We start from the raw sequence: 56593 nt of genomic DNA, 5'->3' as shown, positions 1-56593 counted from the left end.
GGTCATCTGGCCCCACGGCGCGCCGCGCAACATCAGCGAAAGCCCGAAAAACAAGGGCACGGCCAGGAAAACAGCCGTTATGAGATGCCCGGGCAACCCCAAGGCGTCGCTCACATGAACCGCGCTGATCGGCGTGAATAACAACACACCGGCCGCCACGGCCACGATCAAACCGCCAAGAAACTCCGACGAGATGCGCAACTTCACAACCGCCGCCAAAGCCCCAAGCACGGTGCACCCGATCAGGCCGGGCCGAAGCGCTTCCCCGGTCGAGAACGACATCACCACCGCCACGGTCGTCGCGACGACCAAGGCCCAAAGGATGCCAAGCACGGGGCCCGTCACAAAGCCATTGCGCACCACGCTCATCTCCGCGCCCCTTTCATCTTGCCAAATAAACTCCGGGGAGCGCGAGGGGCTGGCCCCTCGTACCGGGGGGAGCGCGAGGGGGGCAGTCCCCCCTCGCAAGGTTGGGGGGAGCGCGAGGGGGGCAGCCCCCCCTCGCATGGTTGGGGGGAGCGCGAGGGGGGCTTGCCCCTCTCGCATTGGTCGCCCCGGCCTGTCGCAAGGCAGGCTGGGGCGAAACAAACCTTAGCGTCCCGAAGTCCCGACCGTCGCCACGTGGATCGTCCTGCCGAACCGCTCACAAATCGGGGCTCCGCCCGTTGTTCCATCAATCGGTCCACTGGACCGATTGTCAGCTTCGCTGAACCGCTCACAAGTCGGGGCTCCGCCCGTTGTTCCCTCAATCGGTCCACTGGACCGATTGCCAGCTTCGCTGAACCGCTCACAAGTCGGGGCTCCGCCCGTTGTTCCCTCAATCGGTCCACTGGACCGATTGCCAGCTTCGCTGAACCGCTCACAACCCCTCCTCCTTCGACATGAACCGGAAGAACGCCCAGGAAAACACCAGCAAACAGCACAGGATCACCACGGCCACCGCCGCGCCCGCGCCGATATTGCTGACCGCAAAGGCCTGCTCATAGACGTTCACCGTCAACGTCCGCGTGCCCGCATTGCCCCCCGTCAACAGGAAGATGTCGTCGAACTTGTTGAAGGTCCAAATGAAGCGCAGCAGGAACAGCACCGACAGGATACCCATCAGCATCGGCAGCGAAAGGTAGCGGAACTTCTGGAACGGCGTCGCGCCGTCCACATCCGCGGCCTCGTACATATCCGTGTCGATCGACTGCATCCGGGCCAGGATGAACAGGAACGACAGCGGGAAGTAGCGCCAGATCTCGAACACCGTCACCATGATCAGTGCCAACGGCCGTGTGCCGAAGAAATTGATCGGGCTGTCGACCACGCCCATCTGCACCAGAAGCGCGTTGATCGAGCCCGAGCTTGGGTCCAGCAGGATCACCCAGGAAAACGCCACCGCAATGACAGGTGCCACGTAGGGAAACAGATAAAGCCCCCGCAGCATCCCCTGCCCCTTGAAACTCTTGTTCAGCAAAAGCGCCGCGAACAGGCCCACGACCAGCGCGCCGATGGTGCCGACGATCGTGTAGAACAGCGTGGCCCAGATCACCGTCCAGAATTCCCGCGCGCTGAACACGTCACGGAAATTGTCCAGCGTGAACTCTCCACTGGTCAGAACGTTGGTCGCCTCGCCCGTGATCTGCACGGGCGTGTCATCTTCCAGGGCGTCTTCAAGATCGCCGTCCAGGGCGATGGGGATTTCCAGCGTCAACCGCTCCCCCGCCGGAAGCTCTCCGACAACACAGGTCAAATCCGCACCTGAAACCGAGCAGATCTCGGGCAACTCGGACAGGGTCGCGCCCTCGGGCAGCACATCGGTCAGGACCACATCAAAAATCGTATCCGTCTGGCTGGAGTTCCTGATCCGGTAGCGCACCAACTGATCCGGCTCGCCCGCGTTGCGCAGATCCTCGCGCACGACAGGTTCCGCCGCCCTCAAATCCGCGAGACTGACCGGCTTGAACGAGATCCAGAGGATCGCGATCAGCGGCAGCAACACGACCAGCATCACGGCGGTCAGCGTCGGCAACAGCAATCCCCACGCCAGACGGGCTTCGCGCTTTGCCAGCGGTCCGGTGCCTTTGGGGGGTGTCGCGGTGGTCATGTCAGTCTCCGGTCGCGGGGCGATTCACGGGGCCAATCAGTGCGCCAATCAGTGGGCCAATCATGGGGCGAGAAAGGGGCCACCGCGCGGGCGGCCCCGTTCTGTCTTCAGAAGCGATATCGCTTACTCGATGCCAGACAGCTCGTCGTTCATCAGCGCGACCGTCTCGGCCGCGTCGCGGACGCCGTCGATGTATTCACGCACCAGACGGTTGATGATCTGGCTGTTGATGATCCGAGAGGCGAGCGCCAGCTGGCCCTCTTCCACACCCCAGCGCTGCGCGACGTCCAACCCGCCGACGATCTCATCGATCATCGACTGCTCGTACAACTCACCCAAGGGCGCGCGGCGGTCGACGCCCACGTCCAGCATGGACCAGGCTTCGACGAACTCGGTCGGGTTCGCTTCCGTGCCGCGGCGCACGGGGAACTTGCCTTCGGGCGCGATGGCCAAGGTCTGGGTGTAGCCGTCGGACATGGAGTATTCCACGAAGGCCATGGCATTATCGGTGTCCGCATCGGCGGTGATGCCGAAGTAGCGCACATCGCCCCAGGCGGCCCCATCGGGGTTCGACGGACCGGCGAAGTTGGTGACAATGCCCGTGGCCGCCGCCAGATCGCGGGTCATTGGGTCGTCGTTGATCGTGGGCGGGGCGCTGTCGCGCAGACCGGCCAGTTCATCAAGGATGAAGGGCGACCAGATGATCATCGCCGCGTTGCCCGAGAAATAGAGCGTGCGGGACTGATCCCAATAAAGCTCTCCCTCCGGCGAGGCCTGGGCGATGGCGCGGTAGAATTCCAGCACCTCGGTCGTCGCGGCCTCATCAAGCGGTGCGAAGCCGTTCTCGTCCACCGGAGAGACGCCGTTTGCCAGGAAGACATGCTCCAACACCTGGGACATGAAGTTTTCGTCCACCTTGGTGGCGGCGACGAAACCGTACATCTCGGGCGGGTTGTGCAGCGCGTCGATGGCGGCCAGCACGTTGGCGTAGGTCGACGGCGGCTCTAGCCCGTTCTCTTCAAACAGGTCGGCGCGGTAGACGATCATCTGGGTCCAGCCATCGACCGGCACGGCGGCGTAGCCCCCGTCCACGGCGGCCATGGCCAGGGGGCCATCGGCGAAGGTGCCGCCGCCCAGGTTCTCTACAATGTCCGTGGCCGCGTCACTGTCCAGAATGCCGGCCTCGAACCACGGCAGCGCGTATTGCAGCGGGTGGTAGATCACGTCGGGCAGATCGCCTGCGGCAAAGGCCGCCGTGGCGCGGGTGCCAAGGTCACTTTCCGTGACCGGGATGACCTCAACCTCGATGCCCGATGCGGCCGTGAAGTCGGCCGCCATGGCCTCTTGCAGGGCCAGACGCTCGGGCTGCTCTTCCGTGGTCCAGAAGCGGATGCTGTCCTGGGCCGCTGCCGCGCTGGCAAGTGCCAGGCTGGAGACGGCCGCAAGAAGTGCCGTCCGTTTTGCGGTGGTGATGATAGTCATGCCAATCCTCCCATTAGTTTTCAGGCAAGTGTTTCGTTGAGTGTTGTGTCGTCGAAATCGGGCAGTCGGTCCGAGGCCCGTTCAATCAGCCGCGCGGGCGCGAGTTCACGAAGATGCGCCGGGTCGGTGCCGCGAATACGGGCGATCAACAGCTTCGCAAGCCGCTGGCCTGCGGCGCGGTTATCGACCGAGAAGGTGGTCAGCGGCGGCTGCGCCGTCGCGGCCTCGGGGATGCCGTCGTAGGCGATGACGGCAAGGTCCTGGCCCACGGTCCGCCCCATGGCGGCGGCCGCGCGGTAAAGCCCCAGCGCCGCCAGATCCAGCGCACAGACAACCGCCGTTGGGTTGTGGGCCAGCACGGCACGGCCCGCCACTTCGCCCCCAGCGATGTCCAGTACGCCCTCGGCCATCAGGGCCGGGTCAACCGGCAGACCCGCCTCTTCCATGCCCGCCAGAAACCCGTCGTGTCGCAGATGCGCGTAGGTGTAGTCGCGCGATCCGTTGATGAAGCCGATGCGTCGGTGCCCGAAGCCCGCCAACCGCGCCACGGCGCGCTGCATGGCGTGTTCGCCCGAGATGTCGAACCACGCACAATCGGCGGCATCGCCGGTGCGCCCGTAAAGAATGAACGGCACGCCGCGCGCCCGGCACAGCGCGACACGCGGGTCGTCCCACATCGCGCGCGGCAGGATGAAGCCGTCGGCCTTTCGGTCGTCAATCAGACGGGTCATGGAGGCGACCTCGTCCTGTGTCCCCGTGGCCGTCGCCACGGTCAACGTCCATGTCTCTTCCGAGGCGGCACGGCTTATGCCATCAAGAAAATCGGTCAGAAACGGGCGGTGCAGATCGGCGTTGCCGGTGTTCAGGATCAGCCCCAGCGCCCGCGCCCGCCCGGTGCGGATCGCCTGCGCCTGGGCCAGCGGACGATAGCCCATCCGCTCGGCCGCGCGACTGACGCGAAGGCGGGTGGATTCGGCAATATCGGGGTAGCCGTTCAACGCCCGGCTTACCGTGCCTTTCGCAAGGCCCAACGCGCTCGCAAGGTCATTTATCGTGACCCGCGCGCCTTGCGTCGATGATGTCCCGATACGGTTCATCCCAGTCCTCCCGAATCCCAACTTCAGTTCCGAAACCGGTTTCGGCAAGGGCAATGTTTCCCTTGCAGCGCCGATCGCCGCAAGCGGAGGTTGTAGCGTCGCCCTATTGCAAGGTCTCGCGCAGCCAATCCGTGATGTCTTCAGCCACCCGGTCGGTCAGGGCCGGGCTCAGGATATCGCCTGCGATCACGTGGTTGAACGGGTCGCCCCCCTCTTCTGGCACAGCGATGGGGATCAGCGTCGTGGACCCGCCCCAGCGCGCCGCAAAGTCGCGCACGGCAGGGGCCGAAATTACCTGATCGGCGTCGGAAAACAGGAACAGCGCAGGCGTGCTGACCCCGCTGACGTCCCGCGCGCGGGTCGTGCGCAGCAACGTGCCAAGCGTCACGGTTGCCGACGTCGGATAGGCCGTCGTCCAAAAGGTATTGTGGTCCGCGTTGATCGGATCAAACCGCCGCTCCGTCCCGGCCACCAAGGGCACCAAAAGCCGCGCAAAGGGCATCTCCAGCATCCAGCCCAACGGATTTGCCAGCTCGTAATTCGGTGAGATCAGCACCACCGCCGCGAGGTCGCGGGCCATGTCGGTGTCGGTGGCCGCATAAGACGCCAATGTGCCCCCGGTAGAGGTGCCGATGATCACGACCCGGTTTCCGATCCCGCGCGCCAGGTGCAACATGCGCGCCGTTTCATCCCGCCAATCACCCGCGCGCGGCGCGCCCATGGCGGCCCCGGATCGGCCATGCCCCGGAAGCCGCGCGAAGATCAGGTTCGCGCCCAGGGCCTCGGCCACGCGGTCGGGCACCGGGCGGATTTCCTGCGCCGTGGCCGAAAAGCCATGAAGGTAGACAATAACGACGTCACTCGCCGCGCCTTCCTCCCCGGCCCAGACAATCCGTGCCTCCGCGCCCGGCGTGATGTCATCAAAACGCGCCTCGCGCTCGGCCAGCCATTCGGCGGGCGCATCGAGGTCCGGGCCGTCAATCAGCATGTAACGCGCCATCTGCTCACGCGGGACGAAATAGTGCGCTGAAATGACACCAATCGCCCCGACGAAAACCACCCGCAGCAAGGCGCGCAGCACCCTACGCATGGGCCAGAACTTCCTCCACCGCCCGCGTGATCGTCGCCAGACACGCGTCATCCGAGAAGCGATGATCGGCATCCTTCACCAGTTCCAGCCGCACATCGGGCCCTTCCAGATGGTCCAGCAGGCCAAGTGCCACATCCATGGTGACATCCACATCCGCCGTGCCTTGCAACATCCGCACCGGCACGTCGATGCGCAGCGGCTCGGTCAGCACCAGATGATCGCGCCCATCTTCGATCAGGCGCTTGGTGATGATCATCGCGTCGCCGTATTCCGACGGCAGCGCGACTTGGCCCTCTTCCATCACCGTCTTGCGTTTGGCCTCGTCCCAGACCTTCCAATAGCCGTTCTCGGTGAAATCAGGTGCTGCGGCGATGGTCACAAGGCCCGCCAAGCAGTCCGGCCTGTGCTTGGCCATCAGCAGGCTGATCCACCCGCCCATGCTGGAGCCGACGATCACCTGCGGCCCCTCGGTCAAGGCATCGATCGCGGCCATCGCGTCCTCGGCCCAATCGCCGATGCAGCCGTCGGTGAATTCGCCTGAGGATTCCCCGTGGCCCGAGTAGTCGAAGCGCAGGAACTCGCGCCCGCTGCGCCGCGCCCAGGCCTCCAGATGCATCGCCTTGGAGCCGCTCATGTCCGACCGCAGCCCGCCCAGAAACACCACGCCCGTCCGCCGGCCCGAGAACTTGTTGTAAGCCAACCTGCGCCCGGCGTTGGTTTCAAGATACTGCGTTTCGCCCATGGATTATCCTTCCAATTTCGTCGCGCGTGACCCTGCCCCGTAGCGCCTTGGGCTGCAATCCCACGCGCCCGCGATGGGCGGAGCCTCGCCATAAGGGACGCGATACGGCGCGCCTATTGTTCCACTTCTTCCAGCCCCATCGCGACGACCGTAGCGACAAGGCTCATCACCGCGAAAAGGCCCACGGCCCAGACCGGACCCAACACATTGGCCAGGGCACCGAACACGCCCGAGGCCAACAGGATCGTCCCGATCACCGTGTTGGAAACCGCCGTATACCCCGCACGGTTACCCTCGGGCGCCATGTCCACCAGATACGTCGACCGCCCCGAGCGGACACCGTGATAGGCGATCATCAACACGAACAACGTGCCCGCCACGGCCCACAACTGCCCGAACAGCCCCGCCGCCGACAGGGCCACCGCAGCCCCCAGCGCAAGCGCGCCCACGCCGCCCGCCGTCATCAAGACCTGGCGTGACGACCGGTCCGAGAACCGCCCCCAGATGTAGGACGACAGGAATGATGCCAGCGACGACGCCAGGACAAGCGCGCCCAACTGCTCGAACGCGCCGCCGCCCCCATCGCTGGCCATCAGCACCAGGAACGGCGGCGCAAGGGCCGTGGCCGTCAACAACCCGCGCACGGCGATGAACCGCACCAATTGCGGATCCTCTCGCAGTAACGCCAGATGCCGCAGCGGGTTGCCGGAAGGCGCTTGGGTGTCCTCGGACCGCGCCTCGGGCAGGGTCGCGAAGACGGCGGCGGCCACCAACCACAGGGCGGCGGCCAGGCTGATCGCCCCCACGACCAGCGCAAACCTCGGGGCCCATCCGCTGATCAAAAGGCCCGCGAAGATGATCACGCCGACAGAGGCCACGGAACTGGCCAACCCCGTCACCGTCCCGCGCCGGGTCTTGCCCACGGTCTTGCCCAGGATGTCTTTGTAGGACACCGAACACAGGCTGCGCGCGACGGCCAATACCGCCAGAAGCGCGCAGATGATCGCGCCCGCCGCGACCCCGTCCAACGTCAGCCCGACCGCGACGATCCCGGCCGCCGACAGACCCTGCACCGCCGCGCCGCCGACCCAGACCCACTTGCGCACGGCCAGCGAATGGACCCAATCGGCGGTGAACAATTGCGGCAACAGCGCGCCCGCTTCCCGGATCGGGACCAGCAGGCCCACCAACCAGGCGGGCGCGCCCAGGCTCGTCAGCAGCCACGACAACACCAGCTTGGGGTCGATCAATCCGTCTGCCAGTTTCGTCGTCGACAGGCTTCCGGAATGACGCACGGCGCTTGCAGGTTCCGCGTTTGCGGCGGCGTCTGGTAATTCGCCCTCCTCTTGCGTGTCGAATACTGCTTCGAAGACGCTCTCTTCAAATTCGCTGCTCATCGTTGTCCCTTCCTGCTCTGCCGTTGACTTGCCCGCCGGACGTCGCCAAATAGCACCCGAGCACATACCCGCAACCGGGCGTTTCGTAGGCGCCAAACTGACGAGGAGCCCTTTGATGGCCCAAATCTCCCTTACCTTCCCCGATGGCAACGCACGCGATTTCCCCGCTGGCATCACGCCCGCCGAAGTCGCCGCTGGTATTTCCAACTCGCTGGCCAAGAAGGCCATCTCGGCCACCGTCAACGGCATGCATCATGACCTGCAATGGCCGATCGATGAAGACGCAACCGTTGCGATCCACACGCTGAAGGACGACGCACAGGCGCTGGAACTGATCCGCCACGACTGCGCCCACATCATGGCCCGCGCGGTGCAGGAACTGTTCCCTGACGTCAAAGTCACCATCGGCCCGATCCGCGATCAGGGTTGGTTCTACGATTTCGACCGCGAAGAGCCTTTCACGCCCGAAGACCTCGGCGCGATTGAAGAGCGGATGAAGCAGATCATCAACGCCCGCGACGCTGTGCGCACCGAAGTCTGGGACCGCGACCGCGTGCGCGCCCATTACGAGGCGACGAATGAGCCCTATAAGGTCGAACTCCTCGACCGCATTCCGGGTGATGAGCCGATCCGCATGTACTGGCACGGCGAGTGGATGGACCTCTGCCGCGGGCCGCATTTGCAGCACACCGGCCAAGTGCCCGCCGATGCCTTCAAACTGATGTCCGTGGCCGCCGCCTATTGGCTCGGCGACAACACCCGCCCCATGCTGCAACGCATCTACGGCGTGGCGTTCAAGAACCGCGATGACCTCAAGAAACACCTGCATTTCCTGGAGGAAGCCGAAAAGCGCGACCACCGGCGTCTGGGCCGAGAGATGGACCTGTTCCACATGCAGGAAGAGGCGCCGGGCCAAGTGTTCTGGCATCCCAACGGCTGGACCATCTACACCACCTTGCAGGACTACATGCGCCGCAAGCAGCGCGCCGATGGCTATGTGGAGGTGAATACCCCGCAGCTGGTCAACCGGACGCTGTGGGAGAAATCCGGCCATTGGGACAAGTACCAGGAACACATGTTCATCGTCGAGGTTGACGAAGATCACGCCCGCGACAAGGCGATCAACGCTTTGAAGCCGATGAACTGCCCCTGCCACGTTCAGGTGTTCAACCAGGGCCTCAAATCCTACCGTGACCTGCCCCTGCGGATGGCGGAATTCGGATCGTGTTCGCGGTATGAGCCTTCGGGTGCGCTGCACGGCATCATGCGGGTGCGTGGCTTCACCCAGGACGACGCCCACATCTTCTGCACCGAGGACCAGATCGAGGCCGAATGCGCCAAGTTCATCACCTTCCTTGCGGGCGTCTATGCCGACCTCGGCTTCCCGGAGTTCGAGATCGCCTTCGCCACCCGCCCTGAAAAGCGCGTCGGCTCCGACGAGAGCTGGGATTACGTCGAAGGCGCGCTTGAAGCGGCAATCAAATCGACCGGCAACGCCTACCGGTTGGAGGAAGGCGACGGCGCGTTCTACGGCCCGAAGCTGGACTTCTACCTGACCGATGCCATCGGGCGGACGTGGCAGTGTGGAACGTTCCAAGTGGACCCCAACCTGCCCGAGCGTCTGGACGCCGCCTACATCGGGGCGGACGGCGACAAGCACCGCCCCCTGATGCTGCACCGCGCCTGCCTTGGCAGCTTCGAGCGGTTCATCGGCATCCTGATCGAGAACTCGGAAGGCAAGCTGCCGTTCTGGCTGGCCCCGCGTCAGGTTGTCGTGGCCTCCATCGTCTCGGATGCCGATGAGTTTGTTGAAGAAACCGTCGCCGCCCTGCGCGCCGCTGGTGTCCGGGCCGAGGCCGATACCCGCAACGAGAAGATCAACTTCAAGGTGCGCGAGCATTCCGTCGGCAAGGTTCCCGTGATCCTCGCCGTGGGTCGGCAAGAGGTGGAGAACCGCACCGTGACGCTCCGCCGCTTGGGTGAAAAGCAGACGCAGGTTGTGCCGATGGACGAGGTGGTCGAGACACTCTCGGCCGAGGCCGTCGCGCCGGATCAACGCTAAGGCACCTCGCTCGCCCCCTCTCCCGGGGGCGGGCGACATTAATCGTTTGGTAGGAAACTATCGCGGAAAGAACACATTTCGGCCAGCGTTCCGTCCGATGTGAACCTGTATACACCCAGTGACGCCGGACATAACGGCGCGCAGTAGGTATCGAGTATGCAGTCACAAAACACAGTATTGAAGGCCGCGAAGGTCCCCGTCCCGTCCCCATCGGACACCGCGGAGGTGACTTGCTCGCCCGATCCGGCGCGGCAATCCCTTGCCGCCGATACCCTGATCGAAACCGCCACCGGGATGCGCCCACTGCAATACCTTACGGTTGGCGAGAAGGTGAAGACCCGCGCGGGCACGTTTCAGCCGATCACCGGGATCATCCACGCCCATTTCACCACGTGCCAGCTTCAGGACACCCCGGACCTCGCCCCGATCCGTTTCGATCCCGGCGCGTTGCCCGGGATGCCGGAAGACACCGCAACGCTTGTGTCCCCGGATTGCCCCATCGCCTGGGCCGAAGGCGCGAACGGCATTGACCACTTCCCCGCCCGTGCCTTCTGTGACGGCGGACTGATCCGCCGCGTCATTCCCGAGGACGGCATCCATTATATCCGGCTGCTTTTCGCGACCCCGCAAGAAATCTGCGCTGGCAACATCTGGCTGGAACTGTGCCGCGAGGACCGTAGCGACGCCGACAGGTCATGCCGCGTCCCCAAGCTGGTGCACGAGATCCGGGTTTTCAGACCCATTCGCGCCTGACCAACCGCCGCTGGCACACTTGTCTGCACACGGGAGAAGGAAACAGGAGCCCTGCGCGTTTAGCAGTCGCGTCAGAAGTGCGCCTTTTCCTCGTCCGGGCGCCCTGCGGCGATCGCCAAGACCCCGCCCAACCCGCACATGGCGATGGGGAACATGGTGAAGACGCCGAACCCGAAGGCGTAAAACATGCCCCCTGCCGCCAGCAGCATCAGGATGCCGCCCCACAACGCCCGAGCCTTGGCCATCGCGCCCCCCGCAATCGCCAGCAGCGGCGAGATGAACGCCATGGTCCGGTAGAGCCGCGGGTTATCAACCTGATAGGCCAGGTCCGGGATCTCTCCGAACCAATCGATGAAAACCGTGTAGCCGTAGACGAAGAATCCCACGATCATCGCAAGTGTGCCTCCGATCAAGCCAAGGACTAGGGCCGCGTTGCGCATGTGGTCTCTCCGAATAATTGTGGTCACTTTCAGATGGGGAGGCGCGCTGTGCGTCACGAGGGTGAAATCCGCGCGCCCTTTCCCCCCTTCAGACGCCCCTCAGACCCCGTAGTGCGCCTGCACGTCCTTGGTCCACCCCAGCGTCAACGCGCCGCCCTTCTCGATCACCGGGCGTTTCATCACCGCCGGATGCGCCGTGACCAGCGCCACCGGGTCCATCGCGCGCTCCGCCTCCGACAACTCCCGCCATGTGGTGGAGCGTTTGTTGACCAGCGCCTCTCCGAACGCCGCGTGGAACGCCGCGATCTGCACCGGATCCAGCGGCGTCGCACGGATGTCCACCAACTCTGCGCCCAACGCTTTCGCCGCTTTTCGGCACGTGTCACAGGCCTTCAACCCAAAAATGCGCATTTTCTCACCCTTTCGTCACCTTTGGCGCAGTACATAAGCAAACTCATGCCACTGCGCCACAGCCCCGCGCGCGGGGCTTGAGTTTGCGTTCGAACGCCCCATCATTTTGCCCATGCGCTGCACGCGACCGCGCATCACACCGCCGCAACGACTGTGGGCGGGATCTGAAAGAGAGACACGGGACTATGCCGAGCGGAACTGTGAAGTGGTTCAACACCACGAAAGGATTTGGATTCATCGCCCCCGATGAGGGCGGCAAGGACGTTTTCGTCCACATCTCCGCCGTCGAGCGCGCGGGCTGGAGCGACCTGCCCGACGACACGAAACTGCAATATGAGCTGCGCGAGGGCCGGGATGGCCGGGAGAGTGCGGTGGAGTTGGTGAAGATCTGAGAGGCGGCTCCCTCGGCTGAAAATGCCCCCGCGCCACCCCGACCCTCGGCGCGGGTGACATGGATTTTTACGCCGCTTCTCTGGAGCCAAGCCGCGCTGCTCAAGCTTGAGCAAGCCTTTAAGTATCTGTTTTTCAATGGAAAATGTATTTCATTAACCTTTTGCAAACCGATCGACGGGTCGCGGTGCGGCGAGCGTTGTCAAGCCACCGAGCCGCCTCTCCTCGCTCCATCAACAAACGCACAAGCCGTGCATCGACGGGCCGCGGTACGGCGATCCGACGGTCGTTTGATTCACTTTATGCCAGCCATGGTAGCTCGACGCGTTTTCGTTGCGCCAAGCCTTAGCCAAATCGCCCGTTGCCCGGCAGGCTCTTTTGCCCCGCAAAAGATGCCGAGAGGGGTGCCGGGGGGCGGCCCGTCGATGCGCGGCGGCCTGCGGCCTTGATTCGCTCGGGGGCGGGAGGGAATTCTAACCGTCTCCCAGACCTCCTGACGCGGGCAGTTTTGGACTAAATCCAACAATTGGACTGCCACCATACCCTCTTTCTTCACCCTTTAAGTAGCCTGAGTCATTGGGTGAATATACGGCCGCCGCAGCGTGCTGAAGAATGGTATCTCTTGCCTCCTGTGTGCCACCAGCTTCTGCCAGTGTCCGGTAAGTCATCAACGCATTTTGACGATGTCTGTTTGTAACCGCGTTGTGTTTGTGAGCGCTAAAGTTTCTAATGCACTGGAAAAGGCCAAAAGCTAGAACAAAAAATATCAGAAGCTTGCTAGCAGTCAATTGGATAGACTCGGAAAGACTTTCAGCCCGGAGTATCGGGATACTTGGAAAAAAGAGTGAGAGGATAGAGTATGCCAAAACTACTGCTATCATCACGACCGATGTAATCAACCATCGAATTGATGCAGTCTCGTGGCTTTCAGCTTCATTTTTGAAGAGTATCGCTTCTTTGTTCACTCCCTGCTCTGCTGCTGCTGATCGAACCTCTTCCAGAACTAAATTTGCGCTTTTAGAGGTCTGATCTAGTTCATCCACAACTTTCTTGGTCTCATCGCGAACAGTCTGAACTGCGGCGCGCCCTTCGGCTTCCAACCTATTGAAGTCCACTGTTCTCGCAACAGCATAGGAAATGAAGGGGAACAAATTCGTGAAGTTTGGTTGGTAAGCCGCCTCTAGTTCGGAAATCAAATTGGTATGTTGGCTTTCCGCCTCAGGACTTCTGGAATTGAAAGATAAGATACTTTCAAAAATGTTAAATACTGACTTACTTGCCGATTGGATCTTTGAAAGCGGCTGCTCGGGAAACTCATTCAAAGCACTTGTTGGAATTTTTTTAAACAGTGCAATAAGACGCCTCGCTGGCTCCACAGCCGGCTCGAAAGAAAATGCCTCACCAAGCCGCTCACGCTGCACTAGAGTTTCAGGGTCAAATTCTTGCACACGCGCGAGGTCTGCCTCAACTTGAAGTGTCAATTCTGAGTCCATCACCCAAACACCCCCTCAAACTCCCGCCATTCCCCCTTGCTCATCCCTGACGTCTCCTGCGTCACCGCCTCGCCCGCCAGACGCCGCTTCAACACCTCGACGCCCTTCCCAGACAACTGGACCCCGCCCATGCGGTAGTCCTCAAACGCGCCATAAGCCGCTGGGACCCAGTCCTTGACCATTTCGCAGATCGCATCGGCGTAGACGCGGATCTCGTATTGCGCGTGGCTATCCGCCCGCAGCCGCAGGAAATGGAACAGGTTGTGCAGGTCCACCTTCCAGTACCATTGGGTGTAGATGTTCGCGGGCAGGTTCATCCGCGCCAACTCGCGCGCCAAACCTTGTTGGCCTTCATCCGAGATCATCTCTTCATAGTGATCATAGGCCCGCCCCGCGTCGTCCTTGAGGTAGCGCAGCACACGCTCGGCCTCTTCGCCGGTCAGCGCCTCGCCCCGGCCCTGGTTGTTGACCACGGACTGCGCCGCCAGATCCTCCACCCTCGGGATGTAGAACTCCCGGTCCAGGATCGAATAGCGCGCCGAGTACTCGTTCACATTCGCCGTCCGGTGCCTGATCCACTGCCGCGCCACGAAAACGGGCAGTTTCACGTGCAGCTTGATTTCGCACATCTCGAACGGGGTCGAATGCCAGTGCCGCATCAGGTAGCGGATCAGCCCCTCGTCATTGGACACATGCTTGGTCCCCGCCCCGTAGGACACGCGGGCGGCCTGCACGATGGCGCTGTCGTCGCCCATATAGTCGATCACCCGCACGAAGCCGTGGTCCAGCACCGGCTTGGCCTCGTAGAGGTGCTGTTCCATCCCCGGGGACACCGCGCGCAGGGTCGGCTGGGGATTGGCGCGGGCGTTCTGGATATCCTGCAGTTGTTCAGGGGTCAGCGGCATGAAACTAGTCCTTGTGGAGGAATCGGGTGGGGCGGCGGTAAGATGCCATATATTGCCCCACGCGAGGGACCACCCGCAAGATGATGAGGGGCCATGGCTGACACGGGCGTTGCGAAACTGGAACGAATCACGGCGCGCGCGCTCGGGTTCGTGGTGTTTTTCGCCAAACTTCTCTATGCGGCGCTGTTTGGCGTGATGATCCTGAGCGCGATCATCCTGACCCGATTGATCTGGAACCCGGACTGGGCGCTGGCGCGCTACGACGCGCTGGTGATCTTTGCCGTCGTCACGCAGATCGTGTTCATCTGGCGCGGGCTGGAGACGTGGGAGGAGGCGAAAGTCATCGCGATCTTCCACATCACCGGCACGTTGATGGAGATCTTCAAGCTGGCGCAAGGGTCCTGGGACTATCCCGATCAGGGCATTCTGGAAATCGGCGGCGTGCCGCTGTTTTCGGGGTTCATGTATGCCAGCGTGGGCAGCTTCATCGCGCGGTCCATCCGGCTTTTTCACATCCAGTTCGCGCCCTACCCGGCGTTTTGGATGACGTATCTGCTGGCCGTCGCCATCTACGTGAATTTCTACACCCACCACTACACCTACGACATTCGGTGGGTCCTGTTCGCCGCCACGCTGGTCCTGTTCTGGCGCACGCGGATCTGGTTCTTCATCCGCGACACGCCCCGCGCCATCCGCCTGCCCGTGGGCGCGTTCCTGTCGGCATGGCTTTTGTGGGTGGCTGAGAACGTGGGCACCTTCACCCGGACCTGGACCTACGAGGTGCAGGGCGACTATGGGTTGGTGGATATCGGCAAGTTCGGGTCGTGGTACCTGTTGCTGTTCGTGGCCTTCGTCACGGTCACGCTGGTGGTGCGCGATGCGATGCACCCGCACCCGATCCACGCGCCTTCACGCGGAATTGCCCCCACGCGAAATTGACTGACGCACAGGCTGGTCATACCCGCCCACCGCGTTAAGCTATCTTCAGACCACGGGGAGATATGACAATGACGATCAAATACCTTCACACCATGGTGCGGGTCAAAGACCTCGACGCCTCCATCGCGTTTTTCAAGCTTCTGGGGCTGGAGGAAACCCGCCGCATGGACAGCGAAGGCGGGCGCTTCACCTTGGTGTTCATGACGCCGCCGGGCCAGGAAAACGCCCATGTGGAGCTGACCTACAACTGGGACGGCGACGAAGGCCTGCCAAGCGACAGTCGCCATTTCGGGCACCTCGCCTACCGCGTCGATGACATCTACGCCATGTGCCAGCACCTCCAGGACAACGGCGTCACCATCAACCGCCCGCCGCGCGATGGGCACATGGCCTTCGTGCGCTCGCCCGACAACATCTCGATCGAGCTGTTGCAGGAGGGGGAGGCGCTGGCCCCGGCCGAGCCTTGGGCCTCGATGGAGAATACAGGGCACTGGTGATGGCCCACCTGCCCCTCGGCGCTATGGCTGCGGCCGCGTGCCTCTTCGCCGCATCTCCGGGTGCGGCGCAGGACCAGTGTCGGCTGGCGCTTCAATTGGGGCTGGATGTCTCGGCCTCCGTCGATCAGGCGGAATACCGGTTGCAGGCCGACGGCTTGGCAGCGGCGCTTCTGGACCCCGTCGTGACCGAGGCGTTCCTGAACGGCCCCGGCCCCGTCGCCCTGTCGATCTTCGAATGGTCCGGGCGCTTCCAGCAGGAGGTCATCATTGATTGGACGCTGATCCGGACCGAGGCCGATCTGCTGGCCGTGGCCGAGCGGGTCGCCTCTGCCACCCGTGGCAGCCAGGATTTCCCCACGGCCCTTGGCTACGCCCTTGGCTTTGCCGCCACCCGGTTCCGCGAAGCGCCGGTGTGCCTGTTCCAGACCCTCGACATCTCGGGCGATGGACAAAACAACGACGGCTTCCCCCCCGTCGCGGCCTACGAGCACTTTGATTTCAACGGCGTCACGGTCAATGGCCTGGCCATCGGCGGCGCCTCCCGCGAGATCGAGGAATACTACGCCGCCGAGGTCATCCACGGCCCCGGTGCCTTCGTGGAATACGCCCTGAACCACGACGACTTCGCCGAAGCCATGCGCCGCAAGCTGGAGCGGGAATTGCGGGCGATGATTTTTGGGGAGGCGTCCCCGCCGCCCCTTTCGCCCTAAACGGGCAACATCGCTACGCCCACGCGGCGCCCTTCGGCCAGCAGCACGTTGTACGTCCGGCACGCGGCGGGCGAGGCCATGACCTCCAGCCCCATCCCGGCCGCTTCCACCGCCTGGCGCAAGGCCACGGGGGGATGCGCGATCTCGGCCCCGGTGCCCAACAGAAGCACGTCGACCTCGGACGCCGCAGCCACCAACGCGCCCGTATCCTCGAACCCGGCCCACCCCTTGGCCCCCGACGGCAGCAGCAGCACCGCACCGTTGAACACCTCACTCCCGACCCGGAAGAAACCGGGGCCGTAGCCATCGACAGGCGCCGAGTCGTCAAACTGCACTTCGTTCATACGCATGTCACGCTCCCCAAATCGGCAGGCCCATGATGCCCGCCAGTGCGATCAGAATATAGGCCGCCGTCTTGTAGACACCAGCCGCCTCGGGGCGAAACAGCGCCGTCCCGATCATCGTGCCCGCCGCATAGGGCAGCAGCATCAGCGCGCCGACCCAAACGGCAAACCCGTCGATGGCGCCTTGAATATACATCATCGGCATCAGGAACAGGGCGTTGAAGGTCAGGAAACAGGCCAGATTGGCGCGCGTCACCTCTACCGGTTGATCGGTGCCAAGGTTGAACAGGATGACCGGCGGGCCGTTCAGCCCGGTGGAGCCGCCCGTGATCCCCGACATCGCCCCCACCGCCGCGCGCAGCGGCGTGCCGCCACGCAGGGGCACCTTCCACCCGGCCACCAGCGCGGCCAGCGTCAGCAGGGTCAGGCCACAGACGCAGGCGCGGATCGTCACTTCGGGCGTCCAGCGCAACAGCGCCACGCCAAGCGGCATCGTCACCAGCGAGGCCGCGACCATCAGGATCGTCTGGCGCTGGTCCGCCTTGGGCCAGGCCTTGGGGATCATCGTGAATAACGAGGCCAGCGCCGACAGAGAGAAGGCGGCAATCGCCAGGGGCGGCGGCAGGAAGATCACCGCCAAGGGCATGAAGACAAGGGCCGAGCCGAAGCCCGCAAAACCGTAGACCAGCCCGGATAGACACGCCGCCGCGCAGACCCATAGCAACCCCGGGGTCGCCAAGGCCAGCGCGAGGGCCTCAGGCATCGATGTTGGCGAATTGCGTCCCGCCCGGGCCGCCCGCGCCCCCATCCGAGGGCTTCGACCAATCGCGCTTCACGCCGATCATCAGGACGACATTCTTGGCCACGTAGATCGACGAATACGTTCCCACGATCACACCCCAGGCAATGGCAAAGACAAAACCCCGGATCACGTCACCGCCCAGAACCAGCAGCGCGATCAGCGCGATCAGCGTGGTGCCCGACGTCATCAACGTGCGGCTGAGGGTCTCGTTCGCCGACAGGTTCATCACATCGCGCAGGGCCGTTTGCTTGTACTTGATCAGGTTCTCGCGCAGGCGGTCGAAGATCACCACCGTGTCGTTGATCGAATAGCCCACGATGGTCAGCAGCGCGGCGATGGTGGCCAGGTCAAAGCGGATCTGGAACAGGCTGAAAACGCCGATGGTCAGAATCACGTCATGGATCAGGGCCGCGACCGCGCCGACCGAGAACTGCCACTCGAACCGCAGCCAGATGTAGACAAGGATCGCGCCAAGGGACGCCAGCACGGCAAGGATGGCCGTCTGGATCAACTCACCCGAAACCTTGGGGCCCACGGACTCAACGCTGGGAAAGGTCATGGCGGGGTCAACGGAGGCCTGCAACGCCGCCTCGATGGCGGCGATGATCTCGGGCGTGACCGCCTCCGCGCCCTCTTGCGCCTGAATGCGGACCGTGACGACGTGCTGGTCATCGGCGAAGTTCGGGTCGAACACTTCCGAGATCACCACATCGCCCAGGCCCAAAGGCTCCAGCGCCGCGCGGTAGTCGGCCACATCCACCTGCACCGTGCTATCGGTGCGGATCGTGGTGCCCCCCAGGAAGTCGATCCCGAAGTTGAGGCCGACCAAAAGCCAGATCGCGAGCGAGGCGATGACGGCCACGACGGACGCCCCGAAGGTCGCGCGGGCATATTTGAAGAAGTCGAAGTTGGTCTCTTGCGGGACTAGACGAAGGCGCATGGATCAGACCTCGATCGTTTTGGGGCGGCGGCGTTCGAACCAGAACACAAGCAGCAGGCGCGTGACGTAGATGGCCGTGAAGACCGAGGTGGCAATGCCGATCCCCAGCGTGACCGAGAATCCGCGCACGGGGCCAGAGCCCAGAACAAACAGGATCGTCGCGATGATGAAGGTGGTGATGTTGGCGTCGATGATGGCGCTCAGGGCGCGCTCGTAGCCTAGTTCGATGGCCCTTGCCGGGCCCTTGGCGGTCTTGAGTTCTTCGCGGATCCGCTCGAACACCAGCACGTTGGCGTCCACCGCCATACCGATGGTCAACACGATCCCCGCGATGCCCGGCAGCGTCAACGTGGCCCCGATCAACGACAGCACGCCGAAAATCAGCCCCACGTTCAGGACAAGTGCGATGCTGGCGAACACGCCGAACAACCCGTAGCTGGCGATCATGAAGATCAGCACGGCGGCAAACGCGATCAGCGCCGCTGTCTGGCCCGCCTGCACGCTGTCGGCACCCAGTTCCGGCCCGATGGTGCGCTCTTCCAGGAACGTCATTTCCGCAGGCAGTGCGCCCGCGCGCAGCAGGATTGCCAGCTCGGTGGAGCCTTCCACGGTGAAGTTGCCGCTGATCTGCCCCGCACCGCCCGTGATCGCCGACCGGATCACCGGCGCGCTGATCACCTCGTTATCGAGGACAATGGCGAAGGGCGCGCCGATATTGGCCGCCGTGTAATCGCCAAACGCCCGCGCGCCCGAGGGGTTGAAGCGGAAGGTGACGATCGCTTCGCCGGTCTGTTGGTCGAACCCTGGCTGGCTGTCCACAAGGTCATCGCCCGACACCACGGGCGTCTCTTCCAGGATGTAGTACCCTTCGCCTTCCTCGATGGAGGGCAGGATGATCTGGCGGCTTTCCACGTCCTCATCGGGCCCGCTGGCGCGGCCCACGACGGGGTGGAATGTCAGCCGAGCGGTCGTCCCTATCAGCTCTTTCAACTCCTGCGCCGACCCGATCCCCGGCACCTGGATCAGGATGCGGTCCGCGCCCTGGCGTTGAATGGTCGGCTCCCGCGTGCCCGCCTCGTCTACGCGGCGGCGCACGATCTCGATGCTTTGCTGCAACGTCCGGTCGTTGGTCGCTGCCTGCTCTGCCTCGCTGAGGCGTACCGTGATGATGTCGCCAGACCCGCTGACATCCAGCGTGCTTTCGCCAAAGCCGCCCGTCAGGCTGACCACGGGCTGGCCCAACTCCCGCACGGCGGCCAGGGCCGAAGGCATCCCCTCGGGCTGGCTGATGCGCACCTGCATCAAGCCCGGCTCTGCATCGATACGGCGGATCGTGCCGACAACGTCGCGCAACTCCCGCAGCGCGTCGCGCACCTCTGGCCACAGGCTGTCCATCCGCTGCACGTAGACGTCTTCGACCCGCACTTCCGCGAGCAGATGCGCACCGCCGCGCAGGTCCAGACCCAGGTTCACCAGCGTCGCCGGCAGAAAGCTTGGCCAGGCCGCGATATCTGCCGTCTGCTCGGGCGTCTCGATGCCCGTCCGCTCGATCTCGGCCAGCGCATCGTTGTGCCGCTCTACCGTGCCGTAGAAGAAGTTCGGCATCGCGAAACTCAGGCCCACAAGAACCGTCAGAACAATGAACAGCCGGTTCCAGAGAGGGATCTGCAGCATGGAGGAGGTTCCTTAACGTCGCGCAAACACGCGGTATCAGTCGTTGGCAGGCTCGGTCTTGGAGCGGACCTGCGCAATCGTCGGCCGCAACACGCGGATCTTCACGTCTTTCGCGATCTCGACCTCGACCTCGGTCTCGTCCTTGACCTTGGTGATCTTGCCGATCAACCCGCCCTGGGTGACAACCTCATCCCCGCGCCGGAGCGCCTCGACCATCGCCTGATGGTCCTTCACCTTCTTCTGCTGAGGGCGGATAAGGAAGAAATACATGATCACGAGGATCAGGATCAGCGGAACGACCTGGCCGAAGGCTTCCATGGGCTTGCGTCCTTTGGTTGATGTGGCCGCGCGACGCAGCCCTGTTGAAAAGTTGGCGCACCCTAGTTGCGCGCCGGGGCAAGTGCAACGGGTGCTATGGGCCAGATGGGCGCAACGGGCGTGGGCTGCAAGAGGCCCCGGTGCCCGAGCCTGGGCCCGGCGCCGTTTCGGTTGCGCAATCGGTGCAAAATGGTGACGGTGCTGGGAATGGACGCGACAACCACGATAACCCTGCCCCTTCCGCCGGATACCTTGATGATCCTCTTGGTATTGTTCGGCTTGGGCCTTGCAAGCTACGTGATCTTTGCGGTGCTCCCGAAGTCCGATAACCCGCCGCGCAACAACCCCATAGACCGCCTAGCCACCAGCCTTGGGTTTCGTCTGACCGGATCTTTCGAAGCCATGCTCCTGTTCCTCGTCATCTGCGTCTATGCCGTCGTTTTCGCCTTCGCCGCCATCATCTCTCTGCGCGCGCTGGGTGGCATCCTTCTGGTTGCAAACACCGATGTCACAGCCCCCACCCAACCCCGCGCAGGCCTTGCTTTCGGCACACTCCTTGCCGCCATCCTCGGCGCGCCCTTCATCATCTGGCGCTCGTGGATCGCGGCCAAGCAAACGGCAGTGGCGGAAGAGAGCCTGTTCAACGACAAGATCAACGCCGCCGCCCAAGACCTCGCAGCGCGGCGGCAAGTGACCAAAGCCGTTGCGCCCGGCGGAAGCTACGAAAAGCATCAGGATTTCTGGGAAGACGACCTCGTCACCCGCGCCGCCGCCATTGACCGGCTGGAGGGCCTCGCACTCGAAGCCATGGCACGCGGCGATTATCCCCCTGCTCAGCGCATCGCCCGCATGCTTTCCATCTACTTGCAGGAGCTCAGCCGCGCCTACCCGCCGCAGAACAGGTCCCAAAACTTAGCTTCGGGCGACATTCGTACGTGGGCCGGAACACTTACCCCAATCCGACCCGACATGCACCGAGCTGCCCAAAGCCTTGGGCGTATCAATCCTAAAGATAAGGCACAGCGCGCCGCCTTTGGTCCCGCCAACATTGACCTGCGCCGCTGCAACCTACAGGGTTTTGATCTGTCCAGTCTTGAATTCTCGGGTGCTTTGCTTGCTTTCGCAAACTTATGCAACTCCAGCTTGTCCCAAAGCAAAATTCAATCAGCGGACTTCGACGGTGCAAATCTTACAAATTGCAACTTGAGCAACGTTGAAGTCTCAGGAATGACGTTTCGGCACACTGACTTTGGGTTTGCGATTTTCTCTGGATCTGCGTTTCGTCATTGTACTTTCCAAAGCTGCCAATTCTCAGGCAGCGCATTCAATAATTCTTCGTTCATAGGTTGCTTTTTTGAAAGAGCGTGGTTTGGCTCAACCTCTTTTGGAGCTGCTCCTATTGCGCTCAGCGACTTTTCAGGGAGCGCCATTCGCGAAGCTTCGCCAACCACAATCGGGGCCTTGTCATCGGTAGCTGAGAGTTTTTTCACCGATGGTACAAGTAAGCGGTCGTTTGAAATTCTAGTTCGGCAGCTAAAGGGAACCATTGGCGAACACTTCAATCCGACGTGGCCAACGCACTGGTCAGAAGAGCGATTGTCAATTGAAGCAAACGAGTTGGGAGAAAGTGACTTCCTCACCCAATGGCGCGCCTTCGCTGCTTCCCTCGACCCGCCCGTCGCCATCGCGCCCGACTATGGCCGACCGCCCCCATGACGCCCCTGCGCTGTGCTGGCCTCCTCCTCTGCACCCTCACCCTCACCGCGCCGGTGCATGCCGATATCGCCGGCGCGCCGCTGTCGCCGCCAGCGTTCATCGAGGCACAGCTTTCCGCCATTGCCCGTCTGCGCGGGGTCGATGCCGCCAGCGGGGGCTGCACCGCCGTGCTTGTCGCGCCGCAGGCCGTGCTGACCGCCGCCCATTGCGCCCGCGCGCCCCTTGTCGCGCCGCAAGTCGTGATCTTTCCCGGTGCCGTGCCAGCGCGCCATGACGTGATCACCCGCCTTTCCCATCCGACGCCCGCGCGCCGCCCTGCACTCGCCATCTCCGACTACACCACCGACCTCGCCGTCTTGCTGCTGGCCCGGCCTGTGTCGCCCGACGTCGCCACGCCGATGCCCCTTGGGCCGCCCGATCCGGCCCTGCCCCATGGTGTCTACGGATTTGACAACCGCGACACCGCCGACGTCCTTCGCGGTCACGCGCCCTGCGCGGTGCAGGTGCTGGATGACGGCCCGCTGGCCAGCGATTGCCATGTCGTCAACGGCCAGTCCGGCGGGGCGCTTGTGCGGTTCACCGAAGACGGCCCGCGTCTGGTTGGTATTCTCGTGGCCCAACTCGGCGGCGACGCCGAGATCCGCAGCCTCGCCGCCCGTCCTGATCCAGCGCACTGGCGCGCGCTTGCCGATGTCTTGGGCCTGCCTGCGCCCGCCGCCGTCCCCGCCCAATAGGCCGGGGCGTGCCTGCCCATCACATGGCGGCACAGACACACCCACAAGCTGGGAATGCGCGATACCCGAGCGAAAATCGTGTGCCTGAAAACTACGGGTCAATTACACCCGCTATTGCAGCCTCGCCACCAGCCGCGACACCGACGTGAACATCGGGGAATGGGTGAACCCATGGTCCTCCACGGCCAAATTCGGGTAGCGCGTCGCCAGGTGGCTGATGACCTGCTCCACCTCCATCGTGACCGCATAGCGCCCGATGCACGAGAAGATGCCGCCCCCGAAATTCAGGTGCGGCGGCTCGTCTGTGCGATCGATGTCAAACGTTTCCGGTTCCGCATAATATCTTTCGTCCCAATGGGTTGCGCCAATGTTGGCGAAGACCGGCGTGCCCTTGGGGATCGCCACATCGGCGATCACCATATCTTCCATCGCCTCGCGTGAGGTCGAAATCGTGCGCGGGTGATACCGCATCACCTCGCGCACCGCGGCGGGCACCAGCGATGGGTCGCGCCCCAACCGCGCCCAGACCTCGGGGCGCGAGGCCAGTTCGATCACCGCGATGCCGATCTGGTGCGAGGAATTGTCAGTATTCGCCTCTGCCAATTTGATCACCCAATTGCGCAGATCATCCTCGTCCAACTGCCCGGCCTCTTCCGCTTTTATCAGGTCCGTCAACAGGTTATCCCCCGGCGCTGCGCGGCACGCGGCAATGCGCGCCTCGGCAAAATCGATCAACGCCTCGAAGGCATTGATGATTTCTTCGGCGAATTCAGGGTTGCGCGTATGCACCTTCTGCACCGAGTGTGAGGTCCGCGCGACAAAGGCCGCATCCTCGAACGGCGCGCCCATCCAGTAGCAATAAACGGCAGAGGGCGTGGGGTCGCACAGCGTCTCGATCAGGTCCGTGGGCTCGCCCTTCGGGATCGCCTCGATCACCCGCTGGACGACGCCATCGACCTCCCGGCGAAACGTCTCCGTGCCCTCCGGCCCCATCAGCCGGGCCAACGGCAGGCGCAGATCTCGCCTGCGTGGCCCGCGATTGTGGAACGAGATCGACTGTCGCTTGTAGTTCAGCGGGCGGCCCTCCGGCAGGCCCAGAACGTTCATCAGCTTGGGGTGCCCGGTCCCCAGCTGACGGTCCAATACGGCCTTGCGGCACAGGTCATAATCCAGAATTTCAACGCCCCGCGCACTGCGGGCCAGCGGCCACTTCTGCCCATGGGCGGCCAGGGTCGCGAACGGCGCGGCTACGTAGTCGGCCGAGTTGAAATCCAGGTCGGGCAGGTCGGCTATCTGGCGCATGGGACACTCGCGGGTAAGACTTGGCAGGCCCCATGACAGTAACGCACCCGGACGCGAAGGAAAGCCGTCGCGGCGCAGATCACAACACCCTTCCCCCTCGCGCCGCTTTCCGGCATACCGCGCGCAACCGCAAAAAGGAGGCTCCCCATGCATGACATCCGCGCAATCCGCGAGAACCCTGCTGCTTTTGACGCCGCTTTGGCGCTTCGGGGCCTGTCTCCTGTCTCCTCCGACATCCTCGCCATCGACGAGGCCCGCCGCGCCGCGATCACCCAGGCCGAAACGGCCCAGGCCGACCGTAACGCGGCCTCCAAGGAGGTGGGCAAAGCAAAGGCCTCCGGCGATGAGGCCGAGTTTGAGCGTCTGCGCACGTTGGTTGCGGCCAAGAAGGACGAAATTGCGCGTCTCGATGAAGAGGCCAAGGCCCGCGACGCCGAGTTGACGGCCATCCTAGAATCCCTGCCCAACCTGCCCGCCTCGGACGTGCCCGAGGGCGCGGACGAGGCCGACAATGTCGAACAACACCGCCGCGGCACCCCGCGCGTCTTCGACTTCACGCCGGTGGAGCACTACGACATCGCAGGCGTGAAACCGGGCATGGATTTCGAGACCGCCGCAAAACTCTCCGGCGCGCGCTTTGTCACGCTCAAAGGTGCCGTTGCCCGCGTCCATAGGGCTCTGGCACAATTCATGCTGGATACGCATACCGAGGAAAACGGCCTGACCGAGGTCAACGCCCCCGTTCTGGTCCGCGACGAAACCATGTATGGCACCGGTCAACTGCCCAAATTCGCAGAAGACAGCTACCAGACGACCAATGGCTGGTGGCTGATCCCCACCTCCGAGGTCACGCTGACCTCGCTGGACGCGGGCAACACCATCGACGAGGCCACCCTGCCCCGCCGCTACACCGCCCATTCGCTGTGCTTCCGCAGCGAAGCCGGCAGCGCGGGCCGTGACACTTCCGGCATGCTGCGCCAGCACCAGTTCGAGAAGGTCGAGATGGTCTCCATCACCCATCCCGATCAGTCGGACGCCGAGCAATTGCGCATGCTGGCCTGCGCGGAAGGCATCCTCGACAAGCTGAACATCCCCTACCGTACCGTACTGCTCTGCGCGGGCGACATGGGGTTTGGTGCGACCCGCACCTTTGATATCGAGGCGTGGTTGCCGGGCCAGAACACCTACCGCGAGATTTCCTCTGTCTCCACCTGTGGCGCGTTCCAGGCCCGCCGCATGAACGCGCGGTTCAAGCCCTCGGGCGGCGGCAAGCCCGAGTTCGTGCATACGCTCAACGGCTCCGGCCTAGCCGTGGGCCGCTGCCTGATCGCGGTGCTGGAGAACGGCCAGAACGCCGACGGCTCCGTGAGCCTCCCGGAGGCTCTGCATCCCTGGCTGGGGGGTAAGACCCAGATCACGGCGGAGGGTGCCCTTGCCTAGACTGTCCGGCACGATGATGGCGGCGCTCGTGCTTGTGGCCGCCATCGCTTTCGCACTTTCTCCGGTGTTTACACAACCCTTCTCGGGCTTTGATCCCAGCCAGCTGCCCCGCCCGGTGGACGACCCGCCGATCCAGCCTGCCGGCTATGCCTTCGCAATCTGGGGCGTCATCTACCTGTGGCTGATCGCGGGCGCCGCCTACGGGCTGATCAAACGCGCCGATGCGCCCGATTGGCAGGCCATGCGCCCCGCGCTGCTGCTGTCGCTGGTGATCGGCGCCACCTGGATCCCCGTGGCGCTTGCGGCCCCCGTCCCCGCAACGCTCCTGATCATCGCCATGCTGCTCACCGCCCTCATCGCGCTTTTCCGGGCCCCACGCGCCGAAGCGCTCTGGGCCGCCGCCCCGATCGCGCTCTACGCAGGCTGGCTCTCGGCAGCGTCGGTCGTGGCCAGTGCCACCGTGGTGGCCGCCTATACGGGCCTCAGCCCCCAGGGTGTCAGCCTTGGCGGCATTCTCCTCGTGGCCTTCGTTGCAGGGGCCGTGGTGCGCACCACCGACCACCCGATCCCCTACGCCACCGCCGTGATCTGGGCGCTGGCAGGCATCGTCTTCTCCAACCTCGCCTCGGGTCTGGACACCGTCGGCATCACCGCGATGGCCGTCATCGCGGGCCTCGCCTTCGCCACCGTCAAGCGGATGCGCGCCCTGTCCTGACGCGCGCGCCCCCCTTTCATCTTGCCAGAAAAACTCCCCCCGGAGGGCGCCGCAGCCCGCCACCGCTTGCCGCCCTTGATGGCACAAGATACACCCGCAAACATGCGCATACTCATCACCAACGACGACGGCATCAACGCCCCTGGCCTTGAGGTCCTCCACACCATCGCCACCGACCTGGCCGGCGCCTCGGGCGAAGTCTGGACCGTCGCGCCCGCGTTTGAGCAATCCGGCGTGGGCCACTGCATTTCCTACACCCATCCCACCATGATCAGTGAGTTCGGGCGTCGCCGCTTTGCCGCCGAAGGCTCGCCCGCCGATTGCGTCATCGCCGCCTTGCATGACGTCATGAAGGACAGCCCACCGGATCTGATCCTGTCCGGGGTGAACAAGGGCAACAATTCGGCGGAAAATACGCTTTACTCCGGCACCATCGGCGCGGCGATCGAGGCCGCGATACAGGGCCTGCCCGCCATTGCCCTGTCGCAATACTATGGGCCGGGCAATATCGCCCTGCGCAACCAGTTCGAGGCCGCCGCCACCCACGGCGCCGATGTGATCCGCAAGATCCTTGCCGCACCCGGCGCGTTCGACAGCCACCCCTACAAGCTGTTTTACAACGTCAATTTCCCGCCCGTTCCGGCGGCAGCCGTCAAGGGCACCCGCGCCGTGGCCCAGGGCTTCCGGGAGGGGGGCACCGGCATGGGCATGAAGGCCGATATCGCGCCCAACGGCCGCAAGTTCCTGTGGATTACCGGCGCGCCCCAGAACGTGCCCTCGGGCGAAGATACCGACGCCACGGCGAACCTTGACGGGTTTGTCTCGGTCACGCCCATGCGCGCGGACCTGACAGCCTATGACCGTCTGCAAACCCTGAAAGACGCCATAGAATGACTGACGCACGCGGCGAGGGAACTGGCTTCGATGCGGAACGCAAGATGCAGTTCCTCTATTACCTGCGCCAGAAAGGCGTGATGGACAAACGCGTGCTGACCGCCATGGAGCGTGTCGACCGAGGTGCCTTCGTGCGCGGCCATTTCGCCGCCCGCGCCTACGAGGACATGCCGCTTCCGATCAGCTCGGGCCAGACCATCAGCCAGCCCTCCGTCGTGGGCCTGATGACCCAGGCGCTGGACGTGCAACCCCGTGACACGGTGCTGGAGATCGGCACCGGCTCGGGCTACCAGGCCGCGATCCTCAGCCACCTGGCGCGCCGCGTCTACACCATCGACCGCCACCGCAACCTGACCCGCGAGGCAGAGATCGTCTTCACCAAGATGGGTCTGGCCAACATCACCGTGCTGACCCGCGACGGATCTTTCGGGCTGCCGGATCAGGGCCCCTTCGACCGCATTCTTGTCACCGCCGCCGCCGAGGACCCGCCGGGCCCCTTGCTGCAACAGTTGAAGGTGGGCGGTGTGATGGTCGTCCCCGTCGGCCAATCCGACACTGTGCAAAGCCTGATCAAGGTCACTCGGGCCGAGCGTGGTTTCGATTATGACGAATTGATGCCCGTCCGCTTCGTGCCCCTGATTGAGGGCACGGCCCGCGACTAGCCCGCCCTACCCGGCCAGGGCCAACGTCGGCATGTCCATTCGGGCCCATTCCATGACATCGCGCTTTCCCCAGAACAACCTCGCCTGCGCACCGTAAGCGATCCTTGCATTCAACAGGTTCGGCGCTGTCGTCGCCAACAAGGGGATATGTGCTTTCAGCTCAGCCTTGCTGACCGCATCCATCATCGCCAAGGCCTGCGGCCCCGGAAAGAAGCTTTCGCTTGGAATGCCTTCCGCGAAGATCACCTGATGGGCTTCGAACAGCAAGTGGACGTACGTCACGCCACCTTCCGGGCTTACGATGCCGACACCGCGCAGGGACTTGCTCAGGTGAACGGCGCGCGCGAAATGGTCCTGGTCCAACAGCATCCCATGCTGGCGCGAGACCAGCATTTTACGCGTGTTATCCAGCACACCCCGCTGAATCCGTATGGGGCGGAGGTTGGGATGCAGTGACAACTCCAACGCCGTCACCCGCCGTTTGCCGATCCAGACGAGCCTTTGGGGGCCATTATCAAGGGTGCACACCAGGTCGCCCACACGCAAATCCTCGATCAGCACATCACCCTTGGGCGTACGGATAGCCGTGCCTTGGGTGAAGCAGACGACGCCGGTGTTGTCGGTCGTGAAACTTTCTGGCGAGGCGCCTTCAAACGCGATCCCTTCACCATCGGCCATCTGCGTGTTGTCCGAATAATCGGCCGCCCCCGGTCCGGTCGTATTGGATTGGTTGAGGATCCCGTCGTCGGCCCAGTCGTTGCGAAGTTCGTTGATGTCGTCATAGAAATTGCTGAGGTCGATGAAATCGTTGTTGGTAGGGTCCCCGTCGCCCAACGCCCCGGTGTTGCCGGTGTTGAAATCCGTGATCGTGTCGAGGCCATCGCCGACCTGGTAGACGAAGGTATCGTCTCCCGCGCCGCCCGTCAGGACATCGTTTCCGCCCCCGCCGTCCAGCGTGTCGGCGCCAAACCCGCCCTGCAGCACGTCCTGCCCATCTTCACCCGAAATCTCATCGTCGCCCTCGCCGCCCAAGACCGTGTCATTGTCCGCGCCGCCGCTGAGCGTATCGGCTTGATCGCCACCATCGATGTAGTCATTTCCCGCGCCCCCCTCGATCGTGTCGTTGCCGACATCACCGGGGTTCGGGCCATCGCCGTAAAGCGTGTCAGCGCCGTCACCGCCCAACACGCTGTCGTCGCCGTACCCTGCAACGATGGAATCGGCACCCTCGCCACCATCAATCGTGTCCCCGCCACGGCCGCCCGTGATCGTATCGTCGCCGCCCAAGCCAAGGATATCGACACCCGGCGCATCACCAATCAGCCCCGTTTGATCCGCGCTGCCATCGATGGAATCGCCCTGATGCGTCGCAATTATGTTCTCGATCTCTTCAAACGTCATCGTGTCCGAGCCATCGATGATCGCGCCGTCGCTGGTATCATTATAGGTAATCGTCACCGGCCCGCTCAGGGCGGACAGGTCAATCGTGTCGTCGTCCGTGCCGCCACTTCCACCGTCGACGGTGTCATTTCCAAAACCGTCCTGCACGATGAAGGTATCCGCATCGTCCCCTCCCGACAGAGAGTCACTGCCGCTTTCAAGCGACGGTGGGATCGCGGTCGAAAACACGAGCGACGTCGAGAAGGGCGCACTATTGTCATGGTAGATCTCGAACGATTGCTGATTGCCGTTGGCATAGGTCAGCGTGATATACGCGTAGCCGGGCGAGCTGCTCACGCTCATCCCGACCCAGCTTTCCTGCACGTAGATCTTGTCGGTGCCGACGTCAAAATCGCCGATGGTCAGCGTACCCGCATCATCCGTCGTGGTCACGTGGACGAAATCCGCCTCGCCGTCCCCATCGCCTGCGGTGGGGGAGTTGTTGAAACGGATCGTCGCAGAGTTTTCCGCGCCGCCCGCCCATTCAAACGCATCGACGCCCGACGTACCTGTCAGATCATCGCCATCATTGACGGTGATCGCCGAAACAGAACCTGCATCGTTGCCAGAGATCATCGTGTCGTTACCCTGCCCGCCCTCGACAGTGTCGTCGCCAGCTCCACCATCAAGCAGATCGTCGCCGTCTTCTCCTTTTATCGTGTCGTTTCCTGCATCGCCGTCAATTGTGTCATTGCCGTCGTAGCCATAGATTTCATCGTTCCCGTCGCCACCATCGATGCTGTCGTCACCGTTCCAACCATCAATCCAGTCATCCCCACCGCCGCCCGACAGGGTATCGTCGCCGTCACCGGATTCCACGCTGTCGACGCCATCGCCCCCGGTGTAATCATCCCCGCCGTCGGACGTGACGTAGGTGTCGAAAAAGGTCCACTCGGTGCTGCCGCCCAAGCTGGCATCGCTGCTGCCGCCATAGGTTGCATCCCCGATGGTGAATGTCGTGGATCCGTCGGTGATCGTGACCAATCCACTTGGGGCGTCGAAGGTAACGGTGAACGCACTGGGCAGGAAAGAGCAGTCAAGCTCATTCCCGGTTCCCGTTTCGCTGATCGATGACCAGAACGACGGATCGTCCCAATTGGACGTGGTAACGGTATAGATTGCCATGGACACGCGGCCTTCGGTTGGTTCGGGTCCAGTGCTATCGGCGGGGGGTTAACCTTGCTTTTAGACCCATGGGAAACCAGCGAAAAAACTGCTTAAAACTCGAAGGACCAGGCGCAGCACCTAGCGGTGCTTCGCCGCTTCACCGCCTGCCTCTTTCGAAATCATGCACAACAGTGTAAACTGCCAAAAAAAGCGGGTGCTGTCATCGACACGTCACCCCAGCATTGAGGAAGGTTCGAGCGCCATGCGCCTGATCACACAGTATTTCCCGGCTCGTAGGCTGACCCTGCTGGCGCCATTGGTTCTTGCAGCATGCGTGGGCTCGCCCTCGGAATGGGATTTCGACTTCCGCCCCAATGCCCCCCGAGGCAACGTCACCGTGGCCGACAGGCCCGACCCCGACAGCCGCGGGTTGATCTCTTACGACAGCTACCAGGTGGCCGTTGCGCGCCGGGGCGACACCGTGGCCGATGTGGCCACGCGGATCGGCCTACCCGCCTCGGAACTGGCGACGTTCAATGGCCGCGCCGAAGCGGATGAAATGCGCATGGGTGAAGTCCTTGCCTTGCCGCGCCGGGTCGATGGCGCCACGCCCGCCACGGGCGGCGGACGCGATATCACCTCCATCGCCGGGGCCGCGATCGATGCCGCCAACGGGGCCAACCCCACGACAACCGGACCGCAATTGCCCGACGGGCAAGAGCCCGTGCGCCACCGCATTTCCCGTGGTGAGACAGCCTATTCCGTCGCCCGCCTGTACGGCGTTTCTGTCCGCAGCCTGGCCGAGTGGAACGGCCTTGGGCCGGACCTCGCCGTGCGCGAGGGGCAATACCTGTTGATCCCCATTGTGATCGAGACGGCAGAGGCCGCCGACGACAGCCGACCCGGCGACAGCGTGGCCCCCCTGCCCCCTTCGGCGGCCAATCCCCTGCCCGCTGGTATCGAGACGGCAGCCCTCCCGGATCTGGAAGGGGCCGGCACCGGAACACCCGCGCCCGCCCCCGCGGCGGCTGCCCCCACACCGGCGCGGTCTTCAGCGCCCCTGATCCGGCCCGTTTCAGGTTCGGTCCTGCGGGGATACGGATCCGGCAATGAAGGCATCGACATCGGTGCCGCCGCCGGGACGCCCGTGGTTGCCGCCGCCGACGGCACCGTCGCGGCCATCACCCAAGACACGGACGAGGTGCCGATCCTTGTGATCCGGCATTCGGGCGGGCTGCTGACGGTCTATGCCAACATCCAGAATATCGCGGTCTCGCGCGGGGATCGGATCAGCCAGGGCCAGACGGTCGCGCAAGTGGGTGGCGGCGACCCATCGTTCCTGCACTTCGAGGTCCGGCGCGGCTTTGAGGCGGTTAATCCGGCCGACTTCCTGCCGTAAGCGGCCCAGCCGACGCCAAGCTACTTCGCCTTGCTGCGCAATCCGGGGGGCACGCTTGCCTTCGGCGCGCGTGCGGTCGCCCCTTTGGGGCGGAAGATGCGGGCGATATCCGACGGCCCTCCCTCCGAAAGCACAGGCCGTTGTGAGGCCGGAAGTCCCCCTTCCCCCGCCCGGCTTTTTCCTGCCGATCATTGCGCAAGATCAATCCGCCATTTTGCCAGTGCGCCAACCTGAGGCATAATCGATAGGCAAAATCGTCATGGAGGCCGTTCATGTGGAATTGGATTCTGGACAGAATGATGCGGGATTTCGTGAAGGTCGGGACCTTTGTCCTGACCTACCCCGATGGCACCCGCCGCACCTATGGCGATGGCCAAGCCCCGAAAATCGAGATGACGTTCCATGACAAGGCGCTTCCCCGGCGCGTGGTGCTGAGCCCCGACATGGCCCTGGGCGAGGGCTATATGGATGGCACAATAACCTTCGCCGAAGACGATCTTGACGGGTTCCTAAGCCTTGCCACGATGAACATCGCGCGCGCCGATGAGGCCTGGTGGCGGGTACTTTCGGCGCGCCTTCACAAGGTCCGGCGCCTCTTCGACCAATGGAACCCGGCCCACAGGGCACGCGCCAACGTGGCCCATCATTATGACCTGTCCTCAACCCTTTACGATCTGTTCCTGGACGAGGACCGCCAGTATTCCTGCGCCTATTTCGCCGATCCGTCGATGTCCCTCGACGCCGCCCAACGCGCCAAGAAGCACCACATCGCGGGCAAGCTGTTGCTGCGCCCCGGCATGCGGGTGCTGGAGATCGGCTGCGGATGGGGCGGTATGGCCCTGACGCTGGCGCGCGATTATGGCGTCGAGGTTCTGGGCGTCACGCTGTCCGAAGAACAACACCGCATCGCGACCGAACGGGCCAAGGCGGCCGGTCTGCAAAATCGCGTGACCTTTCGCCTGCAGGACTACCGCGATGTGACCGGGCAGTTCGACCGGATCGTGTCCATCGGCATGTTCGAACACGTGGGCGCGCCGCACTTCCGCGAATACTTCCGCCACGTCCACGACCTTCTGACCGAGGATGGCGTGGCCTTGATCCACTCCATCGGTCGCGCCCATCCACCGGGGCACACGTCGCCATGGATCCAGAAATACATCTTTCCCGGCGGCTATTGTCCCTCGCTGTCAGAGATGGCCGCCGCCGTTGAACACGAAGACCTCTATCCCACCGATATCGAGGTCTGGCGCCTGCATTACGCCGAAACGCTGCGCCATTGGTCCGCGCGCTTCGCGGCCCGCGAGCAGGAAGCCCGCGCGCTTTTCGACGAACGCTTCTGCCGGATGTGGCGCTATTACCTGAAAGCGGCCGAAGTCACCTTCCGCTACAACCGCCAGTGCGTGTTCCAGTTCCAGATGGCACGTCGGCAAGAGGCCGTGCCGTTGACGCGGGATTACCTCTACCCGGCCGATGCAAGCGCCCGGCACCACGCTGCTGAATAACGGGAACGGGCGTCACATGGGCACGTCACGCGACGACACCCGTAACCTGGCCCTTGCGATCACGCCCCTGCCGGACGTCGCAAGGGCTGCAAACGTCAGCCCCTACGCCTGCGGCACCCAAAAACGCGAGCGCAATCAGGCCGCCCTGCGCAGGCCGAAGTGAGCAGGGGCCAACATGTCCGCGATGTGATTGACCCCGGTTGGAAACGTGCGCCCGCGCGCCGCCTCGCCCGGAAAACCCACACAGGGGATGCCCGCGTCTATCGCGGCCCGCGCGCTTTCGGGCGTATCTTCGATCGCGACGGCATCCCGGGCGGACAGCCCCAGGTGAGACATCGCAAGGCGATAGATCTCGGGCGAGGGTTTGGACCGCGTTACCAGATCGCGGTCGCCAATGAAGGCAAAGTCCTCGCGGCTTACCTGGCCTTGCAGATTGTCGAAAATCAGGTCGACCGTGTCCGATCCTGTGGTCGTCGCAAACCCCAGCCGGACACCGGATTGTTTGGCAAGCGCGATCACGTCGGCCACGCCGGACCGAAGCGTCAGCCCATCCTGCTCTGCGTAGGCCGCGAAATAGGCGACCTTCGCCGCATGCAGTCGCGCCACGTCAACGGTGTCGCCGTTTTTCCTGGCATAGGCGGCAATGCGATCCTTGCCGCCTGGGGCGCGCAACATCTCTGCGTAGGCCTCTCGTCCCCAATGCCATTGCAAGCCTGCATCCCGGAACGCCGCATTGAAGCTGCGCCGCTGCAAATCGGACGTTTCCGTCAACGTACCGATGGCCCCGAAAAGGATGGCTTTGGGAAGAATTGGCATGGGTGCGGCTCCTTGACTGCGCATGACGTACAGGCGGGCAACATGGGGCGGGCGCTTTGGGTTCCAATGATTTCTTGCGCAATTGCCGGTCAAATCGCCCCACAGCGCCGAAAGGCAGCGTTTTTCCAAGCTGCTCGCCCTTCCTCCCTTGCGCCCCCGTGTCGCCCGTCTATAACGCCGACAGTTTGCCCGCAGGCCAGCGGGCCACACTGTGACCGCGCCCTCTTTGGGCGACATTCCGTCGGGGGACACCATGCCAAAAAGATCAGATATCCAATCCATCATGATCATCGGCGCGGGGCCCATCGTTATCGGGCAAGCCTGCGAATTCGACTACTCTGGCGCGCAGGCCTGCAAGGCGCTGCGCGAGGAAGGCTACCGGGTCATTCTGGTGAACTCTAACCCGGCCACGATCATGACCGACCCGGAACTTGCCGACGCCACCTACATTGAGCCGATTACCCCCGAGGTCGTCGCCAAGATCATCGAGAAAGAGCGCCCCGATGCGCTGCTGCCCACAATGGGCGGACAGACCGGCCTGAACACCTCTCTGGCGCTGGAAGAGATGGGTGTGCTGGAAAAATTCGGCGTCGAGATGATCGGCGCCAAGCGTCCCGCCATCGAAATGGCCGAGGATCGCAAACTGTTCCGCGAGGCGATGGACCGGATCGGGTTGGAAAACCCCAAGGCCACGATCATCACCGCCCCAAAGGGCGAGAACGGCAAGTTCGACATCAACGCGGGCGTGCAGGAAGCCATCGCCGCCATCGAGTACGTAGGCCTGCCTGCCATCATCCGCCCCGCCTTCACCCTTGGTGGCACCGGTGGTGGCGTGGCCTACAACCGTGAGCAATACGAATTTTTCTGCCGCTCGGGCATGGAAGCCTCGCCCATGGCGCAGATCCTGGTGGATGAAAGCCTTCTGGGCTGGAAAGAGTTCGAGATGGAGGTCGTGCGCGACAAGGCCGACAACGCCATCATCGTCTGCGCCATCGAAAACGTGGACCCGATGGGCGTGCACACCGGCGACAGCATCACCGTGGCCCCTGCCCTGACGCTGACCGACAAGGAATACCAGATCATGCGCAACGGCTCCATCGCCGTGCTGCGTGAGATCGGGGTGGAAACCGGCGGCTCCAACGTGCAATGGGCGATGAACCCCGAAGATGGCCGCATGGTCGTGATCGAGATGAACCCGCGTGTCTCACGGTCGTCTGCGCTGGCCTCCAAGGCCACCGGCTTCCCCATCGCCAAAATCGCCGCGAAACTGGCCGTGGGCTACACGCTGGACGAGTTGGACAACGACATCACCAAGGTCACGCCCGCCTCGTTCGAGCCGACGATTGACTATGTCGTCACCAAGATCCCCCGCTTTGCGTTCGAGAAATTCCCCGGCTCCGAGCCGCACCTGACCACGGCGATGAAATCCGTTGGCGAGGCCATGGCCATCGGGCGGTCGTTCCACGAGTCGATGCAAAAGGCGCTTGCGTCGATGGAAACGGGGCTGACGGGCTTCGACGAGATCGACATTCCCGGCGCAAGCGAAGATCCCGCCGCGATCACCAAGGCGCTGGCCAAGCAAACGCCCGACCGCATCCGCGTGATCGCCCAGGCCATGCGACATGGCCTCTCTGATGATGACATCCACGCCGTCACCAAGTTCGATCCGTGGTTCCTCGCCCGGATCCGCGAAATCATCAACGTCGAGGCAGACGTCCGCGCCTGCGGCGTGCCGACCGACGCCAATGGCCTGCGCAAGTTGAAAATGATGGGCTTCTCCGACGCGCGGCTGGCGACGCTGACCGGCATCACCGAGGCCGAGGTCCGTCGCGCTCGTACCGCCGCGGGCGTCCACGCCCAGTTCAAGCGCATCGACACCTGCGCCGCCGAGTTCGAAGCCCAAACGCCCTACATGTATTCGACCTATGAGACGCCGGTGATGGGCGAGGCCGAGTGTGAGGCCCGTCCCAGCAATGCAAAGAAGGTCGTCATCCTTGGCGGCGGTCCGAACCGCATCGGTCAGGGGATCGAGTTCGACTATTGCTGCTGCCACGCCTGTTACGCGCTTTCGGACGCGGGCTACGAGACCATCATGGTCAACTGTAACCCCGAGACGGTTTCGACCGATTACGACACCTCCGACCGTCTCTATTTTGAGCCGCTGACGCTAGAGCACACGCTGGAAATCCTGCGGGTGGAGCAGGAAAACGGCACGCTGCACGGCGTTATCGTCCAGTTCGGCGGACAGACGCCCCTGAAGCTTGCCAATGCCCTGCAGGACGCCGGCATCCCGATCCTTGGCACCACGCCCGACGCGATTGACTTGGCAGAAGATCGTGAGCGTTTTCAAGGCCTTGTGCAGATGCTCAAGCTTGAGCAGCCCGAAAACGCCATCGCTTTCACCGATGAGCAGGCCAAAGCGGCGGCGGAAAAACTCGGCTACCCGCTGGTCATCCGCCCCTCCTACGTCCTCGGTGGCCGAGCGATGGAAATCGTCCGCGACACCGCGCAGCTGGACCGCTACATCCGCGACGCCGTCGTCGTCTCCGGCGACAGTCCCGTCCTTCTCGACAGTTACCTGCAAGGCGCTGTCGAGGTGGATGTAGATGCCCTTTGTGACGGTGAAAACGTCCACGTCGCAGGCATCATGCAGCATATCGAAGAGGCGGGCGTGCACTCTGGCGACAGTGCCTGTTCCCTGCCGCCCCACACGCTCTCAGTGGATATCCAGAACCAGATCATCGCCCAGACCGAGGCGCTGGCGAAGGCGCTGAACGTGGTCGGCCTGATGAACATCCAGTTCGCCGTGAAAGGCGATAAAATCTATCTGATCGAGGTCAACCCCCGCGCCTCCCGCACCGTTCCCTTCGTCGCCAAGGCCACCGACAGTGCCATCGCGTCGATCGCCGCGCGCCTCATGGCCGGTGAGAAACTGGCCGATTTCCCGAAAGCCACGCCCCACGTTCCGGTGGACGAGGACACGCCGATCATCCCCGGCGACCCCATGAGCCTTGCCGACTTCCGCACGCCATGGTTCAGCGTCAAGGAAGCCGTGCTTCCGTTTGCCCGCTTCCCCGGCGTCGATACGCTGCTGGGCCCCGAGATGCGCTCCACCGGCGAGGTCATGGGCTGGGACCGCACCTTCCCCCGCGCCTTCCTGAAAGCGCAACTGGGCGCGGGCACCGTTCTACCGACACAAGGCACCGTCTTCCTGTCGATCAAAGAGGCTGACAAGACGGCAGAGCTTGTGGACACCGGCAAGATGCTGAAATCTTTGGGCTTCCACATCCTGGCCACCTCCGGGACGGCGAAGTTCCTTGCCAAGCACGGCATCGAAAGCGACACCGTCAACAAGCAATACGAGGGCGGGCGGACGATCGTAGACATCCTCAAGGACGGTGGCGTGCACCTGGTGATGAACACCACCGAAGGCGCGCAGGCGGTCGAGGACTCACGGAGCATGCGCAGCGTGACGCTGATGGACAAGATCCCGTATTTCACGACATTGGCCGGGTCCCACGCGGCGGCCCAAGCGATGGTGAGTGCGCGGGAAGGCGAGATGGTTGTGCGGGCGTTGCAGGGGTAGTCGCGCTGTCGCGGCGTGACGCGATGTCCTGCCTATAGCGCGCACCTGCCCCTTGATCGCGATCGCGTTGAGAATGTCGTCTACAATTCGCCGCTTCGCGTCGATCTGGGGCGGTATCAAACGGGGCAATACGCACGGTTTGTCTTAGCTGACTGTCAGTGGCATCGCTTTGGGGGCGGTCCAATCAGGGTAAGGATTTCCTGTCCCAAAGCCTGGGGGAAAAGACGGGTGCATTCAGCAGATTCGCACATAAGCCTTTGATAAAGATGCGCATTAATGTGCAATCGCCAATCAATCAGCCGACCTCCCGTCCCTGATCCCAACTTATTCCCCGCCAAAGAATCTTGCCCCAACGCCCCCCCAGCGCCTACCTTATCCCTCAGATATTTCCCACTCGGAGGCCAAACATGCGCCACCTCGCTCTCACCGCTGCCCTCATCGCAACTCCGCTGACCTACGCAACGGCGCAAGACGCGTCCCTGAACCCCACGTTCGGCGTGCAAGACTTGCAGGCGGGTTTCGCAACCGATCCCAACTGGGTGTATCTCTTGGCGGGCGGTCTCGAGCAGCGCTCATTCACCGATGCGATCAGCGGCGACGTTTGCCGGGGCTACTTTGCCGACGCCCCCGATTATCGCATGGTGTTCACGTCGGATGGGGGCCCCCTGTCGATCACCGCCGAGTCCCATGATGATCCGGTGCTGCTGATCAACGGTCCCGACGGGCGTTGGTATTGCAACGATGACAGCCACGGCCTGGACAGTGCCGTGACCTTTGCGGCGGCACAAAGCGGCACCTATGACATCTGGGTCGGCACCTACGGTGACCCACAAGGCGACTACCCCGGCGCGCAGCTTTCCTTCACCCAGTTGGAGCCCTTCGAAGCACAGATCCGCCGTTCGTTCTTTGGCGAAGATGACCGGCTGGTGATGGACGTGACGCAAGCGCCGTGGAACATGATTGGCTATGTCGAGATGCAATCGGGTAGCTGTACGGGCACGCTGATCGCGCCGAATATCGTGCTGACAGGGGGCCACTGCATCACCAATCTGGGCGAGCAGGACAACCCGCCGATGCGCTTCAGCGCGGGCTACCAGAACGGCGCGTCCGTGGCGACAGCCGGTGTGACCAGCTACCATGTGCCCGAGTTGTGGCGCCTGGCTGAGCAAGAGGGCATGGACTTCGCGTTCTTCTACCTCGACCAGCCTTTGGGCGACCGCCTGGGCTGGATGAACATCGGCACCCTGACACCGCAGGAACTTGCGGGCTTCGCCAATGGCACCGGCCCCGATATCCTGCAAGCGGGCTACAGCGCTGATCGCCCTGGCATCCTGACCGGCAACCTGAGCTGCCCCTTCGTGGAACTGGCCAGCCAGAACCGCCTTGTCCATGAATGCGACACGGTGCAGGGCGACAGCGGGTCTCCGTTATTCATCCAGGACGCGTCCGGCTACCGGCTTATTGGTGTGGAATCCCATACCAATTTCCAGCCCGAGCAGGAGTTCGATATGAACGTCGCCATGTATGTCGCCAACATCGTGGCCGAGTATCAGGCCCTGACGCGCACCGGCCCTGCGGCTTCTGCCGTCCCGGCCCCGGTCACGAAGTAGCTTGAAGGCGGCATGCCTCTGCGTCAGGCGTGTCGCCGTCATTGACCGCGATCACCTGTATGAACTTGGCAGTGGTGAACGCGACCAGCCCCGCAGCAATGGGACACGCCAAGCGCAGCTGATCCATCCCCGCGACGTGTTCCGGGGCCTTTTCGGCCAAGGCCTGCGCGAGTTCCGCCAGCGCGCAGCGGCGCGAAACGCCACGAAAAACGGCGCCGGACAAAAGGCCGACGCCGCAAATTTCCAACCGGGAAACGGGCTCAATTGTTGCAGATTACCTGCCCATAAGCGTCGTAGGAACAATGGGCTGGCAGGTCGTAAATATCCGGCTCCTGAGGCCCGCCGTATCCGCCGCCATAGGGCGAGACAGGAACACAAGCCGAGAGGGCAAGAAGAGCGAGTGGAATGAGAATTTTGGTCATAAGGGATCCTTTCTGAATAACGAGAACGTTACCCGCACCCCCAGACTTCTCAAACACCGGATTTCCCGCCTTTTCAGGGAGTTGCCCCTTGCATCAGACCCCCGCGTTGACGGGCTTGTGGGCCGCGTAGATCTCGGCCACGCGGGCCACGGCGGCCTCGGGCGTCATCTCTTCGGACTCGCCTGTACGGCGGCTGGTCAGCTCTACCACACCATTTTTCAGGCCCCTCGGCCCCACGGTGATGCGCCACGGCAGACCGATCAGGTCCATCGTCGCGAACTTGCCGCCCGCCCGCTCATCGCGGTCATCGTAAAGCGGCTCCAACCCGTGGCCCTCCAGCGCGGCATAAAGCGCCTCGCAGGCCGCATCCGCTTCCGCGTCGCCCTGCTTGAGGTTCACGATACCGCAGTGGAACGGCGTCACGCCTTCGGGCCAGATGATGCCCTTGTCGTCGTGAGACGCCTCGATGATCGCGCCCAGAAGGCGGCTCACGCCGATCCCGTGTGACCCCATGTGAAGCGGCACGCGCTCTCCTTCGTCGTTCTGGACGTGGGCACCCATCTTCTCGGAATACTCGGTGCCGAAGTAGAAGATCTGCCCAACCTCGATACCGCGCGCGGACTTCCGGCGCACCTCGGGGATGGCGGCGAACTCGGCCTCGTCGTGGGTCTCGTCGGTGCGCGCATAGCGAGAGGTGAACTCCTGCAACACCGCCTCGCACTGATCCCAGTCATCATAGTCGATCTCACGGTCGCCGAACTTCAGGTCGGTGATCTCGGCGTCATAGAAGACCTCCGACTCGCCGGTATCGGCCAACACAAGGAATTCATGGGTGTAATCTCCGCCAATCGGCCCGCTGTCCGCGCGCATCGGGATCGCCTGCAACCCCATCCGCTCATACGTGCGCAGGTAGGACACGAGGTGGCGGTTGTAGGCATGCAGCGCCGCCTCCTTCGTCAGGTCGAAGTTGTAGCCGTCCTTCATCAGGAACTCGCGCCCGCGCATCACGCCAAAGCGGGGACGCACTTCATCGCGGAACTTCCACTGGATATGGTAGAGCGTGAGGGGCAGCGATTTGTAGGAGGTAACGAAGGTGCCCACCATGTCGGTGATCATCTCTTCATTCGTGGGACCGTACAGCATGTCGCGGTCGTGCCGGTCCTTCAGGCGCAGCATCTCGGGCCCGTAGGCATCATAGCGGCCCGACTGTTTCCACAGATCGGCGGACTGCAGCGTGGGCATCAACATGGGGATGTGACCGGCGCGGATCTGTTCCTCGTGGACGATCAGCTCGATGCGTTTGAGGACCTTGTAGCCGAGTGGCAGCCACGAATAGATCCCGGCGCTGGATTGCTTGATCATGCCCGCGCGCAGCATCAGGCGGTGGCTGACGATCTGGGCCTCGGACGGCGTTTCTTTCAGGACGGGCAGGAAGTAGCGGCTGAGGCGCATGGGTACGGGACCTTGGGAAATGGGTGTTCCCAGCGGTCTACGCCAAAGGCAAAAGGCTCACAAGCGGCTCAGACGTTGGGGTCGCCGCCTGCGGTCGAGGTGAACCCATCCGGGCGCGGGGCCGGTGCGGGCGCGTCGATGACGCCAAAGCCTCCTGCGGGGGTCTGCAAAACGCCCGCCTGGGCGGCGCGAACACCGAAGAACAGGGCGAGGCATGTGGCCAGGATCAAGGCGATGAGGGTAATGGACAGCACGTTCATGGTAGACATTTTGGCAGCTCCTTCTCTCCGATGTCTTTAACCTAGCTGCATCAACACCAGCCCGATATGGGGGCAATCCCTACCTTTGGCCCTACCTTTGGCCCTCCCTTTGGCCCTACCTTTGGCCCTACCTTTGTGCCTGTCCCACGCGAAAAAAACGGCCCCTCGAAAGGGGCCGTGAAAGTCGTGAACAAGGGAGAACAGGTGCAGCGGGACAAGGGACAAAGCCCGCCGCACCGTCAGGGACAAATCGCTTCAGAACGCCCCGACCGAGACGGGGGCAGCAACCATGACAGAAAACATCACAAGGATCAGCAGGACGGCTGAACAGGCGATGGTATTCAGGGCAGCCATGGCAGGTCTCCTTCGAGGCGTTGAGTTGCGATGACCCCTATCTAGGGCATCGCGCGACATCGCTCTATTGCGGGAATCCCTACCCTTTGGTTACCGCGCCCCTTTCACGATGGGCGTCACCCCCATCGCCGTGGCCAGCGCGTCGAACCGCGATTGCGCCACCTCTCCGAACAGGTCGCGCCCTTCGTCGGATATCAGCGTCAGGATCAATTCCTTGCGCTGCGGGCGGTACTTCAGCCGTCCATGGTCAATCGGGTTGGCAGTGGCAAACATGGCCCCAAAGCGCATGGCACGGCCCAGGTTCTCGGCCTCCTGCACGCGGGCCTCGGACAGAAGATCCAGCAGATCCGCGTTGAAGCCGGTGCCCGCGCGGTTGGATTTATAGCGGTGCAGCAGGGCCAGACCCAGATAGACCCTCTCGCCATGGGTCAACCCGCCCAGGTTGGCACGGGTCGCGTTGTCAAAGCAGACCTCCGCCCGGTAGTCGGGATGCGCCCGCCAACTGACGTCGTGCAAAAGGCATGCCGCGCGGATCAGGCGCTTCTTGTCGTAGCGCGCACCGGGGAAGAGTGGCTCTACAAAGCGGTAAAGCGCCCGCCCGAAACCCGGATGTCGCGCCGAGGAGGCCTCGGCATGGCGCGCCGCCTCGATCAGGGGATCGCGGTGGCGCAAGGTGTGGGACATCTGGTCATAAAGCAGCCCCTCGCGAATGCCGTAGCTGGAGATCGCCACCTCCTTGGGCCGCACCTGCCGGACCAGTTCCTTCAGAACCAGCGACGCAAGCGGCACCAATCGCATCCGCTCGGACGAGGTTCCCGTCTCGGCCCGCAGCGCGTCCATATCCGCGTCGCCGATGTGCTTGATCGTGTTCATGATCGCCTTGGGCGTCATCCGGTATTCATGCAGCACCCGCAGCGGATAATCGCGGCGCACCATGTCGACGCGGGCAATCGCCCGCCAGGAGCCCCCAACCAGAAACAGGCGTTTGGGTCTGGTCGGAAATTCCTCCACCAAGGCCGCGACTTTCTCTTTGATATGCTTGCGAATGGCCTTCTTGCCGCCCTTCAGGCCCATCAGCTTGAGCGGCCCCAGATCCGACGTGCGCCGTGCGCCTACAACGCCGTCGCCCAACAACTCTGCCAGTTCCATGGACGAGCCGCCGATGTCGCAGATCAGCCCCTCTGCCCCAGGCCAACCCAGAAGCACACCCTGCGCCGACAGTCGCGCCTCTTCCGTGCCGTCTAGGATGCGGATCTCCAGCCCCGTCTGCGCCAGGACCTCGGCCCGGAATTCCGGACCGTCTTCCGCGTCGCGCACCGCTGCCGTGGCGACCGTCAGCAACGGCTTAACGTCCATTGCGCGGGTCAGCGCGGCGAAGCGTTTCAGCGCCGACAAGGCCCGCACCCGGCCGTCGGCGTTCAGGCGGCCCGTCTCGGCAAAGCCAGCGCCCAGTCCACACAGGATCTTCTCGTTGAAATAATAGGCGGGCGACCGTGCCGCGCCGTCAAACACCACGAGCCGGACCGAGTTCGACCCGATGTCGATCACGCCCACCCGCGCAAGCGACCGCGCCTCGGGGCCATCGTAAAGAGGCATCCCGAAGGGGCCGAATTCGGGGTCATGATCGTTCATCGGCAGGCCCCTCTCGGCAAGCAACGGCTCTGGTTTGGCACGGGCGCGCGGCCCCGGTCAATCATCGCTATGGGTTAGTTCCGGCACGTCCTTGGCCCCGGCACTTCCGCGACCCGACAGCGAGGGGTTCTCCATGAAGAACCGGTGGCAATTGAACGGATTCTCGATCTCGCTCAGATCCGGACGCTTGAATGTGCCGTCGGGCTGCAACACCCAGCTTTGGGCCACGTCCGCCAGGTTCGCCGCCATGATCTGGCTGACGATCTGCGCTTTTACCGTGGGGTTGGTGCATTCCACCAAGGTCTCGACCCGGCGGCTCAGGTTGCGGCCCATCCAATCGGCCGAGCTGATGTAAACCCGCGCCTTCTTGGCGGGCAAGCCGTAGCCGTTGCCAAAACAGACGATGCGCGAATGCTCCAGAAAGCGGCCGACGATGGACTTCACCCGGATCGTATCGGACAGGCCCTTGATGCCGGGCCGCAGCCCGCAGATACCCCGGATCACCAGATCGATATGCACGCCCGCCTGTGACGCCTCGTAGAGGGCATCGATGACATCAGGCTCGATCACCGAGTTCATCTTCGCCCAGATCATCGCGGGCTTGCCCGCGCGCGCGTGCTCGGCCTCGGCGTTGATGCCGTCGATCAGGGTCTTCTTCATCGTCAGCGGAGAAATCGAGAGGTTTTCCAGAACCTCGGGCTCGGCGTAGCCGCCGATGTAGTTGAACACCTTCGTGGCATCGCGCCCCAACGCCGGGTCACAGGTAAAAAGGCTCAGGTCCGTATAGATGCGCGCCGTGATCGGATGGTAATTGCCCGTGCCGTAGTGCGTATAGGTGACCAGTTTATCGCCCTCGCGCCGGACCACGGTACTGATCTTGGCGTGAGTCTTGTAGTTGATGAACCCATAGACGACATGGGCGCCCGAGCGTTCCAGCTTGCGCGATTGGCGGATGTTGGCGGCCTCGTCAAAGCGCGCCTTCAACTCCACCAGCGCGGTGACGGATTTGCCGTTTTCCGCCGCTTCACACAATGCCTCCACGATGGGGGACTCGTTCGACGTCCGGTAAAGCGTCTGCTTGATCGCCACCACATTGGGATCGCGCGCCGCCTGCGCGAGGAAGCGGATCACCATATCGAACGTCTCGTAGGGGTGGTGCAGCAACATGTCCTTCTGGCTGATCGCGTTGAACATGTTGCCGTCGTGGTCCTGCACCCGTTCCGGGACGCGCGGGGTGAAGGAGCGCCACAATAAATCGGGCCGGTCATCGCGCACCAATTCACTGAGCGACACAAGCCCGATCATCCCCCGAACCTCCACCACCTCATCGCCGATGACGTGAAGCTGCTCGATGATCTCGCGCGCCAGCTTCTCGGGCGCGCCATCGCTGATTTGCAGGCGCACCACCTCGCCGCGGCGGCGGCGCTTGAGGGCGGTCTCGAATTCCCGCACGAGGTCTTCGGCCTCTTCCTCAACCTCCAGATCACTGTCACGAAGCACGCGGAACATGCATGATCCGTTGAGATTGTAGCCGGGAAATAGCTCCGCGATATTTAGCAGAAGCAGCTCTTCAAGCGGCAGGAAGCGCTTGGTGCCGTCCTTGATGGGCAGTGAGATAAAGCGATCGACCTGCCCCGGGATCGGCAGCAAGACCTGCAACGTGCGCCCATCGCGGTCCCGCTTCAGTTGCAGGGCAAGGGCGATGCCCTCGTTGGGAATGAAGGGAAAGGGATGGGCCGGATCAATGGCCAGGGGCGACAGGACGGGGAAGACCTCGGCCAGGAAGACGTCCGAGAGGTGGGCGATATCGGCACGGCTCAGGTCATCTCGGGTGACAACGATAATGCCTTCGGCCTCCAACTCCGTGCGGACGTCAATCCAGGCGGCCTGTTGCTGGCGCATCAACTTTCGCGCGTCGGCGTTGATCAGTGTCAGCTGTTCGGCAGGCGAGCGGCCATCGGCGGCGGGCGTCAGGTTACCTTCTTGGGCCAGTTCGCGCAGCCCCGCGACGCGCACGGTGTAGAACTCATCAAGGTTGCCCGCACTGATCGAGATGAAGCGCACCCGCTCCAGCAGCGGCACGCGGGGGTTCACGGCTTCCTCCAGCACGCGCCAGTTGAAGGCTAGCCAGCTGAGTTCACGATTGAAGAACCGGGCGGGGCCGTTCGTCTCGGCCTCGGGCAACTCAACCGGGGCGGGACAGGGGGCGTTGAGGAAATCGGCGAAACTCATGGGTAGGGCCTACGTGCAAGATGTGGCGTCAGGATGACGGATCACCCGTGGCATGCGCAAGGGCGGCTTTGGCATGCACCATCGAGGGCTTGCGCATTTCGGAAAGGGCCAAGGCATCGACCCTGGCGATAAAGGCATCTGCCGCCTTGAAAGAGCGCTCTAACCGGGGTGCGGCATAGGACAGGATTTTCGGCGACAGGGGCAGTTTGCGATCGACCGCGCGTTTCATCATCACGGCCATCAAGAGGGCATCATCGGGCGCGTCGAGTTTGGCGAGGCCTGCCTGCGCCATGCGGCTGGCCAGATCCGGAAGTTTCATGCCCCAGCGCGACGGCGGTGTGCGCGCGGTGATCAGAAGCGGCGCGCCGCGATGGGCCAGCGCGTTGTGCAGGTGGAACATCCCCTCCTCCGCTGACATGTCTCCGCAGATATCCTCTGCATCCTCCACGACCAGGGCGGGCGCTTCCATCAGGGCGTCCAGGTCGGCGGCGATCTCCGTCGCTGCCACGATCCGCGCGCCACTGGCGGTGGCCCAGACGTGGGCCAGATGGGTCTTGCCCGAGGAAGGCGGGCCACAAAGGATCAACTTGCCCGTAGGCCAGCCCTCCCACGCGTCGATCTGCGCCACGGCGCCCGCATTGGCGGCCGAGACAAAGTAATCATCCCGCCCCATCGCGGGGCGGAGCGGCAGATCAAAGGTCAGTTGCTGTGCCATCAGGCCTCGGGGTCGCTCGGGTCTTGTGGCGGCGCCGCGCTTGCGCCGATACCTTGGTAAAGCAGCCCTGCCTGATACTGCTCCACGAAGTAGCGCACCAGCACGCCGATCACGGCGGCCACGGGGACCGCGACCAACATGCCGACGAAGCCGAAGACGGTGCCGAAGGCCGACAGCGCGAAAATCAGCCACACCGGGTGCAATCCGACAGACGAGCCGACGAGTTTGGGCGTCAACACGTTGCCCTCCGCCGCTTGACCGGCCATGAAAATGATAATCACGCTGAGGATCATCCACCACTCGCCCCAGAACTGGAACAGCGCAAGGCCAATGGCCAGCGCCCCGCCCACCAGCGCGCCGACGTAGGGGATGAAGGTCAGCAGCCCCGCGATTAGGCCCACGACGAGGCCGAATTGCAGACCCACGATCATCAAGGCCACCGCGTAGAACGTGCCAAGCACAAGGCACACCGTGCCCTGTCCGCGCACGAAACTGGCCAGCGTCCGGTCGATCCGGCTGGCCAGAAGGCGCACCGTGGGCGCGTGGTCGCGCGGCAGAAGCTGATCAATGCGCGCGACCATCCGGTCCCAATCCAGCAGCATGTAGAAAGCCACCACCGGCACCACGACGATGAAGACGATCACGTTGACCACCCCCGCCGCCGAGGACAACACGGTCTGCAACAGTTCGGCCCCGCGGGACTGAATGGTCTCACCCAGATTGACCAGTGAGGTCTGCACCGGAGAGCCTTCATCAAAGGCATTGGGAAAGCGCTCGGTCAGGAACACGCGCAGGTTGTCGAAAATGCCCGGGGCGGCCTCGATCAGGCCGGAGCTCTGCTCGACCAGAAGCGGAATGATCGCCAGCGCGATGGTGACGACGATCAGGATCAACAGGACGAAAATCAACGTCGTGGCAAGCGCGCGAGAGCAGCCCATCCGCTCCAACCGGTCGGCGATCGGGTCGAGGAAATAGGCAATGGCGCCGCCAACAATGAACGGCATGATAACGTTCCCCAGCACCCAGAGGAGCAGCAGGAACACGACAGCGGCGATCGACCAATAGGTCACTTGTTGTCGGGCGGGCAGAGCCATGGAGATGCCTTTCACATTCCCCCCTTGATGCGCCAAGGCGCGGGGGATGTGCAAGAGGGGGCCGCGCTTGTCCGGGGCCCACACGACGCCGAGGATCAAGGGGAGCCCAAGGGAGGGCCGCCCCTCTAACCCATCCCGATCAAAGGGGGGCCAGCCCCCCTAACCCACCACAATTCAGGGGGGCCAGCCCCCCTAACCCCCCGGCATTCTCGGGGAAAAAATAGGGGCGGCGGTGTCGAAAAAAGCCGCGATGGCCTGCGCCGTTGCGGCCGCATGGGTCAGCGGGGCCATGTGGGCGGCGCCGGGCAGGGTTTGCGAGCGGGCGTTGGGTAGGACACGCGCAAGCTGCGTCGTGATCTCGGCGATGACGGGGGGCGACAGCGCCCCCTGAAGCAGGAGCGTGGGGGTCTTGAGGTGAGGCAATCGGGGCAGGATCAGGGCGCGGTCGTCGATAAGCGCGGGCTCGGTCGCACCGGGTATCCATATGCGGTCGGTGATGTAGGTCTGCAGCCCGGCGGGCATGGCGTCGAAGTCCCCGGACCCCCAAAGGCGCAGGAAGATCCGGGCGGCGGCGGCTGTATCGCCTTGGGCCAACGCCTTGGGCACGTCGGCGATATAGGCGTCATGGGCGGCACGGCCCGGACCGGTTGCGGCGCAAAACAGCACCGGCTCAATCAGCGTCAGGGTCTTCACGCGGCCCGGATGGTCGAGGGCAAGACGCAGGGCAATGGTAGCCCCGAAGGAATGGCCGATGAGGTGCGTATCAGGGGTCAGGTGCCGCGCGGCGGCCTCTGTTGCCTGATCGTGAAAGTCCTGGGCCGGATCATATTCAGGCCCCTCGCCATGGGCCAGCAGATCAGGGGCGCTGATCGTCAACCGCTCGCGCAGGTGCCGCGCGACCCCGGCCCAGGCGCTGCCTTGGGCCAGCGTGCAGTGTAGCATCAGGGCCGGTTCCGGCCCCTCGCCCCAGTGCTTGACGCTCACAATTTGCCGGAAAGGAACAGGTCCAGATCCTCGATCCGGTCCTGCCCCCAGAAATGCTCGGTCCCGTCGACGATGTAGAACGGCGCACCAAAGGCCCCTGCCGCCACGGCATCCTCCAGATTGCGGGCGTATTCTTCGGCCCCTGCCAGCATGCCACTGTTGACGAGGTCACCGTCGAAACCGGCCCCTTCCAGCGCCTCTCGGATCACGTCATCTTCCGCGATGTTGCACTGATCGGCCCAACAGGCCTTCGTAAGCGCAAAGACCAGCGCCCCAAGGTCGCCCCCGCCCGCCTTCTGTGCCGCGATCAACGCGTAAGAGGACGGCGCCGGGTTGGCGGGCCAGAACATCGGCTGCACGTGGATGGGCAGGTCTGCCTTGGCGGCCTGGCGGCGGATTTCCTGCAAGCGGTAGGCTTGGCGGCTTTCATGGCGCTGACCGGGGGGCGTACCGCCAGTGCGCGCGAACAGGCCCATGATATCGAGCGGTTTATAGGTGACGCTTGCGCCATGTTTGGCGGCCACCGCCTCCATCCGCGTGCCCGCGATATAGGTGTTGGGTGAAATCGTGGCAAAGTAGTAGTCGATATGCGCCATGTTGGCCCCTTCTGACGATGTATGCCCATTTAGGGTTTCCCGAACCGTGGGCCGAGTGCTAGGGGGTGTCAACTGCTCAGGGGATGGCCGCGTGGGGACGGGCCTGTGCCCCGCATCTCGGGGACCAGAGACCATGCCTGCACACGATCCTAAACTCATTTCCGGCAACGCGAACAAAGGCTTGGCCGAAGCCATCGCGCGCCGCATGTCGATGCACCGGGGCCTGCAAGTGGGTCTTGTCGATGCCCGGGTGGAGCGTTTCAACGATGGCGAGATCTTTGTGGAGGTCTATGAGAACGTTCGTGGTGAGGACATGTTCATCATCCAGCCAACCTCCAAACCCGCGAATGACAACCTGATGGAGCTTCTGGTCATGGCCGACGCCCTGCGTCGGTCGTCTGCCGCGCGCGTCACCGCAGTGATCCCCTACTTCGGCTATGCCCGCCAAGATCGTCGCACCAAGGCGCGCACACCGATCACCGCCAAGCTGGTCGCGAACATGATCGCATCGGGTGGGATCGAACGGGTCCTGACGATGGATCTGCATGCCGCCCAGATCCAGGGCTTCTTCGACATGCCCGTCGACAACCTTTATGCCTCGCCGATCTTCGCCCTTGATATCCTGCACCAGTTCGGCGGCGATATGAGTGACGTGATGATCGTCTCGCCGGACGTGGGCGGCGTGGCGCGGGCGCGCGAATTGGCGACGCGCATCGGGGTGCCGCTCTCGATCGTGGACAAACGCCGCGAGAAGGCGGGTGAGGTGGCAGGCATGACCGTGATCGGTGATGTCACGGACAAGAAATGCATCATCGTGGATGACATCTGCGATACGGCTGGCACGCTTTGCAAGGCGGCCGAGGTCCTGATGGAAGCGGGCGCGACGGAAGTCCATTCGTACATCACCCACGGCGTGATGTCCGGCCCCGCGGTGGAACGGATCGAAGGGTCGGTGATGAAATCGCTGGTCCTGACTGACACCATCGAAGCAACCGACGCGGTCACCGCCTGCCCCAATATCCGCGTCGTGCCGACGGCTCCGATGTTCGCCCAATCGATCCTGAACATCTGGCACGGGACGTCCGTTTCGTCCTTGTTCGACACCGCCTCTCTGGTGCCGATCTACGAAGGGCTCTATCCCAACGGCATGTGGGGGCGCTAGGCGCGCCGCGCTGCTGCGAACACGCCCAAGAACAGCGCCTGCCACCCGATGTAGAGTGTCGCCAGCCCCGACGCATTCAGCGCGGCGTCGCCATTGAGGAACGCGCCTACCCCCACAGCCCACAGCATCGGCAACGCCGTTGCCAAGGCAATCGTGCGCCAAGGGGTGGCGAACTTCCCCAAGAAGGCAAAGGGCACCGCGAGGATAAGCGCCCCCACCGGGCTGCCGAGCGTGTAGGGCAACAGAAAGCTGCCGGTTGCGTTGTCATATCCCAGAATGGCCACGTAGACCGCCGATGCCATTCCAATCATCGATGCCACAACAAAGACTGCGCCCGCACCAATTCCCACCTTCTTGCGCCATAGGGTGAAAGCGGCGCCGCACAGGCCAAAACTCAAGCCCGCCGTCAGGGCGAAGGATCCAAGAAGGCCCGCGAGGTCGTCCAAACCGGAGTCCTCTATCACCTGCATGAAGGGGTCCAGCGTAACGGCCGAGAAGGTTCCCGATAGGAGTGCGATGGCGATCGCCCAAAGGACGGACTTTCGGATTTCGGACATGGGGGGCTCCTGCGGCAAGGCTCAGGTTTGAACATCATTCATTTTTGAACGACGTTCAATAATTACCCTACGTCACGTCGCCTAGCCTACGTCCCAGGCATCTTCATCGGGGACCTCACCAATCGCCATCCAATCCGCCCGGATGCGCGCGATACGGCTGTCGCCCCAGGTGCGAAAGACCAGGTCGCACCCGGTCCGGGTGATCTTTTCGGCCCGAAGGTCGGCGCGCTGGTTGGTATTCCCGCCCGTGTCCCACATCGAGATTGAAACATGCACCATCGGCGGCGCGAGATACGGCTCACCGAATTCAACCTTCGTCACGGACTCGCGGGGGCCATCACCGGACCACATTGGCCCGTTGTTGGCGAAATCCGAGAACATGACGCTTGACCCTTGGTCGACAGCAATAAGGTTGTTTTTAAAGCGTTTCATGGCACTTGCATGTTTACCCGGGCACTTATTACGCCGAATTCCGAAGGAATGCTGAACAAAATCCCCAAACTCGACCTTTTTTGTGCGCCTGATACAAAAACGCCCCCGGCGGGTCGGCCGAGGGCGTATTTTGACATGCAGCGCGCCTTAGCGGCCGATGATCGTGTCCAGCGTCGAGGTCAACTCAGCGTGGTACTTCGCGGCGGCATCCGCCGCACTGCCCGTTGCCGACTTAACGCGTGCCTCAGAGGCCGTGATCAACTCATCCACCTGCGCGGCGGCGACTTCTTCGACCGGCAGCGCCATTTCAGCAAGGATCGTCGCCGACGGGCCCGCAATATCTGCGAAACCGCCCGTGACGAAATAGGATTTCTCCCCCTCTGCGCCCGACACCTTCAAGACGCCGGGGCGCAGGGTCGTGATCATCGGCGAATGATCCGGCATCGCCGTCAAATCACCGTCCGCGCCGGGGATCTGCACTTCGTTTACTTCCATGGACGCCAAGCGGCGCTCGGGAGAGACGAGGTCGAATTGCATGGTTGCCATGATGGCCTCCGGAAAACTGGATCAAGTGCCCCCGGGTAATCCCCGGGGGCCATTTTCTTAGGCGGCGTCTGCGGCCATCTTTTCGGCTTTGGCGATGACTTCGTCGATGCCACCCACCATGTAGAACGCGCCTTCGGGCAGGTGATCGTACTCACCCGCGACCACGGCCTTGAAGGACGAAATCGTATCTTCCAGCTGAACCTGGACGCCGTCAGAGCCGGTGAAGACTTTCGCCACGTCGAAGGGCTGGGACAGGAAACGCTGGATCTTCCGGGCACGTGCCACGGTCAGCTTGTCCTCTTCCGACAGTTCGTCCATGCCGAGAATGGCGATGATGTCCTGCAGCGACTTGTAACGCTGAAGGATACCCTGAACGTCACGGGCAACCTGGTAGTGTTCGTCGCCCACGATGGTCGGATCCATCAGACGCGAGGTAGAGTCGAGCGGGTCCACGGCGGGGTAAATGCCAAGCTCGGAGATGGCGCGCGACAGAACCGTCGTGGCGTCGAGGTGCGCAAACGTCGTGGCTGGCGCCGGGTCGGTCAAGTCGTCCGCAGGCACGTAAACGGCCTGAATGGACGTGATCGAGCCGCGCTTGGTCGACGTAATACGCTCCTGCATGGTGCCCATGTCGGTGGCCAGCGTCGGTTGGTAACCCACGGCAGAAGGGATACGACCCAGAAGTGCGGACACCTCGGAACCGGCCTGCGTGAAGCGGAAGATGTTGTCGATGAAGAACAACACGTCCGCGCCCGTTGCGTCACGGAACTGCTCGGCCAGCGTCAGGCCGGACAGGGCGATCCGCATGCGCGCACCGGGAGGCTCGTTCATCTGGCCGTAGACCAGGGCGATCTTCGACTCGGTCAGGTTATCGGGAACGATAACGCCGGATTCGATCATCTCGTGGTAAAGGTCGTTGCCCTCACGGGTCCGCTCACCCACACCGGCGAACACGGACACACCGGAGTGCACCTTGGCGATGTTGTTGATCAGTTCCATGATCAGAACCGTCTTGCCCACACCGGCACCGCCGAAGAGGCCGATCTTACCACCCTTGGAGTAGGGGGCCAGAAGGTCCACAACCTTGATGCCGGTCACGAGGATTTCGGCCTCGGTCGACTGGTCCGCGAACTCGGGCGCGTCCTGGTGGATACCGCGACGCTCTTCCGCCTCGACGGGGCCACCTTCGTCCACGGGCTCGCCCACGACGTTCAGGATGCGACCCAACGTGGCCGGACCCACGGGAACCGTGATCGGCCCACCGGTATCGGTCACTTCCTGACCGCGCACGAGGCCTTCCGACGAGTCCATTGCGATGGTCCGCACGGTGCCTTCGCCAAGGTGCTGCGCCACTTCCAGAACCAGACGCTTACCGTCGTTCGTGGTTTCGAGGGCGTTCAAGATCTCCGGCAGGTGATCTGGGAACTGCACGTCAACGACAGCGCCGATGACCTGAGTGATTTTGCCGACTGCATTTGCCATGTGTCGTCTCTCCGTCGTTAAAGCGCTTCAGCGCCCGAGATAATTTCGATCAGCTCGCTGGTGATGACGGCCTGACGCGAGCGGTTATACTCGATGGTCAGCCGGTCGATCATGTCGCCTGCGTTCCGGGTGGCGTTGTCCATTGCGGACATCCGCGCCCCTTGTTCAGACGCACCATTTTCCAACAGGGCGGTGAAGATCTGTGTGGCGATGCCGCGGGGAAGAAGATCTTCCAGCACGGCTTCTTCCGAAGGCTCGTATTCGTAAAGAGTGCCGCTATCGTCCGCCGTCTCAGCCGCATCGAATTCGGCCGGGATGATCTGAGTTGCCGTCGGCACCTGAGAGATCACGGACACGAAGCGGTTGTAGAAGATCGTGGCGACGTCAAATTCATCCGCCTCGAAACGGGTAAGGATATCGGTCGCGATGTCGGCGGCATTGGCATAGCCAAGACGTTTGACGTCAGACAAATCGACGTGACCGACTATCTTGTCGGCATGGTCGCGCTTGATCTGCTCGCGGCCTTTTTTGCCCACGGTCAGAATCTTTACGGTCTTGCCTTCGGCCAACAGCTCGGAGATGCGGACCCGCGCCTTCCGAACAATCGTGGAGTTGAAGCCCCCGCAGAGGCCCCGCTCTGCCGTCATGACGACCAGAAGATGCACTTGATCCTTGCCATTGCCCGCCAGAAGACGCGGCGCGCCCTCGGAATTGCCAACGGCCGACGCGAGGCCGTTCATAACGGCCTCCATCTTTTCCGCATAGGGACGCGCCATCTCCGCCGCTTCCTGCGCACGACGCAGTTTCGCGGCGGCGACCATTTGCATCGCCTTGGTGATCTTGCGGGTCGATTTGACCGACGCGATCCGGTTTTTTAGGTCCTTGAGATTGGGCATGCCAAATCTCCCTTACGCGAAATCGGCGGCGAATTCTTGAATGGCTGCCTTCAGTCTGTCGGCGGCATCACCCTTGATCTTCGGATCTTCGTTGGTGATCCAATCCAGCACATCCTTCTTGTTGGCGCGCATATGGTTCAGAAGACCTTCCTCGAAGCGACCCACATCACCGACGGGCAGCTTGTCCAGGAACCCGTTGGTGCCCGCGAAGATCATCGTAACGATCTCGGCGTTGGTCAGGGGCGAATACTGGGGCTGCTTCATCATCTCGGTCAGGCGCGCACCACGGGCCAGCAACTGCTGGGTGGAGGCGTCCAGGTCCGAGCCGAACTGGGCGAACGCGGCCATTTCACGATACTGCGCCAGCGACAGCTTAACCGGACCGGCAACCGACGACATCGCCTTGGTCTGAGCCGAGGAGCCAACCCGCGACACCGACAGACCGGTGTTCACAGCGGGGCGGATGCCCTGGAAGAACAATTCCGTCTCAAGGAAGATCTGACCGTCGGTGATCGAGATCACGTTGGTCGGGATAAACGCCGAAACGTCGCCACCTTGGGTTTCAATGATCGGCAGCGCTGTCAGCGAACCGGACCCATTGTCCTCGTTCAGCTTCGAGGACCGCTCCAGCAAGCGAGAGTGCAGGTAGAAAACGTCACCAGGATAGGCTTCACGGCCGGGCGGGCGGCGCAGAAGCAGGGACATCTGGCGATAAGACACGGCCTGCTTGGACAGGTCATCATACACGATCAGCGCGTGACGGCCGTTGTCGCGGAAGAACTCCGCCATGGCAGTCGCAGCATACGGTGCCAGGAACTGCATCGGCGCGGGGTCGGAGGCGGTGGCGGCCACAACGATCGTGTATTCGATCGCGCCGGTCTCTTCCAACTTCTTCACCAGCTGCGCCACGGTGGACCGCTTTTGGCCGATCGCGACGTAGATGCAGTACAGCTTCTTGCTTTCATCGTCGCCAGCGGCATCGTTGTACGACTTCTGGTTCAGGATCGTGTCAAGCGCCACGGCGGTCTTACCCGTCTGACGGTCGCCAATGATCAGCTCGCGCTGGCCACGGCCAACAGGGATCATCGCGTCAATGGCTTTCAGGCCCGTGGCCATCGGCTCGTGAACCGATTTCCGGGGGATAATGCCTGGCGCCTTGCTGTCGGCGATCCGACGCTCGGAGGCGTTGATCGGGCCCTTGCCGTCCAGCGGATTGCCAAGACCGTCAACGACGCGACCGAGCATTTCGTTGCCCGCGGGCACGTCCACGATGGAGTTCGTGCGCTTGACGACGTCGCCTTCTTTGATGTCCCGGTCAGAGCCGAAGATCACGACACCCACGTTGTCGGCTTCAAGGTTCAGGGCCATGCCCTGAATGCCGCCGGGGAATTCGACCATCTCACCGGCCTGAACGTTGTCGAGGCCGTAGACGCGGGCAATACCGTCGCCCACGGACAGAACCCGGCCAACCTCGGCGACTTGGGCGTCTTGCCCAAAAGTCTTGATCTGGTCCTTGAGGATCTGAGAAATCTCAGCTGCTTGGATAGCCATTATCCGACCTCTTTCATGGTATTCTGGAGTGCGTTCAGCTTGGAGCGGATCGACGTGTCGATCATCTTCGAGCCAATTTTTACAACAAGACCGCCGATGATACCTTCATCGACGGTCGGTTTGACAATCACGGCCTTGCCGACGCGCTCTTTCAGCGACTTGGTCAGCTTGTCCAATTGGGCCTTCGTCAGCGCCTTGGCCGACGTCACTTCGGCGGTCACTTCGCCTTTATGGTCGGCAATGCGCTCGCGCAGTTCGGAAAGCAAAGCAGGCAGCACGAACAAGCGGCGCTTGTTGGCCATCAGACGCAGCGTGTTGCCGGTCATCGCCTGCAACTTCATCGCATCCGCGACACCGCCGATGGCGGCTGACGCCTCATCGCGGCCGTAGATCGGCGAGTGGATCAGGTCGCGCAGGTCCACGCTTTCCGACAACGCCGCGTCCAGCGCGTCGACGTCTTTTTCCAAAGCTGGTAGCGCATTGGCCTCGGAGGCCAACTCAAACATCGCGGTCGCGTAGCGCGCGGCGATGCCGGTCGAGATTGAAGCAGATTCGCTCACATCAACCCTTTCAGTTGCACGAGGCGTGTTTGGAGAAGCCGATATGCCGCCCCACCGCTGTCGTGTCAGAGCGGCCCATCCCGCCCGTTCCCCGGTAAATCGAGCGCGGTGTAGCAGAGGGTTTGAAATGCTGCAACCGTCCTAGATCGCTGGCGCCCCGTTCAAAAA

53 protein-coding genes (1 of these 53 running past the window's edge) are annotated in these 56593 nt (G+C 63.1%); 18 read left to right on the top strand and 35 right to left on the bottom strand.

Annotated elements, in window-relative coordinates:
- From KUL25_RS20585 to KUL25_RS20555, 7 genes are all read right to left on the bottom strand, one after another.
- Positions 1-369, bottom strand: the 5' portion of a protein-coding gene (locus KUL25_RS20585; protein WP_257894598.1) for a carbohydrate ABC transporter permease. The gene continues 846 nt to the left of window position 1, outside the view; the window shows 369 of its 1215 coding nt (coding positions 1-369); the start codon lies at positions 367-369; its stop codon lies off the left edge, out of view.
- A 490-nt stretch (positions 370-859) separates the two neighbouring features.
- A complete protein-coding gene (locus KUL25_RS20580; protein ID WP_257894597.1) occupies positions 860-2089 on the bottom strand; it encodes a sugar ABC transporter permease in 1230 nt (409 codons plus the stop codon).
- Positions 2090-2212: 123 nt separating this feature from the next.
- The gene (locus KUL25_RS20575; RefSeq protein ID WP_257894596.1) at positions 2213-3571 is read right to left on the bottom strand and encodes an ABC transporter substrate-binding protein; all 1359 of its coding nucleotides are present in this window, start codon (positions 3569-3571) and stop codon (positions 2213-2215) included.
- A gap of 20 nt (positions 3572-3591) precedes the next feature.
- On the bottom strand, positions 3592-4668 hold the full coding sequence (locus KUL25_RS20570; protein ID WP_257894595.1) for a substrate-binding domain-containing protein: 1077 nt from the start codon (positions 4666-4668) through the stop codon (positions 3592-3594).
- A 103-nt stretch (positions 4669-4771) separates the two neighbouring features.
- Complete coding sequence (locus KUL25_RS20565) at positions 4772-5758, bottom strand: alpha/beta hydrolase (RefSeq protein ID WP_257894594.1); 987 nt, start codon at positions 5756-5758, stop codon at positions 4772-4774.
- Positions 5751-6500 carry an alpha/beta hydrolase gene (locus KUL25_RS20560; RefSeq protein WP_257894593.1) on the bottom strand — a complete coding sequence of 250 codons (750 nt, stop codon included), beginning with the start codon at positions 6498-6500 and terminating at the stop codon, positions 5751-5753. Before KUL25_RS20560 ends, KUL25_RS20565 begins: the two co-directional genes overlap by 8 nt.
- A 113-nt stretch (positions 6501-6613) precedes the next feature.
- Complete coding sequence (locus KUL25_RS20555) at positions 6614-7897, bottom strand: MFS transporter (RefSeq protein ID WP_257894592.1); 1284 nt, start codon at positions 7895-7897, stop codon at positions 6614-6616.
- Positions 7898-8012: 115 nt separating this feature from the next.
- On the opposite strand from KUL25_RS20555, the gene thrS reads away from it, so the two are divergent.
- Both thrS and KUL25_RS20545 read left to right on the top strand, forming a co-directional pair.
- A complete protein-coding gene (thrS, locus tag KUL25_RS20550) occupies positions 8013-9959 on the top strand; it encodes a threonine--tRNA ligase (RefSeq protein ID WP_257894591.1) in 1947 nt (648 codons plus the stop codon).
- 225 nt (positions 9960-10184) lie between these two features.
- Positions 10185-10712, top strand: coding sequence for a Hint domain-containing protein (locus KUL25_RS20545; protein ID WP_257894590.1), 528 nt, complete (start codon positions 10185-10187; stop codon positions 10710-10712).
- 71 nt (positions 10713-10783) lie between these two features.
- Here KUL25_RS20545 and KUL25_RS20540 read toward each other — a convergent pair whose 3' ends face one another.
- Both KUL25_RS20540 and KUL25_RS20535 read right to left on the bottom strand, forming a co-directional pair.
- Positions 10784-11152: a hypothetical protein gene (locus KUL25_RS20540; protein ID WP_257894589.1), complete on the bottom strand. Its 369-nt coding sequence runs from the start codon at positions 11150-11152 to the stop codon at positions 10784-10786.
- Between the two features lie 99 nt (positions 11153-11251).
- Positions 11252-11563 carry an arsenate reductase family protein gene (locus KUL25_RS20535; RefSeq protein WP_257894588.1) on the bottom strand — a complete coding sequence of 104 codons (312 nt, stop codon included), beginning with the start codon at positions 11561-11563 and terminating at the stop codon, positions 11252-11254.
- 185 nt (positions 11564-11748) lie between these two features.
- Between KUL25_RS20535 and KUL25_RS20530 the strand changes: the two genes are divergently transcribed.
- The gene (locus tag KUL25_RS20530) at positions 11749-11955 is read left to right on the top strand and encodes a cold-shock protein (protein WP_257894587.1); all 207 of its coding nucleotides are present in this window, start codon (positions 11749-11751) and stop codon (positions 11953-11955) included.
- Between the two features lie 471 nt (positions 11956-12426).
- Here KUL25_RS20530 and KUL25_RS20525 read toward each other — a convergent pair whose 3' ends face one another.
- Both KUL25_RS20525 and thyX read right to left on the bottom strand, forming a co-directional pair.
- Positions 12427-13446: a hypothetical protein gene (locus tag KUL25_RS20525; protein ID WP_257894586.1), complete on the bottom strand. Its 1020-nt coding sequence runs from the start codon at positions 13444-13446 to the stop codon at positions 12427-12429.
- Positions 13446-14351 (bottom strand): FAD-dependent thymidylate synthase, encoded by a 906-nt coding sequence (gene thyX / locus KUL25_RS20520; RefSeq protein WP_257894585.1) that lies wholly within the window; start codon positions 14349-14351, stop codon positions 13446-13448. Before thyX ends, KUL25_RS20525 begins: the two co-directional genes overlap by 1 nt.
- A 93-nt stretch (positions 14352-14444) precedes the next feature.
- On the opposite strand from thyX, the gene KUL25_RS20515 reads away from it, so the two are divergent.
- The 3 genes from KUL25_RS20515 (at position 14445) to KUL25_RS20505 (ending at position 16497) form a co-directional block, all read left to right on the top strand.
- Complete coding sequence (locus KUL25_RS20515) at positions 14445-15290, top strand: DUF817 domain-containing protein (RefSeq protein ID WP_257894584.1); 846 nt, start codon at positions 14445-14447, stop codon at positions 15288-15290.
- Between the two features lie 68 nt (positions 15291-15358).
- Entirely contained in the window at positions 15359-15787 is a 429-nt protein-coding gene (locus KUL25_RS20510) for a VOC family protein (protein ID WP_257894583.1), read from the top strand.
- A complete protein-coding gene (locus KUL25_RS20505) occupies positions 15787-16497 on the top strand; it encodes a DUF1194 domain-containing protein (protein ID WP_257894582.1) in 711 nt (236 codons plus the stop codon). The genes KUL25_RS20510 and KUL25_RS20505 overlap by 1 nt, the downstream gene beginning before the upstream one ends.
- Here KUL25_RS20505 and KUL25_RS20500 read toward each other — a convergent pair.
- The 5 genes from KUL25_RS20500 to yajC are packed head-to-tail and all read right to left on the bottom strand — an operon-like array spanning position 16494 to position 20575.
- Positions 16494-16847, bottom strand: a complete 354-nt coding sequence (locus tag KUL25_RS20500; protein ID WP_257894581.1) for an Mth938-like domain-containing protein — start codon at positions 16845-16847, stop codon at positions 16494-16496. The two genes, KUL25_RS20505 and KUL25_RS20500, sit on opposite strands and share 4 nt — an antisense overlap.
- A 1-nt stretch (position 16848) precedes the next feature.
- On the bottom strand, positions 16849-17604 hold the full coding sequence (locus KUL25_RS20495) for a sulfite exporter TauE/SafE family protein (protein ID WP_257894580.1): 756 nt from the start codon (positions 17602-17604) through the stop codon (positions 16849-16851).
- Complete coding sequence (secF, locus tag KUL25_RS20490) at positions 17597-18583, bottom strand: protein translocase subunit SecF (RefSeq protein WP_257894579.1); 987 nt, start codon at positions 18581-18583, stop codon at positions 17597-17599. The genes KUL25_RS20495 and secF overlap by 8 nt, the downstream gene beginning before the upstream one ends.
- A gap of 3 nt (positions 18584-18586) precedes the next feature.
- Positions 18587-20257: a protein translocase subunit SecD gene (gene secD, locus KUL25_RS20485; protein WP_257894578.1), complete on the bottom strand. Its 1671-nt coding sequence runs from the start codon at positions 20255-20257 to the stop codon at positions 18587-18589.
- A gap of 36 nt (positions 20258-20293) precedes the next feature.
- Positions 20294-20575 (bottom strand): preprotein translocase subunit YajC, encoded by a 282-nt coding sequence (yajC, locus tag KUL25_RS20480; RefSeq protein ID WP_068364439.1) that lies wholly within the window; start codon positions 20573-20575, stop codon positions 20294-20296.
- A 207-nt stretch (positions 20576-20782) separates the two neighbouring features.
- Between yajC and KUL25_RS20475 the strand changes: the two genes are divergently transcribed.
- Positions 20783-22291: a pentapeptide repeat-containing protein gene (locus tag KUL25_RS20475; protein WP_257894577.1), complete on the top strand. Its 1509-nt coding sequence runs from the start codon at positions 20783-20785 to the stop codon at positions 22289-22291.
- Positions 22288-23025 (top strand): trypsin-like serine peptidase, encoded by a 738-nt coding sequence (locus KUL25_RS20470; protein WP_257894576.1) that lies wholly within the window; start codon positions 22288-22290, stop codon positions 23023-23025. The genes KUL25_RS20475 and KUL25_RS20470 overlap by 4 nt, the downstream gene beginning before the upstream one ends.
- A gap of 111 nt (positions 23026-23136) precedes the next feature.
- Here the strand turns inward: KUL25_RS20470 and KUL25_RS20465 are convergent, their stop codons facing one another.
- The gene (locus tag KUL25_RS20465) at positions 23137-24327 is read right to left on the bottom strand and encodes a cytochrome P450 (protein ID WP_257894575.1); all 1191 of its coding nucleotides are present in this window, start codon (positions 24325-24327) and stop codon (positions 23137-23139) included.
- 147 nt (positions 24328-24474) lie between these two features.
- On the opposite strand from KUL25_RS20465, the gene serS reads away from it, so the two are divergent.
- From serS to KUL25_RS20445, 4 genes are all read left to right on the top strand, one after another.
- Positions 24475-25767 carry a serine--tRNA ligase gene (gene serS / locus KUL25_RS20460; RefSeq protein WP_257894574.1) on the top strand — a complete coding sequence of 431 codons (1293 nt, stop codon included), beginning with the start codon at positions 24475-24477 and terminating at the stop codon, positions 25765-25767.
- A complete protein-coding gene (locus KUL25_RS20455) occupies positions 25760-26482 on the top strand; it encodes a tryptophan-rich sensory protein (protein ID WP_257894573.1) in 723 nt (240 codons plus the stop codon). The genes serS and KUL25_RS20455 overlap by 8 nt, the downstream gene beginning before the upstream one ends.
- Before the next feature lie 102 nt (positions 26483-26584).
- Positions 26585-27376: a 5'/3'-nucleotidase SurE gene (gene surE / locus KUL25_RS20450; protein WP_068364458.1), complete on the top strand. Its 792-nt coding sequence runs from the start codon at positions 26585-26587 to the stop codon at positions 27374-27376.
- Positions 27373-28038 carry a protein-L-isoaspartate(D-aspartate) O-methyltransferase gene (locus KUL25_RS20445; RefSeq protein WP_257894572.1) on the top strand — a complete coding sequence of 222 codons (666 nt, stop codon included), beginning with the start codon at positions 27373-27375 and terminating at the stop codon, positions 28036-28038. The genes surE and KUL25_RS20445 overlap by 4 nt, the downstream gene beginning before the upstream one ends.
- A gap of 6 nt (positions 28039-28044) precedes the next feature.
- Here KUL25_RS20445 and KUL25_RS20440 read toward each other — a convergent pair whose 3' ends face one another.
- On the bottom strand, positions 28045-30603 hold the full coding sequence (locus KUL25_RS20440; protein ID WP_257894571.1) for a Hint domain-containing protein: 2559 nt from the start codon (positions 30601-30603) through the stop codon (positions 28045-28047).
- A gap of 244 nt (positions 30604-30847) precedes the next feature.
- On the opposite strand from KUL25_RS20440, the gene KUL25_RS20435 reads away from it, so the two are divergent.
- The 3 genes from KUL25_RS20435 (at position 30848) to KUL25_RS20425 (ending at position 33649) form a co-directional block, all read left to right on the top strand.
- Positions 30848-31984: a peptidoglycan DD-metalloendopeptidase family protein gene (locus KUL25_RS20435; RefSeq protein WP_257894570.1), complete on the top strand. Its 1137-nt coding sequence runs from the start codon at positions 30848-30850 to the stop codon at positions 31982-31984.
- Between the two features lie 272 nt (positions 31985-32256).
- On the top strand, positions 32257-33486 hold the full coding sequence (locus tag KUL25_RS20430; RefSeq protein WP_257894569.1) for an SAM-dependent methyltransferase: 1230 nt from the start codon (positions 32257-32259) through the stop codon (positions 33484-33486).
- A gap of 16 nt (positions 33487-33502) precedes the next feature.
- On the top strand, positions 33503-33649 hold the full coding sequence (locus KUL25_RS20425) for a hypothetical protein (protein WP_257894568.1): 147 nt from the start codon (positions 33503-33505) through the stop codon (positions 33647-33649).
- Here KUL25_RS20425 and KUL25_RS20420 read toward each other — a convergent pair.
- Positions 33622-34302, bottom strand: a complete 681-nt coding sequence (locus KUL25_RS20420; protein WP_257894567.1) for an HAD-IA family hydrolase — start codon at positions 34300-34302, stop codon at positions 33622-33624. The two genes, KUL25_RS20425 and KUL25_RS20420, sit on opposite strands and share 28 nt — an antisense overlap.
- A gap of 253 nt (positions 34303-34555) precedes the next feature.
- Here KUL25_RS20420 and carB point away from each other — a divergent pair, with 253 nt between their 5' ends.
- Together carB and KUL25_RS20410 are read left to right on the top strand one after the other, a co-directional pair.
- Positions 34556-37888, top strand: coding sequence for a carbamoyl-phosphate synthase large subunit (gene carB, locus KUL25_RS20415; protein WP_257894566.1), 3333 nt, complete (start codon positions 34556-34558; stop codon positions 37886-37888).
- 407 nt (positions 37889-38295) lie between these two features.
- Entirely contained in the window at positions 38296-39498 is a 1203-nt protein-coding gene (locus KUL25_RS20410; protein WP_257894565.1) for a trypsin-like serine peptidase, read from the top strand.
- On the opposite strand, the gene KUL25_RS20405 is transcribed toward KUL25_RS20410, so the two are convergent.
- The 9 genes from KUL25_RS20405 to KUL25_RS20365 form a co-directional block, all read right to left on the bottom strand.
- Positions 39488-39721, bottom strand: a complete 234-nt coding sequence (locus KUL25_RS20405; RefSeq protein WP_257894564.1) for a hypothetical protein — start codon at positions 39719-39721, stop codon at positions 39488-39490. The two genes, KUL25_RS20410 and KUL25_RS20405, sit on opposite strands and share 11 nt — an antisense overlap.
- 292 nt (positions 39722-40013) lie before the next feature.
- Positions 40014-41372, bottom strand: a complete 1359-nt coding sequence (gene proS / locus KUL25_RS20400) for a proline--tRNA ligase (protein ID WP_257894563.1) — start codon at positions 41370-41372, stop codon at positions 40014-40016.
- A gap of 68 nt (positions 41373-41440) precedes the next feature.
- Positions 41441-41641 carry a hypothetical protein gene (locus KUL25_RS20395; RefSeq protein WP_257894562.1) on the bottom strand — a complete coding sequence of 67 codons (201 nt, stop codon included), beginning with the start codon at positions 41639-41641 and terminating at the stop codon, positions 41441-41443.
- Positions 41642-42076: 435 nt separating this feature from the next.
- Complete coding sequence (locus tag KUL25_RS20390; protein ID WP_257894561.1) at positions 42077-43618, bottom strand: Ppx/GppA family phosphatase; 1542 nt, start codon at positions 43616-43618, stop codon at positions 42077-42079.
- A 57-nt stretch (positions 43619-43675) separates the two neighbouring features.
- Positions 43676-45850, bottom strand: coding sequence for an RNA degradosome polyphosphate kinase (locus KUL25_RS20385; protein WP_257894560.1), 2175 nt, complete (start codon positions 45848-45850; stop codon positions 43676-43678).
- Positions 45851-45878: 28 nt separating this feature from the next.
- Positions 45879-46565, bottom strand: coding sequence for a P-loop NTPase family protein (locus tag KUL25_RS20380; protein ID WP_257894559.1), 687 nt, complete (start codon positions 46563-46565; stop codon positions 45879-45881).
- Entirely contained in the window at positions 46565-47659 is a 1095-nt protein-coding gene (locus KUL25_RS20375; protein ID WP_257894558.1) for an AI-2E family transporter, read from the bottom strand. Before KUL25_RS20375 ends, KUL25_RS20380 begins: the two co-directional genes overlap by 1 nt.
- A gap of 192 nt (positions 47660-47851) precedes the next feature.
- The gene (locus KUL25_RS20370) at positions 47852-48643 is read right to left on the bottom strand and encodes an alpha/beta fold hydrolase (protein ID WP_257894557.1); all 792 of its coding nucleotides are present in this window, start codon (positions 48641-48643) and stop codon (positions 47852-47854) included.
- Positions 48640-49239, bottom strand: a complete 600-nt coding sequence (locus KUL25_RS20365) for a 2-hydroxychromene-2-carboxylate isomerase (RefSeq protein ID WP_257894556.1) — start codon at positions 49237-49239, stop codon at positions 48640-48642. The genes KUL25_RS20370 and KUL25_RS20365 overlap by 4 nt, the downstream gene beginning before the upstream one ends.
- Positions 49240-49372: 133 nt before the next feature.
- Between KUL25_RS20365 and KUL25_RS20360 the strand changes: the two genes are divergently transcribed.
- Entirely contained in the window at positions 49373-50401 is a 1029-nt protein-coding gene (locus KUL25_RS20360; protein WP_068362255.1) for a ribose-phosphate pyrophosphokinase, read from the top strand.
- On the opposite strand, the gene KUL25_RS20355 is transcribed toward KUL25_RS20360, so the two are convergent.
- The 7 genes from KUL25_RS20355 to KUL25_RS20325 all read right to left on the bottom strand — a co-directional run bounded on the left by KUL25_RS20355 (position 50398) and on the right by KUL25_RS20325 (position 56425).
- Positions 50398-50958 (bottom strand): hypothetical protein, encoded by a 561-nt coding sequence (locus tag KUL25_RS20355; RefSeq protein ID WP_257894555.1) that lies wholly within the window; start codon positions 50956-50958, stop codon positions 50398-50400. The two genes, KUL25_RS20360 and KUL25_RS20355, sit on opposite strands and share 4 nt — an antisense overlap.
- Positions 50959-51039: 81 nt before the next feature.
- The gene (locus KUL25_RS20350) at positions 51040-51390 is read right to left on the bottom strand and encodes an H-type lectin domain-containing protein (protein WP_257894554.1); all 351 of its coding nucleotides are present in this window, start codon (positions 51388-51390) and stop codon (positions 51040-51042) included.
- A gap of 147 nt (positions 51391-51537) precedes the next feature.
- Positions 51538-51936, bottom strand: coding sequence for a F0F1 ATP synthase subunit epsilon (locus KUL25_RS20345; protein WP_282563190.1), 399 nt, complete (start codon positions 51934-51936; stop codon positions 51538-51540).
- A 57-nt stretch (positions 51937-51993) separates the two neighbouring features.
- Positions 51994-53418, bottom strand: coding sequence for a F0F1 ATP synthase subunit beta (atpD, locus tag KUL25_RS20340; RefSeq protein ID WP_257894553.1), 1425 nt, complete (start codon positions 53416-53418; stop codon positions 51994-51996).
- A gap of 17 nt (positions 53419-53435) precedes the next feature.
- Complete coding sequence (locus KUL25_RS20335) at positions 53436-54314, bottom strand: F0F1 ATP synthase subunit gamma (RefSeq protein WP_257894552.1); 879 nt, start codon at positions 54312-54314, stop codon at positions 53436-53438.
- A gap of 12 nt (positions 54315-54326) precedes the next feature.
- The gene (gene atpA, locus KUL25_RS20330; protein ID WP_257894551.1) at positions 54327-55865 is read right to left on the bottom strand and encodes a F0F1 ATP synthase subunit alpha; all 1539 of its coding nucleotides are present in this window, start codon (positions 55863-55865) and stop codon (positions 54327-54329) included.
- Positions 55865-56425, bottom strand: a complete 561-nt coding sequence (locus KUL25_RS20325) for a F0F1 ATP synthase subunit delta (RefSeq protein WP_257894550.1) — start codon at positions 56423-56425, stop codon at positions 55865-55867. Before KUL25_RS20325 ends, atpA begins: the two co-directional genes overlap by 1 nt.
- Positions 56426-56593: the final 168 nt, after the last annotated feature.

It is taken from the genome of Gymnodinialimonas phycosphaerae (genome assembly GCF_019195455.1).
Taxonomy (GTDB): domain Bacteria; phylum Pseudomonadota; class Alphaproteobacteria; order Rhodobacterales; family Rhodobacteraceae; genus Gymnodinialimonas; species Gymnodinialimonas phycosphaerae.
The sequence above is the reverse complement of the archived record's forward strand: the minus strand, read 5'-3'. Positions and strand labels throughout refer to the sequence as shown.

What these genes read in the sequence shown, in the direction of transcription:
- KUL25_RS20360 (WP_068362255.1), top strand. Translation starts at nt 49,373, where the DNA reads ATGCCTGCACACGATCCTAAACTCATTTCCGGCAACGCGAACAAAGGC.
- carB (WP_257894566.1), top strand. Translation starts at nt 34,556, where the DNA reads ATGCCAAAAAGATCAGATATCCAATCCATCATGATCATCGGCGCGGGG.
- KUL25_RS20580 (WP_257894597.1), bottom strand. Translation starts at nt 2,089, where the DNA reads ATGACCACCGCGACACCCCCCAAAGGCACCGGACCGCTGGCAAAGCGC.
- atpA (WP_257894551.1), bottom strand. Translation starts at nt 55,865, where the DNA reads ATGGCTATCCAAGCAGCTGAGATTTCTCAGATCCTCAAGGACCAGATC.
- KUL25_RS20540 (WP_257894589.1), bottom strand. Translation starts at nt 11,152, where the DNA reads ATGCGCAACGCGGCCCTAGTCCTTGGCTTGATCGGAGGCACACTTGCG.
- KUL25_RS20395 (WP_257894562.1), bottom strand. Translation starts at nt 41,641, where the DNA reads ATGTCTACCATGAACGTGCTGTCCATTACCCTCATCGCCTTGATCCTG.
- KUL25_RS20440 (WP_257894571.1), bottom strand. Translation starts at nt 30,603, where the DNA reads ATGGCAATCTATACCGTTACCACGTCCAATTGGGACGATCCGTCGTTC.
- KUL25_RS20555 (WP_257894592.1), bottom strand. Translation starts at nt 7,897, where the DNA reads ATGAGCAGCGAATTTGAAGAGAGCGTCTTCGAAGCAGTATTCGACACG.
- KUL25_RS20510 (WP_257894583.1), top strand. Translation starts at nt 15,359, where the DNA reads ATGACGATCAAATACCTTCACACCATGGTGCGGGTCAAAGACCTCGAC.
- secF (WP_257894579.1), bottom strand. Translation starts at nt 18,583, where the DNA reads ATGCGCCTTCGTCTAGTCCCGCAAGAGACCAACTTCGACTTCTTCAAA.
- KUL25_RS20390 (WP_257894561.1), bottom strand. Translation starts at nt 43,618, where the DNA reads ATGAACGATCATGACCCCGAATTCGGCCCCTTCGGGATGCCTCTTTAC.
- proS (WP_257894563.1), bottom strand. Translation starts at nt 41,372, where the DNA reads ATGCGCCTCAGCCGCTACTTCCTGCCCGTCCTGAAAGAAACGCCGTCC.
- secD (WP_257894578.1), bottom strand. Translation starts at nt 20,257, where the DNA reads ATGCTGCAGATCCCTCTCTGGAACCGGCTGTTCATTGTTCTGACGGTT.
- KUL25_RS20530 (WP_257894587.1), top strand. Translation starts at nt 11,749, where the DNA reads ATGCCGAGCGGAACTGTGAAGTGGTTCAACACCACGAAAGGATTTGGA.
- KUL25_RS20385 (WP_257894560.1), bottom strand. Translation starts at nt 45,850, where the DNA reads ATGAGTTTCGCCGATTTCCTCAACGCCCCCTGTCCCGCCCCGGTTGAG.
- KUL25_RS20365 (WP_257894556.1), bottom strand. Translation starts at nt 49,239, where the DNA reads ATGGCGCATATCGACTACTACTTTGCCACGATTTCACCCAACACCTAT.
- KUL25_RS20465 (WP_257894575.1), bottom strand. Translation starts at nt 24,327, where the DNA reads ATGCGCCAGATAGCCGACCTGCCCGACCTGGATTTCAACTCGGCCGAC.
- KUL25_RS20445 (WP_257894572.1), top strand. Translation starts at nt 27,373, where the DNA reads ATGACTGACGCACGCGGCGAGGGAACTGGCTTCGATGCGGAACGCAAG.
- KUL25_RS20500 (WP_257894581.1), bottom strand. Translation starts at nt 16,847, where the DNA reads ATGCGTATGAACGAAGTGCAGTTTGACGACTCGGCGCCTGTCGATGGC.
- KUL25_RS20470 (WP_257894576.1), top strand. Translation starts at nt 22,288, where the DNA reads ATGACGCCCCTGCGCTGTGCTGGCCTCCTCCTCTGCACCCTCACCCTC.
- KUL25_RS20420 (WP_257894567.1), bottom strand. Translation starts at nt 34,302, where the DNA reads ATGCCAATTCTTCCCAAAGCCATCCTTTTCGGGGCCATCGGTACGTTG.
- KUL25_RS20565 (WP_257894594.1), bottom strand. Translation starts at nt 5,758, where the DNA reads ATGCGTAGGGTGCTGCGCGCCTTGCTGCGGGTGGTTTTCGTCGGGGCG.
- KUL25_RS20335 (WP_257894552.1), bottom strand. Translation starts at nt 54,314, where the DNA reads ATGCCCAATCTCAAGGACCTAAAAAACCGGATCGCGTCGGTCAAATCG.
- KUL25_RS20525 (WP_257894586.1), bottom strand. Translation starts at nt 13,446, where the DNA reads ATGGACTCAGAATTGACACTTCAAGTTGAGGCAGACCTCGCGCGTGTG.
- KUL25_RS20535 (WP_257894588.1), bottom strand. Translation starts at nt 11,563, where the DNA reads ATGCGCATTTTTGGGTTGAAGGCCTGTGACACGTGCCGAAAAGCGGCG.
- KUL25_RS20575 (WP_257894596.1), bottom strand. Translation starts at nt 3,571, where the DNA reads ATGACTATCATCACCACCGCAAAACGGACGGCACTTCTTGCGGCCGTC.
- KUL25_RS20350 (WP_257894554.1), bottom strand. Translation starts at nt 51,390, where the DNA reads ATGAAACGCTTTAAAAACAACCTTATTGCTGTCGACCAAGGGTCAAGC.
- KUL25_RS20410 (WP_257894565.1), top strand. Translation starts at nt 38,296, where the DNA reads ATGCGCCACCTCGCTCTCACCGCTGCCCTCATCGCAACTCCGCTGACC.
- KUL25_RS20435 (WP_257894570.1), top strand. Translation starts at nt 30,848, where the DNA reads ATGCGCCTGATCACACAGTATTTCCCGGCTCGTAGGCTGACCCTGCTG.
- thyX (WP_257894585.1), bottom strand. Translation starts at nt 14,351, where the DNA reads ATGCCGCTGACCCCTGAACAACTGCAGGATATCCAGAACGCCCGCGCC.
- KUL25_RS20570 (WP_257894595.1), bottom strand. Translation starts at nt 4,668, where the DNA reads ATGAACCGTATCGGGACATCATCGACGCAAGGCGCGCGGGTCACGATA.
- KUL25_RS20380 (WP_257894559.1), bottom strand. Translation starts at nt 46,565, where the DNA reads ATGGCACAGCAACTGACCTTTGATCTGCCGCTCCGCCCCGCGATGGGG.
- KUL25_RS20505 (WP_257894582.1), top strand. Translation starts at nt 15,787, where the DNA reads ATGGCCCACCTGCCCCTCGGCGCTATGGCTGCGGCCGCGTGCCTCTTC.
- KUL25_RS20560 (WP_257894593.1), bottom strand. Translation starts at nt 6,500, where the DNA reads ATGGGCGAAACGCAGTATCTTGAAACCAACGCCGGGCGCAGGTTGGCT.
- KUL25_RS20345 (WP_282563190.1), bottom strand. Translation starts at nt 51,936, where the DNA reads ATGGCAACCATGCAATTCGACCTCGTCTCTCCCGAGCGCCGCTTGGCG.
- KUL25_RS20515 (WP_257894584.1), top strand. Translation starts at nt 14,445, where the DNA reads ATGGCTGACACGGGCGTTGCGAAACTGGAACGAATCACGGCGCGCGCG.
- serS (WP_257894574.1), top strand. Translation starts at nt 24,475, where the DNA reads ATGCATGACATCCGCGCAATCCGCGAGAACCCTGCTGCTTTTGACGCC.
- KUL25_RS20495 (WP_257894580.1), bottom strand. Translation starts at nt 17,604, where the DNA reads ATGCCTGAGGCCCTCGCGCTGGCCTTGGCGACCCCGGGGTTGCTATGG.
- surE (WP_068364458.1), top strand. Translation starts at nt 26,585, where the DNA reads ATGCGCATACTCATCACCAACGACGACGGCATCAACGCCCCTGGCCTT.
- yajC (WP_068364439.1), bottom strand. Translation starts at nt 20,575, where the DNA reads ATGGAAGCCTTCGGCCAGGTCGTTCCGCTGATCCTGATCCTCGTGATC.
- KUL25_RS20375 (WP_257894558.1), bottom strand. Translation starts at nt 47,659, where the DNA reads ATGGCTCTGCCCGCCCGACAACAAGTGACCTATTGGTCGATCGCCGCT.
- KUL25_RS20430 (WP_257894569.1), top strand. Translation starts at nt 32,257, where the DNA reads ATGTGGAATTGGATTCTGGACAGAATGATGCGGGATTTCGTGAAGGTC.
- KUL25_RS20355 (WP_257894555.1), bottom strand. Translation starts at nt 50,958, where the DNA reads ATGTCCGAAATCCGAAAGTCCGTCCTTTGGGCGATCGCCATCGCACTC.
- thrS (WP_257894591.1), top strand. Translation starts at nt 8,013, where the DNA reads ATGGCCCAAATCTCCCTTACCTTCCCCGATGGCAACGCACGCGATTTC.
- atpD (WP_257894553.1), bottom strand. Translation starts at nt 53,418, where the DNA reads ATGGCAAATGCAGTCGGCAAAATCACTCAGGTCATCGGCGCTGTCGTT.
- KUL25_RS20475 (WP_257894577.1), top strand. Translation starts at nt 20,783, where the DNA reads ATGGACGCGACAACCACGATAACCCTGCCCCTTCCGCCGGATACCTTG.
- KUL25_RS20425 (WP_257894568.1), top strand. Translation starts at nt 33,503, where the DNA reads ATGGGCACGTCACGCGACGACACCCGTAACCTGGCCCTTGCGATCACG.